This window comes from Vibrio antiquarius, from assembly GCF_000024825.1.
Classification (GTDB): Bacteria; Pseudomonadota; Gammaproteobacteria; order Enterobacterales; family Vibrionaceae; genus Vibrio; species Vibrio diabolicus.
Genome location: NC_013456.1, coordinates 921,083 through 978,753, shown reverse-complemented (window position 1 = coordinate 978,753; position 57,671 = coordinate 921,083). Strand labels below are relative to the sequence as shown.

Below are 57,671 nucleotides of genomic sequence, written 5' to 3'. Positions count from 1 at the left end.
GCGCTTCACCTTTAATATTAGTCACTGTGTACACAGGCAGCGGTTTTCTTCTGCCTTGTAGGAACTCTTGTAGGCGAGTTTTCGGATCTTTTTGTGAGACGCCAGGTTTAATGGCTTCAAGGCGTGAGTTGTACCAACTCAATACAATGCCTCGCACGACTTCAAGATCGCTGTCTAGGTAAATTGCGCCAATAATGGCTTCAACCGCATCGGCTAAAATAGAGTCTCGGCGGAAACCGCCACTCTTCAATTCACCTGGACCTAATTTTAAATAATCTCCTAGATCGAATTCACGACCCAGTTCCGCCAATGTATGTCCGCGAACCAAAGTAGCACGCATACGGCTCATGTCACCCTCGTTCACTTTCGGGAAACGATGGTACAGATCATCAGCGATGACAAAACTTAAAATTGAATCGCCCAGAAACTCAAGACGTTCATTATGCTTACTGTTGGCGCTGCGGTGAGTCAGCGCCAAGTTGATAAGCCCGGCATCTTGAAACTGGTAGCCGAGCTTTCTCTCTAGTTTATCAATTGGAGAATTCATACTCTCTCGATATAAAATGGTTAGTGAATACCACCGATGCGGTTAAAACGCACACCAGTTGGAATCCATGAAGGTAGAACGCTATCTGCGCCACGATCAAACTCGAAGCTGATCCAAATGGCGACAGCTTTGCCGACTAAGTTTGCTTCAGGAACGAAGCCCCAGTAACGGCTGTCAGCACTGTTGTCACGGTTATCACCCATCACAAAGTACTGACCTTGTGGTACAACCCACTCTGTCGTGCCGCTACGTGGGAAGTATTGCTCCACACGGTTACGAACAAGAGGGTTAACCAAAATATTGTGCTCCACGTTACCCAATTTTTCATCCAGTTGGATCATTGGAATACCGTTCGAGCTAAACTGACTTTCTTCAACATTGCTCAGTTTAACTGGTTTACACGCCGATTCGCCTTGGCTTTGCACGCAAAGCTGCTTATCACTTGAATAACGCACGATATCACCAGGCAAACCAACAACACGCTTAATGTAATCCACACTTGGTTGTGGCGGGTATTTGAATACCACGATATCACCACGCTCAGGTTTACCTGTTTCAACTAACTGCGTGCGCCATACCGGATCTTTCAAGCCATAGGCGTATTTTTCTACCAAGATAAAGTCACCCACCAACAAAGTCGGCATCATTGAGCCTGATGGGATTTGAAATGGTTCGTAGATAAAAGAACGTAATACTAAAACGAACGCAATCACAGGAAAAATTGAGACGCTATTTTCAACCCACCAAGGCTGACGCTCAACTTTTTGCAAAGTCACTGCATCCAAACCATTAGACGTCTGAGCTTGAATCTCAGCCAGTTTTTCCTGACGCTTTTTCGCGAAAACCAGCTTTTCCAGTAGCCAAACTACGCCAGTTACCAAAGTCGCAATAACCAACATCAGTGAGAATGTATTCGCCATTAAATTCCCTTATCTAAAAATACGAAAGTGAAAGAGCCGAAACCCTTTCACTTATTTTAATATCTAACGTCTTAAGACCGACAAGTGTGAGACAAAGTTCAACTTTAGTCTTTACCTACGTGAAGGATGGCTAGGAACGCTTCTTGAGGCAGCTCAACGTTACCGATCTGCTTCATGCGCTTCTTACCTTCTTTCTGTTTCTTCAGAAGTTTCTTCTTACGACTTACGTCACCGCCGTAACATTTCGCGATTACGTTCTTACGCAGCTGTTTTACAGTTGAACGTGCGATAATGTGGTTACCAATCGCTGCTTGGATTGCGATATCAAACATTTGGCGAGGGATAAATTCTTTCATCTTCTCTACCAGCTGACGACCGCGAGTCTGAGACTGGTCTTTGTGTGTGATCATCGCCAATGCATCAACGGTGTCACCGTTCAGAAGAACGTCTACACGTACCATATTCGAAGCTTCAAAACGCTGGAAGTTGTAATCCAAAGACGCATAACCACGAGATGTCGATTTCAGACGGTCGAAGAAATCCAGTACCACTTCTGCCATTGGAATATCGTAAGTCACGGCAACCTGGTTACCGTGGTAAACCATATCGACCTGAGTACCACGCTTTTCAACACACAGCGTGATCACGTTACCTAGGTACTCTGAAGGTACCAGGATATTACAACGAGCGATCGGTTCACGAATTTCTTCAATATCATTGATCGCTGGTAGTTTGGCAGGGCTATCAACGTACAGCAGTTCACCATCGGTCTTTTCAACTTCGTAAACTACCGTTGGTGCCGTGGTGATAAGATCTAAGTCGTATTCACGCTCTAGACGCTCTTGGATAATTTCCATGTGCAGCATGCCAAGGAAACCACAACGGAAACCAAAGCCAAGTGCCGCTGAGTTTTCTGGCTCGTAGAATAGCGATGCGTCGTTTAGGCTTAATTTGCCCAGCGCATCACGGAAGTTCTCGTAATCGTCAGAAGATACCGGGAACAGACCTGCGTAAACCTGAGGTTTTACTTTCTTAAAGCCTGGTAGCGGTTTTTCACAGCCATTCTTAGCCATAGTCAGCGTATCACCAACTGGTGCACCAAGGATGTCTTTAATACCACAAACCACCCAACCTACTTCACCAGTACGAAGGATATCGGTATCTACTTGTTTTGGCGTAAAAATACCAAGACGGTCTACACCCCAAACTTGACCCGTGCTCATCACTTTGATCTTGTCGTTCTTCTTCAGTTCGCCGTTTTTAATACGAACTAGAGAAACAACGCCAAGATAGTTATCAAACCATGAGTCAATGATCAGCGCTTGTAATGGCGCATCTGGGTCACCTTCCGGTGCTGGAATCGCTGATACGATGTTCTCTAGAACGTCATCAACACCGATGCCTGTCTTCGCAGAACAGCGGGTTGCTTCCATTGCATCGATACCAACGATTTCTTCAATTTCTTCTGCCACGCGCTCAGGATCGGCTGCTGGTAGGTCAATCTTGTTCAAGATTGGCACAACCTCTAGATCCATCTCAATCGCGGTGTAACAGTTAGCCAGTGTTTGAGCTTCAACACCTTGACCCGCATCTACAACCAATAGCGCACCTTCACAAGCCGCTAGAGAACGTGATACTTCATATGCAAAGTCAACGTGCCCCGGAGTATCGATGAAGTTCAGCTGATACGTTTCACCGTTTTTAGCGGTGTAGTTTAGCGTCACACTCTGAGATTTAATGGTGATACCACGCTCACGTTCAAGATCCATAGAATCCAGAACCTGTGCGGCCATTTCACGATCGGTTAACCCGCCACAAACTTGGATTAGACGGTCTGATAGGGTCGACTACCATGGTCGATGTGGGCGATAATCGAAAAGTTACGAATGTGCTTCATAGATTTAGGGTGACTAACTCTTTACAAATAGGGACAGTAAGAAACGCCATCTACTGACGGCATTTCAATCAAGTTGGCAGATTCTACCGAATTTCGTTAACGGGCGCACGTAATTTAAAGTACATACCCCAATAACCTTTAGTGGAGGGGGACAACACTTACTGGATTGGCTCTCCAAGTACCCGAACGAGGGTAACTTGGCGCTTGGATTCATCCTCTAACGGACGAGAAACACGTTTTGCGATCCACATTCCACCAGCTGCAAATAGTACTGATGCCAATATGATGATACCTTCCCCGCCCGCGGTCAGCGGCGCTAATAGGAAGTGACCAAACATCGCACCGATAATCAAACCAAACAACGGCAGTAAATAAACCGCCATTGCTGATTTTATCAGGCTCGACTCAGGAAAGCCTATCTCGACGACTTGACCTATCTTCACTGATTTATCCGTGCGCAGGTGCCAAGATAAACTCTTGTTACCAATGGCTTTAGTCACAACGCCCGTTCCACAGCTTTTCTGTGAAGAGCAACTACTGCAACTGGTCTGCTGTTCGCAGCTTAAATCAATTTCGTATTGTTTACCGCGACGATGTACGTCTGTCACAGTAGCCAACGCGGTCATCATTGTTGTTTACTCTTTGTTACATTAAATGTGACAGATTGGGCGATACGTTGTGCTGTGGTCGGCGGAATGTCTCCTACAACGGAGATTTCATGTTGACCGCTCACAAAACTGTGTAGCGTTCTTCTGCCTTGGCGAACCAACTGCCCTTTTAACGAATGCTCATCTTTGTTTGCTACGTAAACAGAGAAGCTAAACAGACCGTCAGAGTACAGCTGACTCTCCACCATTTGATTAGTAACAGCCATACGATAACGGTTGAGCTCGTTCGGTTCGAAACCTTCAGGGATCCAACCTACCTGCCAATTGCTGGTTCCAATATCGCCTTTTGGCATGGTGAGAACAGCTGGTAATTGAACATCTTGTAGGCCACTCATTAACTCTGCGATTTTTGGATTCACCGTGTAAGAAATAGTGCGATATTGTTCAAGCATCTCACCATCACGGTCCACAAGGTCGGCACGTAACGGCAATTTACTCTTTTCATCGATCCATAGTACGTATGAATAGCGCAGACCGTCTTTAGGGACGACACGCAGCACTTGTGTTGCTACACCTGCTTCACGAGCTCTACCCACTTTTACATAGTCGTAATACAAGTTTAGCTCATCGATATTGGTGTTGAGCATAGGCATGGTCGGAGCGACCATTTTACCTGACTCGATGGTGAATGGTTCTAAACCCGTTTCGATATAGCTTACTTCTGTGCCGCGACGAATCACTTCGCGCACAGGGCCACTTAAATAAACAAGATGAGCATATTGATCGTCACCATGCGTGGCATGACGATACAGCAACGGCTCAATGCTGTTCTTTTTGATAAGGATATAAGAGAGTTCGTAACTTAAATTCTTACTCGCCTCGCTCATTTGATGCAATAAAGCCTCCGCTGGCTTATCACCAGCAAAGGCTTGAGAAGACATCATACTGAACAGAGCGCAAGCGCTGATCAGAAATTTTTTCATTCAATATCCGGATTCAGATTTGCATCTTGTTGAGATGCATCACTGTTAATTCGTAACTGCAATTCGTAGTCTCGCAGCATAGCATGAACACGCTTACGTTGCTCTTGCATATTTGCTTCACCTACAGAACGCTCAACAGACTCACGAGTTAAACTCACAGGCTCTGCGCTGCCAGCAAACGGAACTGTCTGCAACACAGGTAATTGATCTGTTTGCGGCGACATTGAATCGCTACCACCGTACTGCTGTACACCTAAAATAACGACAAGCGATACACATGCAGCAACAGCAACTTGACCAAACTGTGTCAACCAACCTGGCAACTGACGTTTTGCTTTTTGCGGTTCTGGTTGCGACTCTTTTGGCGTATCAGCGATTGAGATAACATTTGCACTGTGCGCATCAAACGCACGGTGTGCAGGTTCATCTTCTAACGCTAACGCCACGCTTTCAGCAATATTCCACTCAGGTTTTGCTGGCGCTTCGCCTCGCATCACATCACCTATCAGGTGATAGTTCTGCCAAGCATCACGGCTCTCTTGGTCTTGCTCTAACTCTTGAATTAAAGCCTTATCGACCAATTCTCCATCCATGAGAGCTGAAAGTTTTTCTTTGTCAGCCATTATTTTCACCATAGTTATTACTTGTACTAGCGTTGCAAAAGAGGTCTGATTTTCTTTTCCACCGCCTCACGAGCACGGAAGATACGCGATCGTACCGTTCCTACCGGGCAATCCATCACTTCTGCAATTTCTTCATAACTCAAGCCATCGAGCTCTCGTAATGTCATTGCGGTTTTTAAATCTTCAGGTAAAGCTTCGATTGCACTGAACACCACCCGTTGCAATTCTTTGGACAACGTTAAGTTCTCAGGGTTCGATATTTCTTTAAGTGCACTACCTGTTTCGTAAAATTCAGCATCTTCAGCATCGACATCTGTCGCTGGAGGTCTACGCCCTTGAGCAACAATGTGATTTTTCGCAGTATTCACTGCAATGCGATACAGCCACGTATAAAACGCACTCTCCCCACGAAAGCTGGGAATAGCTCGGTAAGCTTTAATAAACGCTTCTTGTGCTACATCTGGTACATCGCCAGGATTACTAACGTATCTGGAAATAAGATTACATACCTTGTTCTGGTACTTCGTTACCAGCAGGTTGAATGCTTGCTTATCGCCATTCTGAACTCGCTCAATCAATACTTGATCGGTCAGCTGCTCGTTCATTCGAGCGGATACTCCTATTTGTTATGCCCCTACTCTTCTCAGATATGGGTACTAATTATGCAAAACGTAGTATTGACACCACTGCTTACTTGAGCACTATTGTGACCCTAACGTGAATGAGAAAGTTCCATGGTTTCTCAAGTTTTTTGTCATTGTTTTTTCACAGTGTGATGTCTATACCCAAATGACCACCGTTGCCTGACTTTAGTCTAAGTTTGACAAGCGAGCATCTTGAGGGGAATTGGGTATAATGAATGATCTCTGTCCCAGATTGTGCTGGGTCGAGCATGGAAAAGCAATGGCATTGACAAACTATTACTTTTCATTTGCATGGCTAATGGCTATCTGAACACCGCGTTACAAATATAACTTAGGAAGCATGCTCATGCTCTGCATGAAAAAGAAGAGTGGCTCAGTCACCGCAGTAACACGGATGTCGATAGGTCTCCCAACTTAGCCCTTAGCGACAGGTGTCGCGATAATGGAATGCACATGGTGTGCAAATAATACACAAGGTGACTTTGTTACCTTAGCTTGGGATTATAAAAGTTATATGAACACAAATCGTGAACATGAGTGTGATGTGTTAGTGGTAGGGAGTGGCGCGGCTGGTTTGTCGTTGGCTTTGCGCGTTGCTAACCACTGTAAAGTGATGGTGCTGAGTAAAGGGCCACGCAGCGAAGGGGCGACCTATTATGCCCAGGGTGGTATTGCTGCTGTATTTGATGAGTCAGACACCATTGAGTCACACGTTGAAGATACACAAATCGCCGGCGATGGTATTTGTGACGAAGATACTGTGAGGTTCATTGCTGAACATTCAAAAGAGTGCGTACAGTGGTTGATCGACGGTGGTGTCCCATTTGATCGTGAAGAGGATGACTCTGACGATGAGCCTCGTTACCACTTAACTCGTGAAGGTGGCCATAGCCGTCGTCGTATTCTTCACGCGGCAGATGCAACAGGTATGGCGATGCAAACCTCTCTGCAAGATAACGCTCACAACCATCCAAATATTCATGTTCTCGAACGTCACAATGCGCTGGACTTAATCACCGAAGACAAAATTGGCGGTGATAAAAACAAAGTTATCGGTGCTTATATTTGGAACCGCAACGAAGAGCATGTCGAAACCGTGCGGGCCAAATTTGTGGTTCTCGCTACAGGTGGCGCTTCAAAAGTTTATCAATACACCTCTAACCCAGATGTTTCGTCTGGTGATGGTATTGCCATTGCTTGGCGTGCAGGGTGCCGTGTGGCAAATATGGAGTTTAACCAGTTCCACCCGACGTGTTTATATCACCCAGAAGCACGTAACTTCTTGTTGACTGAAGCGTTACGTGGCGAAGGTGCTTACCTGCGTCGTCCCGATGGTTCTCGCTTTATGCCAGATTTCGATGAGCGTAAAGAGCTTGCTCCGCGTGACGTCGTGGCTCGTGCTATCGACTTCGAAATGAAGCGTTTGGGTGCCGACTGTATGTACCTCGACATCAGTCACAAACCTGCGGACTTTATTACGAAACACTTCCCAACCATTTACTCACGCTTGATGGACTTGGGCATTGATATGACCAAAGAGCCAATCCCAATCGTACCTGCTGCGCACTACACTTGTGGCGGTGTCATGGTGGATAGAAATGGCTGCACCGATCTTAAAAACTTGTATGCGATTGGCGAAGTCAGCTATACAGGGCTGCATGGGGCTAACCGCATGGCATCAAATTCACTTCTCGAATGCGTGGTTTATGCTTGGTCTGCGGCGAAAGATATTCTAAAACATCACACTAACGTGGAGCTTCCTTCACAGGTGCCATGTTGGGATGAAAGTAAAGTGACCAACAGTGATGAAGAAGTGATCATTCAGCACAACTGGCACGAGCTTCGTCTGTTTATGTGGGACTACATGGGCATTGTACGAACTGACAAGCGTTTAGAACGCGCCTTGCGCCGTATCCAACTGTTGCAACAAGAAACGCATGAGTACTACAGCAATTTCCGTGTCTCGAACAACTTATTAGAACTGCGTAACCTTTTACAGGTAGCAGAGCTGATGGTTCGTTGTGCGATGCAGCGTAAAGAGAGTCGAGGTTTGCACTACACGCTTGATTATCCGAACCAACTGGAAAACAGCGGACCAACGATTTTGGTTCCAGCTAAACAGCTTTAATTCGACAAAATAAACTATTACATCAACAGGGAGCATTGGCTCCCTGTTTCATTTCCCACTGGCGTAATACCAAAGATAATTGACGGTAATGCTGATCGTCACAGCTATCACGCCAAATCATGACGCTACGGCCAGACTGCAATCGAAATGTTATCTTGAATGGCAATGTCGATGTATCGACTCGTTGTAACTGATCCTTTTCAGACTCAAGAGCCGCCGAACATTCACTATACTCAAGGGCCTCAAACCTAACCGAGCCATCGCAATGCACATACCAATAACCCTGACTTGTCGGTTTAACAAAGCCTTGGCTCAGTAGTGCCTTAACAATCATTAATAACAAATAAATCGATAATACGAGAGGGATGCTAGAGAGGGTAACGGCCCAAGTCATCAGTAAGAAAAGTATTACATTGAGAACTCGGGCAGTCAGAGAGGGAGAAGCGGTAAAATTAACGAACTTTGCTGAGGTTATGGGCGACAATTTTATCAACCATTGCAGCATGACCTAAGTTTTCGCTGCGGCCATGCCCCATTATCCAAGTAAACAGATCAGGATCATCGCATTCAAGTAAAGAAACAAAGTCACGCTGCTCTTGTTCACTCAGAGTATCAAAGCACTCTTCAAAAAACGGCATAATTACTACGTCAAGCTCAAGCATGCCTCGACGACAAGCCCATTTAATACGCGCTTTTTCTTCCGGAGTGTACATTCACTATTCCTTCATAGATGTCTTGTTGTTAGTGCGGAGTGTAACAAGGGATGTGCTACGTCACTAGTGTGCGGGTCACAATACGATAGTGAAAGCAGACAAATGTTGATTCGTAAATCGCTCCCCTAGTATCTCAAGGTTATTTGGGTATAACATAGCGGAAAAATATCTTCAAAAGGCATTGTAATTATGGAATGGCAAACTCGTTTTTCAGCACTACCTCTCTCAACTCAAGACGCACTTCCAGAGTTATCTATCTCGCTGCTGGACAATTTCGGCATGATCACCATGGTCGGTGACGATAAAAAATCATACTTACAAGGTCAGGTTACCTGCGATGTCGTTTCTTTAGAACAAGACCAATCAACGTTAGGCGCACATTGTGATGCGAAAGGTAAAGTGTGGAGTGTGTTCCGCCTTTTCCATCACCACGATGGCTACGGCATGGTCCAACCAAAATCGGCGATTGACGTAGAACTTAGCGAAATAAAAAAATACGCCATTTTCTCTAAAGTAACGATTGAAGCTTCTGATGAAGTTATCTTAGGTGTTGCCGGCGTCAAAGCCGACGAGCTTATTTCTTCAATGAGCAAAACGACTGGCAGCGTTCGCCCTGTTGAAGGCGGCACCGCGGTACAAGTTTCACAAAGCCGCTGGCTACTGATATTAAGTGCGTCAGCTGCGCAACAATTCATTGAAAATACAGATGCTGCCCTTACGACAAATGAGCTTTGGAATCGTTTCGACATTGAAGCTGGTTTACCATTTGTCTCTGCATCCGCGCAGAATGCTCACATTCCACAAGCACTCAACGTGCAAGCTTTAGGAGGCATTAGCTTCACAAAGGGCTGCTACACAGGACAAGAAACGGTAGCACGAGCTAAGTATCGCGGTACAAATAAACGTGCGATGTACATCGTAAAAGGGGCAACTTCTGCTCCATTCAGTGACGAGCCAATTGAGCTCGAACGCAGCGTGGGTGAAAACTGGCGTTCAGTGGGTGCTTTATTAAACCACTACCAGTTCAGCGACAATCAAGCGATTGGCCTGATCGTACTGCCCAATAATCTCGATGAAGACACTCGTCTTCGTTTGGTTGCTCAACCAGAATGTGAGTGGACAATCGAATCACTGCCTTACAGTCTTGATGATGAGTAATACAATCAATACTCCTTTGATGCAATTTCTCACAGACCAACACATTCCGTTTCGTCTGTTACCGCATCAAAGACCAGCAACCACTATTGAGGATGCCGCTCAACAACGCGGCATTCGCCCTTCTCAAATGGTGAAAGCAATCTTGCTACGAGACATGGGTAATCAATATGCTCTCGCCTGTGCGCCTGGTGATCGTAGTGTCGATCCCAAAAAAGTGCGCTCATTACTGCAATGCCGCCGGATGACTTGCGTTGATCAAGCCGACGTTGAGGCCATCACGGGTTACAAAATTGGTACTGTCACTCCACTATTACTCAAACGACACATTCCGATCGTGTTCGATCCTAGCTTACTAGAAGAACAGGAAGTCACGATCAGCAGTGGCGATCGCATGGCTGGACTGGCGCTTTCTATCCAAGATCTTATCCAATTGTGTCAGCCGACCGTAGCTGAGATCTGTCGTTAATCGTCTAAAAATAATGTAATAACACGTAGTGTTTCTATCATCACGTGATCTCGCTCATATCTATAAAAATAGACGAGAGAATTTTTAATCACATATAAAACATAAATAGTCACAAAGATAAAACTCGTATATGCTGAATTTGTTGGTTAAGTTTCAAACAAGCACTTAACCAGCATAAAGTGAATCAGCTGACTGAATGACAGTATTCATGCCGTCAGCTGTCCACTTTTGTGTAATGCATCTGTGACTATTCGCCCGCTGAAGCGGGCTTTTTTTTGTATGGAACTTTTTTCTCTTCCTCTTTCTCTAACCGTTAGGACGTAAAGTTTGTTCTGTTGGATACCACCTTAATAGAAACAATTAGCAAACAATCATTTTCGTTCTATTCTTAATTCTGTAACAAAACTATTGCTTAATGCGTCACGTAAAAAGAGTGTATTGTCCGTAAGGGTTCCTTGAACGGTGATTTTTTGGGGTAATCCTCACGCTATTTAAGAGATGACACTGTCAAATTGTCTAAGACAACACAAATCTCTGACGTAACACCCTACATCTGTATTTAATACTATGGCTGTCACAATAATTTTCGCGTCCAAAACGTAGAATACCTAGGCTAGGTTAGATAAAAGGAAAGTAAATATGAGACTGTTTAAGCGCTATACACCAAGTATGATTGCTAAACATATAAGTCGTCTTTTTAAAGGAAGAATTTATATTTACGGGGTCGGTAGATTCGAGTTTGATAACGGCAAGTTAATACTGCCGGAGAAAGCAGAACAACGCCATTTCCGAGCGGTCAAAGAGATCAACCAAGAAATAATGAAACTCCGATGCGCATATGCTTAGCAAAACGTTGATAAAACAAAGGCTGGATTAACCAGCCTTTTGTGTATTTGAAGTTCGCTTTACACCTACTGACGTGCCAGATCAGGCAGATGACCTTTTAGACCAAGCGCACGCTTCATGATCTCATCTTTCGCTCCCGGCAATTGACCCGCTAAACTCAAACCAATGCCACGAACCAGCTTCTTAGCAGGATTCTCTCCAGAGAACAGGTCTCGGAACCCTTGCATTGCAGCGATCATCTTTGCTGCTTCCGCTTTGCGCCAACGCTCATAACCTCTTAGGTTGCGTTTGCTGCCAATATCTTGGCCTTGCTTCCATAGCGCTAACACCTCTTGAGCGAGGCTGGCTGCATCTAATAGACCTAAATTTACCCCCTGACCCGCTAGAGGATGAATGGTATGGGCCGCATCACCAACCAATGCGACTCGTTCCACAACAAAATCTCGCGCATAGCGCATTTTCAAAGGAAACGCGGCACGCTCTCCCACGACTTCACATAGACCAAGTCGTGTATCAAATTCGCTCGTCAACGCTTTGTTGAAATCATGCTCACTCATTGCCAATAGCTGCTCTGCACGATTTGGCTCAGTGGACCAAACAATAGAGCACATATCTGGTTGGGACATTGGCAAAAACGCCAATGGCCCTTGAGGAGTAAAAATCTGTCGTGCAATGCTATTGTGCGGAGCAGCGGTTTTAACATTCGCGACCAGAGCATGATGTCCATAATCCCAATGCGTTAACGGAATATCCATTTGATGACGAAGCCACGAGTTTGCCCCATCGGCTCCGACCACTAACTTAGCCGTCATGGCTTGACCATTGTCGAGCGTCAACCAACTTTCTTGTTCGCCCACCGCTAAGGTCGCGCAACGTGCAGGCATAAACATAGTGACGTTATCGAGCTTTTGGACTTGTTCGAGCAGTGCGAGTTGAATCACTCGATTCTCAACAATATGCCCTAAATCAGGTTGTGCCATGCTTTGTGCATTGAACTCAATACTAGCGAAGCTATCTTGCTCCCACACTTCCATACCGTAGTATGGTGAAGCGCGGCGTTGCTCTATCCCCTGCCAAGCGCCAAGCTTACGCAAGATAGTCTCACTAGAACGGCTCAACGCAGACACACGCACATCAGGTAACTCTTTCAACGACTCATCTGGCACCTTGCCTTCTATTACGGCGACACGCAGATCGCTGTCCTTGAACGCGGCAGCAAGTGCCAACCCAACCATCCCTCCGCCGATGATGGCGATATCTACACTTTGCATCATTGCTTTTTATTACCTAATTCAGTGCGGCCGTTCATCGTTTTACCAAACCAAGCGTATGGCGCAGTAGCGGCTGCTTAAAAATAGAAAGGTTATCCATCGCTGCTAAGGCCGTATTTCGCCCAATTCGCATCGCGGGTAAATCATTTGAAAAAATATGCACTAAGGCACTGGTTAGCCAGATCGTTTCGCTTCGATCTGCCTCTCTACGCTGACTAAAGCGCATCAAGCCTTGATATAGACCAACATCATCGCTTTGCTGCACGATTTCTTCTGCTAGCGAGACAACGTCGCGAATACCAAGATTAAAACCTTGTCCAGCTATCGGATGCAGCGTTTGCGCCGCATTCCCAACAATCGCAAAACGATGAGAGATATTTTGCTTTCGATGGCGAAGAAGCAATGGGTAACTCGCACGTCGTCCCACTTTTTTCATCGCGCCCAAACGCCAGCCAAAATCTTGTTGTAAACGTTGGAGAAATGCTTGGTCAGATAACTCAAGAACTGCTTGGGCTTCCTCAGGGTGCAGACACCAAACTAAAGACATTCTATTGTCACTCATTGGCAATAAAGCAACAGGGCCATTTTCAGTAAAACGTTCAAAGGCTCTACCTTGATGAGGTTCTTGAGTAACAATATTGGCAATGACAGCCACTTGTTCAAAATCTTGCTCAGAAAGCTCTAAACCAATTTTCTGACAACAAGTCGAAACAGCACCATCGGCTGCCACCAGCAGTTTTGCTTCAAGCTTCCCACCGCTTTTCAACGTAATATGGGTACAGTCTTGCTCGCGCTCGATATCGGTAACAGAGTCAGGGCAAAACAGCGTAATAGATGCGCTGCTATCTAATAATTCTTGATATACGCGACCAACATCGGCTAATTCGACAACATACCCTAGTGCTTCAACGCCAATCTCTTGCTTGGTAATTTCCGTCATCCCAACATGAGAGCGATCAGAAACGTGAATATGTTCAATGGGTGTGACAAACGGTTCTACTGAAGTCCAGAGCTGTAGTTGACGCAACAGATTGACAGTACCGTAAGACAATGCGATTGAGCGAGAGTCAAAACCAGGGTGCATATCTGACTGAGCTTTAAAAGGCTCAACGACGGCAATGCGGAGCTTTCCCTGGGACAAATGGTCAATCGCTAATGCCAACGTTGCACCAGCCATGGCACCACCAGCAATGACTACATCATATTGCTTCATGCTAACCTCTGGACCATCTACGATTAATGAATAGTAGGCTTTTTATCGCTACTTTCAGGGCGAACACCAAACTCAGCATGAATCGTTAGTACGCAAGCTTTGATGTGTTCAATCACTTGTTCTAGCAATTGCGCTTGTTCACCGAGGTCGTCATCTTCATCAATGCCTAATTTGGCAATCTCTTCTAGGTCAGCCAATGCTTCTTTAGCGTCATCTGACGCTTTATTTAGCGCAATACCTGCTAGACCTAACCCAGAAATAAAGTGGTTTACGAAATCGGACACGCTGTCAGCCAACGCGAATAAGCCTTCTTCTCCCGGCTCATCTGGCAATAATAAAGACAGCTCCATCGACGTGCCCGTGAGTTCATTGACAGTAACGGTGAATACGCTTTGAGCAAAAGCTAGCGCGGTAGAAGGCCAACCCATACCATCATTGGTGTAGTCAAACAGAATAGGCTGCCAAGTTTGATCATTAATCGCCAATCCACCACTTAACATGCCGACAAATAAGCCATGTAATTCCGCAGGTGTTACTGCTAGGCTTGCAGATTGCAGTTCAGCAGCAATAGATTGGTATTCAGGAAGGGTGATTTCACTCATAACTTGGCTCATTCTTGCATAATAATGTATTGGTATATCCTACCATCAAGGTTAGTGGTCTGAAACGGCTATCAAATTCAATTTTGAACAGCATTTGCTCAATTTGCCCAATTCCTGTGTGATCTCGTCATCATTTCTCTTTCTGTGATGGGAAATGCTTGAATCTTAATAGCGGTTTTCCTATAGTTTGCTCCTCGGTAGTTGTATGAAGCAACACCTTAGATAGCGCGAATATAGAGTTTATTCATCATGAGCAATCAAGCGATCGACGTTGAAATATTAGGCAAAGTTACACGAGTGAATTGTCCGACAGGACAAGAAGAGTCTCTTGTTGCAGCGGCAAAAGATCTGGATCGCCGATTGAAAGAAATGAGCGAACGTACTAAGGTAACCAATGAAATCCAACTGCTGACCTTCGCTGCATTGAATATTTGTTATGAGTTGCACACCAAGTCATACGAATCAAACGGTCAACAGCAAGAAATTACTGAGCGAATGGAAAAGCTCACTGCGTCTCTTGAGAACGCACTAAGTAAAGTTACGCAAGGACAGCAGTAAATACAAAATTTACCCTGGGGTGTGCGTCAGCAGGATTTAAGTCCCTGAGCCGATAAGCAATACCTAAGGGTTAGTATTTGGTAACTATTGAGCAAGCTCGGCATGTACCGAGAAGCCTACGGTTGTCATTGCTGATCCGCCTTGAACCAGCTGGTTCAAGGGCCACAATCCTCAACGGCACCCTGGGGTATTCTCTCTATGTCAGACCTCTCTCGACAAGACTTCCGCAAACTGATTCGTGAAAAGCGCAACGCATTGTGTAGCGATACGCAATTCCAAGCGGGGATCGACCTTGTCACTCAGTTCTCTCAACTTCCTGAAATCCAGCAAGCGCAGCATATTGCTATTTATCTTTCTGCTGACGGTGAACTTGATACCAAGCCGCTCATTGAATGGTTGTGGCAACAGGGAAAATCGGTTTATCTACCTGTCATCCATCCGTTTTCCAAAGGTCAGTTACTGTTTCTTCTGTACGTAAGTGATGATCAATTGGTCTACAACAAATACGGCATCTTAGAGCCCAAACTGGACATCCGCCATCTCAAGCCCGTTCGTCAAATTGATATCATTTGTACACCTTTGGTTGGATTCGACAGCATCGGCCACCGCTTAGGCATGGGCGGAGGGTATTATGACCGTACCCTGTCTCATTGGTTTATAACCGGAGAAGGTGCCAAGCCTGTTGGTATCGCTCACGACTGCCAACATGTAGAACGCTTACCAATTGAAAGCTGGGACATTCCATTACCTAAGATCGTGACCCCAAGCCGAATATGGCAATGGGAAAGTGGCAAGTAAGCCGCTATAATCACGCCCGCAAACGTTAACGAACATCTATTCAGGAGATTGGCATGACTCAAGATGAAATGAAAAAAGCGGCTGGTTGGGCAGCACTAAAATATGTTGAGAAAGGCAGCATTGTCGGTGTTGGTACTGGCTCTACCGTGAATCACTTCATCGATGCACTAGGCACTATCAAAGACGATATTAAAGGTGCAGTGTCTAGCTCTGTCGCTTCAACTGAGCGCCTTAAAGAGCTTGGTATTGAAGTATACGAGTGTAACGACGTAATGAAGCTGGATGTGTATGTTGATGGCGCAGACGAAATTAACCCAGCACGTGAAATGATCAAAGGCGGCGGCGCGGCTCTGACTCGTGAGAAAATTGTCGCAGCAATCTCTGATAAGTTTGTATGTATTGTTGACGGCACCAAAGCAGTTGACGTACTAGGTCAGTTCCCACTACCTGTAGAAGTGATCCCAATGGCACGCTCTTACGTTGCGCGCGAATTAGTAAAACTGGGCGGTGACCCGGCTTACCGTGAAGGCGTTGTGACTGACAACGGCAACGTAATTTTGGATGTACACAACATGCAGATTACTAACCCGAAAGAAATGGAAGACAAGATCAACGGTATCGCGGGTGTGGTGACTGTGGGTCTTTTTGCTCACCGTGGTGCTGACGTCGTAATCACAGGTACACCAGAAGGCGCAAAAATTGAAGAATAAATAACAGCTCAAATCGACCTATCTGGTTCACTTTTCTGTTATTTCATTACATACGGTGCTGCAAGGCACCGTTTTTTATTCCTTTCTCTAAGAAAATTATCTCTTATTCCGTAATTTTCTTACCCAAAGCAATTTTTTTTTGTTACTTTATTGAACAGAAGACGCACAAGGAAACGTTTGTCCTCCTACAAAACTATCAATTATCCCCTTTTTAATAGTTTTGCCCAATGTGCGCCACATTAGCCCACCTTTCCATTTTAAGGACGAGAAAAATGGCCAAAGTTTCACTGGAAAAAGAAAAGATTAAGATCCTCTTGTTAGAGGGACTCCACCCTTCTTCAGTTGAAGTTCTTCAAGCAGCTGGTTATACCAACATTGAGTACCATAAAGGTTCCCTTCCGGAAGAAGAATTGATTGAAGCGGTTAAAGACGTGCACTTCATCGGTATTCGCTCCCGTACGAACCTATCCGAAGAGGTAATCAATGCGGCGAATAAACTGGTTGCAATTGGCTGTTTTTGTATCGGTACTAACCAAGTAAACCTAGACGCAGCAGCAAAACGCGGCATTCCTGTGTTTAATGCACCGTTCTCTAACACACGCAGTGTGGCTGAGCTAGTGCTTGGTCAAATCCTACTACTTCTGCGTGGCATTCCTGAAAAGAATGCGCTTGCACATCGCGGTATTTGGAAGAAAAGTGCTGACAACTCTTACGAAGCACGTGGCAAACGTCTTGGCATTATCGGATACGGCCACATTGGTACGCAGCTAGGTATTATTGCCGAAAACTTAGGTATGCGCGTTTACTACTACGACATCGAGAACAAATTGTCCCTTGGTAATGCGACGCAAGTACATACCATGAGTGAACTACTAAACAAGTGTGACGTAATTTCTCTGCACGTTCCTGAAACGCCAGAAACAAAAAATATGATGGGTGAAGCTGAGTTTGCTCGCATGAAGCCAGGCTCAATCTTTATTAATGCAGCACGCGGCACTGTCGTGCATATTCCAGCACTTTGCCATAGTTTAGAAGCGGGTCACATTGCGGGCGCTGCGATTGATGTATTCCCAACAGAACCAAAAACGAATGCCGACCCGTTCGAATCTCCTTTGCAGAAGTTCGATAATGTCATCCTCACTCCACACGTTGGTGGTTCAACGCAAGAAGCACAAGAGAACATCGGTGTTGAGGTCGCAGGAAAACTGGCGAAGTACTCTGACAACGGCTCTACGCTTTCAAGCGTAAACTTCCCAGAGGTGTCACTGCCAGAGCACGGTGGTGAATGCTCTCGCTTGCTTCACATCCATAAAAACCGTCCTGGTATTCTTACTCAGATCAACACCATCTTCGCGGAAGACGGCATTAACATTGCCGCACAGTACCTACAAACAGCCGCTGAAATCGGCTACGTAGTGATCGATGTTGAAACCGAGCGCTCAGAAGAAGCACTAGCGAAACTGAAAAGTATTGAAGGCACTATCCGTGCTCGTATCCTTCACTAATCACTAATCACTAATCACTAATTTGTGAAGCAGAAATAACAAAGGCAGGGAATACCCTGCCTTTTCTTTTTGCACCCAGTATTACTTCAGCTTGTAAATCACGTCAACTTGATCGCGAATAATCATGGTAGAATCCTGGTAGCTGTTTGCCCCTTCTTTACTGTCCATCGCCATCGAGCGCATTAGAACAGGCTGAACGTGCATCTGTCTGTAATTGATCTGCCAGACATCACCCAATTTTTTCTCAAAGCCAGTAGCCAGTGACGCTGCTTTTTCTCGCGCATCTTGGATAGCCACCATGCGTGCCTTTTGCTGATACTCAGCCTGGTTGCTTACCTTAAGTTGAATATTATCAACCTGATTAATCCCTGCTTCTAACGCCATATCTAGGTACTGGTTTAGGTTTTTTAGATCCGTAACCGTCACATCAATGCTACGAGAAGCGCGATAACCAACGAGCTCTGCTTTACCAGATTTAGGGTAGTGGTATTGAGGCGCAAGGTATAAATTCGAGCTGGTAACATTGTCTTTTGATAAGCCAGCATCGGACAGATTTTTCAGAAATTGCTCAACGGTTTTGTCAACTGACTGCTTGGCCTGTTCAGCAGTCATTGTCGTGTCTACCACTTTCACAGAAAACGTCGCCATATCTGGTGTAGCAATAACTTCACCATAACCTGTCGTCGTTACGTGAGCAAATTCAGGCGAGTTCGCCAACACTGAAGCACTAGTAAGGCTGAGTGCAGAAGCCAGCAAAAATGAATACAGTCTCATTCAATAAATCCATCCATACAAAAATAAAGTACTTACTCTCAGCAGAAAGGCTCAAGATTCAGACAAAACTATCACTACTGAGAAAGTGTATGGTTTCATAATAGAAACTTCTGTCGATTATCCAAGCACTCAGAATGACTTCTAACACAACTTTGACTATGTAACATTGGCGTAATTTTTCAACGAAACACTCTATCGGCAATGAACCCATCGCTGCGACAATGAACTTATTGAGGTAAGTGTCGCTGAGCATACCCGACTATCGCGTGTGAGATTTCTTGTAGAACCCCCGTTTCCAGTTGCCAATGATGCCAATAAATCCGATGGGACATTAAAAAACCGGGAGTAACATCAACCAACGCGCCACGCTCTAGCTCGTCGGTAATTTGCAAACGAGGGATTAAGCAATAGGCTACACCAGCTAACGCCACTTTTAGAAACGCTTCAGAGCTGCTGATGTTATGGTGAATGACGCTATCAGGGCTGACATTGAAATGCTCGGTAAGAAAGGTTTTATGTAGGTCATCATATTGATCATACGAAACGGCCGGCGCCTTGGCCAAAGTCTGGTTATTGACGCCTTGAGCAAAGTAACGCTGATAAAACTCCGGACTCGCGACACAAACGTAATCAACACGTCCCAAGTAATCCGCTCTACAGCCAGGTATCGGCTGGGATTCTAAGCTGATCGCCCCCGTCACTTCGCCACTTTTTAGCTTTTCGATGGAACGAGATTCACCATAGATAGTGAGTTTGAGTTCAACCTGACGCTGCTTCATGACATCTTGCAGTGCAGGCAGTAGCCAAGTAGCAAGGCTATCAGCATTGGTCGCCAAAGAGAGTTGTACATGTCGAGTACTGGTATCATTCTTGATTTCGGGCAGAATTTCATGCTCGAGTAAGCGCACTCGACGATAAAGGCCTAATAACTTTTTACCAATCGGCGTTGGCTTGGGTGGTTGACTACGAACCAAAACGGGTTGTGCGAGAAACTTCTCTAATTGTTTAATACGTTGAGAAATCGCTGATTGCGAGACAAATAAATGTTCGGCTGCACGCTCAAAGCTCCCCTGATAAACCACTGCATCTAATGCCTCAATCCATTTATAGTCCAACCCTCTCATCCTGCTCTTCCTCTCCTGATAAAACATCAACCCTTAAATTAGCTTAGCTAATATAATATTAAAATCATTAATTATACTTATTTAGATAAACTCTTTATCTTTCACCCTTCTGAGCATTTATTGGTTATCTTGAAGTGAGGTGAAGTGTGAGCTTGTGGGTTCTATTGCAAGGGTTTGGTTTAGGGGCATCAATGATCATTCCGATCGGCGCACAAAATGCGTATGTCTTAAATCAAGGCATAAAGCGCAATCATCACCTGACGACTGCCACTATTTGTAGCATCCTAGATATGATCTTCATTTCTCTAGGTATCTTTGGTGGTGGTGCGATTTTGTCTCAAAATGAAATCTTACTAACATCGGTGACGCTTGGTGGTATTGCCTTCCTGAGCTTTTATGGATTACTGTCACTTAAGAGTGCGTTTAAGTCAGACAGTGAGTCAGAATCAAAAGGTGAAGTCGTCGCTCGTGGTCGTCGAACGGTCATATTAGGTGCGTTAGCCGTCACAGTACTTAACCCACACTTGTACTTAGATACAGTCGTCATTCTGGGCTCTATTGGTGGGCAGTTTGAAGGCCATGACCGAATTGCTTTTGCACTAGGTACGATGATGGCTTCCTTTGTTTGGTTCTATACCTTGTCGATAGGAGCCGCAAAACTAGGCCCTACCCTATCAAAGCCAAGAGTGAAAAAAGGCATCGACATCGCGGTCGCAGTAATGATGTTCACGATAGCGTATATTTTAGCTAGCGAACTTATTGAAAAGTACTGGTAATCAACAGGACAACATAGACATGGAGTCACTAAAGCGTATCTATGATATCAATAGAGAGCGACTCAACGCGCTCTCTATTCCTTTTCGGGAATGGCAGCATGAAGCCATCTTAGACTTTGACACGGATATAAGAGTTGCGTCCGAGCTTGGATGGACAGGCACGCACACCAAAAGCCTCTTCTTAAAACTCAAAGGACAAGGCTACGCAATTTATCTAACAGAAAAAGACTCTCGCCTCGATGCCAAACAAATAAAAGCCGTCACAGGCAAACGCCCCTCAATTTGTGACGACGATGAAATGGTCGAAGTGTTAGGTTGTTTGCCTGGAGCGGTATGTCCGATTGGCTTACCTGAATATGTCACGCTCATTGTTGATACAGCCCTGTATCAACACGAAGAGTTGCTCTATACGCCAGGGTTGCCTGAATTCACCTTTGGCTTTGCCGGTAAACATCTAAAACGTCTATTGCTTGCCGGTAATCACATTCTTTATGAGATATAAAAAAGCGAGGCCAATTGGCCTCGCTTTCGAATATCTACCGCTTGTATTAAGCGTCGATTTTGTTCAGATGAACATCCATTTGTGGGAATGGAATTTCGATACCATTTTCATCCAATGCTTCTTTAATACCTTGCATTGCATCAAAGTATACGCCCCAGTAATCTGCAGTTTTCACCCATGGGCGAACCACAAAGTTTACTGAAGAGTCTGCCAGCGTAAGTACGCCGATTGTGATATCAGGATCTTTCAAGATACGCGGATCTTTTTCTAGCGTCTCGCGAATTACTTTCTTCGTTAGTTTAAGATCCGCTTTGTATGACACACCAATCACTAAGTCGACACGTCGCGTTGCATGACGAGAGTAGTTAGTAATTGCACCACCGATTACTGACGAGTTAGGCACAACAACCATCTTGTTGTCTGGTGTTTTTAGAACAGTTTGGAAGATTTGAATTGCTTCAACACTACCCGCTACACCGCCAATTTCTACGTAGTCGCCAGATTTGAATGGACGGAACGCAACAATGAGTACACCAGCTGCAAAGTTTGATAGTGAACCTTGTAGCGCAAGACCAACAGCAAGACCTGCCGCACCGATTACAGCCACGACTGAAGCGGTTTGAACGCCTAATCGACCAAGAGCTGCGATAAGTACGATTACAAATAGCAAGTAACGAACAAGACCGTGAATAAATTCAACGACAGCCTTATCCATGTTTTTCTTTTCTAGTACTTTAGAAACACTACCAGCGACTGCTTTAACGATAATATTACCGATAAACAGAATAAGCAGCGCAGAGATAATGTTCACACCGTACTGAACCAGTAGATCTGAGTTGTTTGTCAGCCAAGTTTCAGCCTGAGTTAGACCATCCGTTAAAGTGGTATCGATACCCACCGATTCACCTGCCATAATTCTTATCCTCAAAAATAAAGATATATAAATCCAATTGCCGTTAATTTATGAACCTTGTTTTTTAAAGGCTCTTTTCTAAAACAACATCCCTATTGCCCCACTGAACAGTGTCAGATTTTTGGCACAATATCCCAACTTTGACTTTTTTCAAAGTCAGAGTTTCGCAAAGATATGCAAAACAAGACTTTATCAGAGTTTTCTGATATTGGCTTGTTACAGGTTACGCAATGCACTCTTATTTCGCCACTCCTATGACTGATATTCCTATGTTTTTATTTAAAAACGTTAAAGGGGGAACATCCCACCAGAAAATACAACCTGACGCATAAAGATATCAATAGGAAAACAGGGAAAGAAACATAGGGGCAAAATGATAGACATAAAAAAACCCGCTCAAAAAGCGGGTTTTTAAGTAACTTAATCAGTAACGATTATAGTACGTCAACTGCGTTTAGGTCAGCAAATGCTTGCTCTAGACGAGCTACCATTGAAGCTTGACCAGCACGTAGCCATACGCGTGGATCGTAGTACTTCTTGTTTGGTGCATCTTCACCAGTTGGGTTACCGATTTGACCTTGTAGGTAATCGTGGTTTTCAGCTTCGAACTTACGGATACCATCCCAAGTTGCCCACTGTGTATCAGTATCGATGTTCATTTTGATAACACCGTAACCGATAGACTCACGGATTTCTTCTAGAGAAGAACCTGAACCACCGTGGAATACGAAGTTTAGAGAGTTCGCTGGAAGACCGAATTTCTCAGAAACGTGCGCTTGAGAATCACGTAGGATAGTTGGAGTTAGAACAACGTTACCTGGCTTGTACACGCCGTGTACGTTACCGAAAGATGCTGCGATAGTGAAACGGTGGCTGATTGCGCTTAGTTTCTCGTATGCGTATGCAACGTCTTCTGGAGAAGTGTATAGCTCAGACGCATCCATATCAGAGTTGTCTACGCCGTCTTCTTCACCACCAGTACAACCTAGTTCGATTTCTAGAGTCATGTTCATTTTAGCCATGCGCTCTAGGTACTTAGCAGAAATCTCGATGTTCTCTTCTAGAGACTCTTCAGAAAGGTCGATCATGTGAGAAGAGAATAGTGGCTTACCAGTTTGCGCGAAGTACTCTTCACCAGCGTCTAGTAGACCGTCGATCCAAGGAAGTAGTTTCTTAGCAGCGTGGTCAGTGTGTAGGATTACTGGTACACCGTAAGCTTCAGCGACAGCGTGAACGTATTTCGCACCAGCAACAGCACCTAGGATTTGAGCTTCTTGACCTTCAAGTTTTAGACCTTTACCAGCAAAGAAAGCAGCGCCACCGTTAGAGAATTGAACGATAACTGGAGCTTTAACTTTTGCAGCTGCTTCAAGTACTGCGTTTACAGAGTCAGTACCCACACAGTTTACTGCTGGAAGTGCAAAGCTGTTTTCTTTTGCAACTTCAAATACTTTCTGAACGTCATCGCCAGAGATAACACCTGGTTTTACGAAGTCGAAGATCTTAGACATGGATGTAATCCTATTTATCTGTCGTTTTTAAACAAAACTTGTTAAGTTGAAAATCTTGCAAACGTTTGCTCACAACTGAGGCTATTCTAGCAGAGTTCCTCACACGTTGCAGCAAACAAGAAAGCGGGAGAATCACTCCCCCGCTTTGCTTTAATTACTTAGCGCGTGCTTCTAGCATTTCTACTGCTGGAAGAACTTTACCTTCTACGAACTCAAGGAAAGCGCCACCACCTGTAGAGATGTAAGAAACGTCAGCTTTGATACCGAACTTGTCGATAGCTGCTAGCGTGTCACCACCACCTGCAACAGAGAAGCCTTCAGATGCTGCGATAGCTTCTGAGATACCTTTAGTACCTGCTTCGAAGTTCTTGAATTCGAATACGCCTACTGGACCGTTCCATAGGATAGTCTTCGCGTTCTTAAGGATTTCTGCTAGTTCAGCTGTTGAATCTGGGCCAAGGTCGAAGATCATGTCGTCGTCTTGTACTTCAGAAACGTGCTTAATTTCTGCTTCTGCGTTTTCGTCGAATGCTTTCGCACATGCAACGTCAGTTGCTACTGGAATTGCACACTCATCCATTAGCTTCTTAGCAGTGTCTACTAGATCCGCTTCGTATAGAGACTTACCAACGTTGTGGCCAGCAGCTGCGATGAATGTGTTAGCAATACCACCACCAACAACTAGTTGGTCAGCGATTTTAGATAGAGACTCAAGTACAGTTAGCTTAGTAGAAACTTTTGAACCACCTACGATAGCAACCATTGGGCGAGCTGGGTTGTCCATTGCTTTACCTAGCGCTTCAAGCTCGTTTGCTAGAAGAGGGCCAGCACAAGCGATAGGTGCGTGCATACCAACACCATGAGTTGACGCTTGAGCGCGGTGAGCCGTACCGAATGCATCCATTACGAATACGTCACATAGTGCTGCGTATTTCTTAGATAGCTCTTCGTCGTTTTTCTTTTCGCCTTTGTTAAAGCGAACGTTTTCTAGAACAACAAGTTCACCAGCGTTTAGCTCTAGGCCATCTAGGTAGTCTTTTGCTAGCTTAACTTCACAATCTAGTGCGTCGTTTAGGTAGTTAACAACTGGTTGTAGAGAGAACTCTTCAGCGTATTCACCTTCAGTTGGGCGACCTAGGTGAGACGTAACCATTACTTTAGCGCCTGCTTCTAGGCAGTGCTTAATAGTTGGAAGAGATGCGATGATACGTGCATCTGAAGTTACTTTACCGTCTTTTACTGGCACGTTTAGGTCAGCACGGATAAATACACGTTTACCTGCAAGATCCAGGTCAGTCATCTTGATTACAGACATGATGTGTCCTCTCAAATATTGATAATTAAAGTTTTTGAAAACTCGGCAACCCTGCCAAGCCTGTTAATTCTTCAAACTGGTTATAGATGATATGGAGATATCATGGATTTATTTCAAGGCTTGAAATAAAAATTCTCCATCACTTCTTCGTCATTACTGCTCCACTTGAGAAGAAGCTTGCATTGCTAAGGCAGTATCCAGCATCCGGTTAGCAAAGCCCCATTCGTTGTCGCACCAAACGAGCATTTTTACGAGTTGCCCGTTACTCACTCTAGTCTGGCTTCCATCTACAATCGCACTATGGGGGTCGTGGTTAAAGTCGATGGAAACGAGTGGCGATTCAGTATAGTCAACAATGTTACGTAATGTACACTGAGATGCGTTAACAATGGTTTGATTTACGTCATTAACTTTCACATTTGTATTAATTGTGACACTTAAATCCATTGCGGTGACGTTAACGGTTGGGACACGAACAGAAATTGCTTCGAATTTGTTGGAAAATTTCGGGAAGATTCTTTCAATCCCCTTATGCAACTTGGTGTCAACCGGAATAATAGATTGGCTAGCAGCGCGGGTACGGCGTAGATCGTTATGGTACGCATCGATTACTTGCTGATCGTTCATGGAAGAGTGAATCGTGGTAATGGTACCGGACTCAATACCGAAGGCTTCGTCTAACACTTTAATGATGGGAACGATACAGTTGGTAGTACAAGAGCCATTGGAGACAACACGGTGCTCGTCTTTCAGAGTTTCGTGGTTCACACCATAGATAATCGTATTATCTATGTCGTTTGCGCCCGGGTGTGAAAACAGCACTTTCTTCGCGCCAGCTTCTATATGCGCTTGCCCATCGGCTTGCGAACCAAACACGCCAGTGCAATCCAAGACAATATCGACTTCTAAATCGCGCCAAGGAAGTAGTTCGAGTTCAGAGAGGTGAAGAATGCGAATAGAGTCATATTCGCCGCTGTCATGATGAACATGCAAGTGTTCTTGGTCGTGGGAGATTTTTTTACCGAAGCGACCATGACTAGTGTCATATTGCAGTAGGTGCGCCATCGCTTCTGGCTGCGCTAATTCGTTAACCGCCACAACCTTGATCTGCTGATGTTTTCCGCTTTCATATACGGCTCGCAGAACATTACGACCTATACGTCCAAATCCATTGATCGCAACCTTTAGCATTTATCCTTCGCCCTACCAAAAATTTCGTGTCACAGATACTACCTGATCAGGCTGAAAAACGCACCTGTTGAATCATAGTAAAGCAGGATTAAAAAAGGCCGAGACAATGCTCGGCCTTATTACAACAATAATTAAAATGCGACGTCTAAACCTAACCAGTAGCGACGACCATCTTCGACATATCCGTATTCTTCGTAACTGATTTCCTCATCCAGCAAGTTATAGATCGCGCCTTTAATACGAGTATTGTCGGTTAACTGGTATGTCACACCAGCGTCCACAAAGGTATAAGCAGGCTCTACAATACTGTTTCTTGATGGGCCAGTAACCGGATCCATTTCTTTACCTCGGTAAGTGACTTTAGCCCAGCTTTCTAGATCTGTTGTTGTTTGCCAAGTTACATCCACATTAAACAAATGCTTTGGTAACTGCTGCAGCGGCATGCCTTTGTATTCACCTGTTTTTTGCTCTGAGTCGGTAAATGTGTAGCTAGAGCTGAGGTAAATGGTTTCCGTTAATGGCGATGCTAAGGTCGCTTCAATACCTTGTGTAACCGCTTCGTCCACGTTAATGCGGTACGTTGGATCTGCCCCCCATTGGTTTGGTCCATCTGTACAGATGGTATCTGGACAAACAACACGTGTGATCTTGTCTTTGAACTCATTATGGAACGCAGTCAAAGAGACATCTAAACCAGAGTCACCTTGATACAAGACACTGATTTCTTTGTTTAGCGACGTTTCAGGGTCAAGGTCTGGGTTACCGTAGATATTACCGCCGCCACTGACTTGCGCCCAACCAGGAGTAATTTCACGTAATTGCGGAGAACGGAAACCTGTTGCCACGCCACCTTTCACAGTCCAAGACGGGTCAACTCGCCATACACCATAGACACGCGGACTAAAGTGCGCGCCATAGTTTTCGTCATGATCTAGACGACCACCAAGCGTAACGCTAAACGGATCGGCGATTCTCCATTCATCTTCAATGAAAACAGCCCACTGCGTATTCGATGTTTCGCTCTTCGATGACGCTTTGTTGGAGGTGAAATCCTCAAGCTCTGCATGAGTGGCGTCCACACCAGTCGTCAACGTATGGTTTCCAATACCAGTCACCAAGCTCGATTTGAACGTGGTGTTGGTGATCGTCATCTCGCGAGATTTGTTCTCGCTCTCTTCACGTTGTAAGTAAGTATCTGAGATGCCAACCGAGTCCCAGTCGCCATTGTGACTTAGCGTTACATAATTACGACGATATTCGTTGAGTGAATCCTCACAACCTCTTCGGCAACCCGTCGTTGGTACGGAAAGGCCAACGTTACCGCGACGACTTTGTGCCGATGTGCCACCCTCTAGTTGCACAGAATGGCGGTCACTAATCTGGTAGGTCAGTTTTGAAGAGATACTTTGCATATCTTTATCTTCATAACCGTACTCAATATCGTCTTCTTCTCTTGCGGTATACTGACCGTATACTTGGAGAGATAGATTTTCGGCTAGCGGCCCATTGACGAAGAAATTCGCGCTCTGCTCTCCGCCCGAGCGACTGTTTTCTTGCAGAACCGTGCCTAACTGAACATTACCTGTCCACTCCATCGCGTCTTTTCGCGTGATCACGTTAATTACACCACCAATCGCATCAGAGCCATAAAGCGTCGACATTGGACCACGGATAACTTCAATTCGCTCAATCGCTTGAAGAGGGGGTAACCAGCCTTGTTCGATACCAGGGCCGTCACTATTTGGGCGAGTTTCACGTGTGCTTTGACGTTTACCATCGACCAGTATCAAAGTGTATTTAGAACCCATACCACGGATACTGATATCGGTAGTGTCACCACCACCTGTTACGACGACACCAGGCACACTTTTTAGTGCATCAGTCACATCGCGGTAATAACGAGAGTCCAACTCCTCACGCGAAATCACACTAATACTTGCAGGCGCGTCCGCTTGAGATTGCTCATAACTTGATGCAGTTACAACCACTGTTTCCATTTTAGAAACCGCATCATTGGCAAACACATGAGGGACACTGACGAAGGCTAAAATACCAGTTGCAGTAATAACTGGCAGTCTAAGAGTAGACATCTACATCTCCATAATTGATAATGATTATTATTTTCGAAAGTGAATTATTCACAAATAGAATGAGATGCATAGTGAGAGTTATGGAACGGTTCTTCCCATTTATGGAACCCGTGCATAACGCAGTAAGGAGTTAATGAAATATGCACGACTTAGCATCAATTCGAGCCTTTGATGCGCTCAATCAGCATAAGAGTTTGACCGCCGCTGCCAAGGCCCTTAACCAGCCTAAATCAACGCTGAGTCGTCGCTTAGCACAATTAGAAGAAGATTTCGGTCAGGCTCTCACCGCAAGACAAGGTAACCGATTAGTTCTGACAAGGGCGGGAGAAATTTTTGCCCACTACAGTCGCCAGATTCTTGAGCTAAGTGAAGAGAGTTATGACGCACTTCAAGGTTTAACAAACCAAGTTTCAGGGCCGCTGCATATTGTTTGTCACACAGCATTAGTTAGAAGTTGGCTAGGAGGTGTGCTCAACGGCTTTCTTGCCGATAATCCTGACGTTAGGGTTCAACTTACCAGTGACTTTTCTGAAGCGCACCATGACCCAGATTTGTTCATCTGGCTCGGTGAGCGTAAAGATCTCGATTGGCGCAAAGAGGTATTAGGCTCATTTCGTTACACGCCCTTTGCCTCTCCAGCTTATCTTGAACAACACGGTTCGATCCTGCACCCCAAAGAGCTTGAAGCGCATCCGTGGATCGATTTTGGCTCGGTACAAGAAAATGGATTGATGCTCACACACCCTCAACACGGTGAGTTCTTTTTAGAGCCATTTGTGAGTCGCTTATACAGCGACAACATCGCAATGCAGATCGACAGCATCGCGAATGGTCATGGTATTGGACTGTTGCCAACTTGGACAGCAAGCGGCTACGAGAAACATCATCCGGGTCGAATCACACCTTGCTTAGAAGGTTGGCTTTCAGAGCCCATCTCCATTAACTGCTATACGCCTGCAGGAAGACCACCACTGCGCTTATCCGTACTTTTAGACTGTATTCACCAAAGCATTCCACAAGGTTGGAAAACCTGACAAAAAACAAAAAAGGCCATCGCAATGATGGCCTTTTCAACTTTAGTATCTAACAGTCGTCCTTTACGTTCGGACTATTGAGACAATCTAGCAGTTACGCTAGCAATTCTTTTGCTGTGTTCACTACGTTTTCAGTCGTGAAGCCAAACATCTCGAATAGTTGACCAGCAGGTGCAGATTCACCAAATGTCGTCATGCCGATGATGCGACCGTCGAAACCAACGTACTTGTACCAGAAGTCTGCGATGCCCGCTTCGATAGCGATGCGTGCCGTTACGTCTGATGGCAATACTGCTTCACGGTAAGCGGCGTCTTGTTTGTCGAATGCATCTGTTGATGGCATTGAAACCACGCGCACTTTCTTACCTTCTGCTGTTAGTTGAGTCGCAGCTTCTACTGCTAGCTCAACTTCAGAGCCTGTTGCGATAAGGATAAGCTCTGGCTTGCCTTCACAATCTTTCAGGATGTAAGCACCTTTCGCGATGTTCGCTACTTGCTCAGCTGTACGATCTTGTTGCGCTAAGTTTTGACGAGAGAAGATAAGTGCTGTTGGTGCATCTTTACGTTCAATCGCTAGTTTCCATGCTACGGCAGACTCAACCTGGTCACATGGACGCCATGTGCTCATGTTTGGCGTTACGCGTAGAGATGCCATTTGCTCAACAGGTTGGTGAGTTGGGCCATCTTCGCCAAGACCGATCGAATCGTGCGTGTACACTTGGATATTCTGAATTTTCATCAGCGCAGCCATACGCATTGCGTTACGAGCGTATTCCATGAACATTAGGAATGTCGCACCGTAGGGAACGAAACCACCGTGCAATGCGATACCGTTGATGATAGCGGTCATACCGAATTCACGTACACCGTAGTGGATGTAGTTGCCAGAGAAGTCATCCGTTTCTAGAGACTTAGAACCAGACCACATGGTCAGGTTAGAAGGCGCTAGGTCAGCAGAACCACCCATAAACTCAGGAAGCATTTGACCAAACGCTTCTAGTGCATTTTGCGATGCTTTACGTGATGCAATGTTCGCTGGGTTTGCTTGAAGATCAGCAATGATTTGGTTCGCTTTTTCTTCCCATTCCGCTGGAAGTTCGCCGTTTAGACGACGTTTAAGCTCTGCTGCTTCTGCAGGGTAAGCTGCTGCGTATGCTTCGAACTTTTCATTCCAAGCCGCTTCTTTCGCTGCACCTGCTTCTTTTGCGTCCCACTCAGCGTAAACATCTGCAGGGATTTCAAATGGACCGTACTCCCAACCTAGGTATTCGCGAGCCGCTTGAATCTCATCGTGACCTAATGGCGCACCGTGACAGTCGTGCGAGCCAGACTTGTTAGGAGAACCGAAACCGATAATTGTTTTAGTACAGATTAGAGTCGGGCGAGGATCCGCTTTAGCCGCTTCAATCGCTGCGTTGATTGCTTCAGGATCGTGACCGTCTACCGCTGGGATTACGTGCCAGCCGTAAGCTTCGAAACGCTTAGGTGTATCGTCAGAGAACCAACCTTCAACGTGACCGTCGATAGAGATACCGTTGTCATCCCAAAACGCGATCAGTTTGCCTAGACCTAGCGTACCTGCTAGAGAGCATGCTTCGTGCGAGATGCCTTCCATTAGACAGCCGTCACCCATGAACACATACGTAAAGTGGTCAACGATGTCGTGGCCTTCTTTGTTGAACTGTGCCGCTAGTGCTTTCTCTGCGATAGCCATACCAACAGCATTAGTGATGCCTTGGCCAAGAGGACCCGTTGTTGTCTCGATACCAGGCGCGTAACCGTACTCTGGGTGACCTGGGGTTTTTGAGTGCAATTGACGGAAGTTTTTCAGATCGTCAATAGATAGCTCATAACCGCTTAAGTGCAGTAGAGAGTAAATAAGCATTGAGCCGTGACCGTTTGATAGCACGAAGCGGTCGCGGTCGGCCCACTCTGGGTTTGATGGGTTGTGGTTTAGGTGAGAGCGCCAAAGAACTTCAGCGATATCAGCCATACCCATTGGTGCGCCTGGGTGGCCTGAGTTAGCTTGTTGAACACCATCCATGCTTAGAGCACGAATTGCATTGGCAAGATGTTTACGAGACGACATGTCTGCTCCTGAGTACATTAAGCGAAACGAAAAGTAGGTCATAATTCTCTCAAAGCCCTGTTGGGTGTGCAAACGTTTTCCAGTCCAAAACCTCACAAATATTGCACCTTTCGCGCCAAATCGTTCGAAGTTCTTAAAATTGTCAATAAATCAGGCAAACGTTTGGTTATAACAAAAACCAAAAAAGAGCTTGTAATTCGAGCAATCAAATTTAGAATAGACGTCTAGATGTAGATACACCTACAAAAATTAGTATTAATTTGCGCTGGAGAGTTTATCATTCCCCAGTTTTAAACCAGATATAGTGGAGCTAACATGGCTAAGCACCTGTTTACTTCTGAGTCAGTATCAGAAGGTCATCCAGATAAAATTGCAGACCAGATTTCTGATGCGGTTCTTGACGCGATTCTAGAGCAAGATCCAAAGGCTCGTGTTGCATGTGAGACTTACGTTAAAACCGGTATGGTAATGGTGGGTGGTGAAATCACGACTTCAGCATGGGTAGACATCGAAGAGTTAACTCGTGAAACCGTTCGTGAAATCGGCTACGTACATTCAGATATGGGCTTTGACGCAGATTCTTGTGCGGTACTAAACACAATCGGTAAACAGTCGCCAGATATCAACCAAGGTGTTGATAAAGCTGACCCTAAAGAACAAGGTGCAGGCGACCAAGGCATTATGTTTGGTTACGCTTGTAACGAAACTGAAGTACTAATGCCAGCGCCAATTACTTACTCTCACCGTCTTGTTCAAAAGCAAGCAGAAGTTCGTAAAAACGGCACACTACCTTGGTTGCGTCCTGATGCAAAATCTCAGGTAACGTTCCAATACGATCAAGGTAACATCGTTGGTATCGACGCGGTTGTTCTTTCAACTCAACACTGTGATTCAATCTCAACTTCAGACCTGCGTGAAGCGGTAATGGAAGAGATCATTAAACCAGTGCTACCTTCTGAGTGGATCAACAAAGAAACAAACTTCTTCATCAACCCAACTGGTCGCTTCGTAATCGGTGGTCCTATGGGTGACTGTGGTCTAACAGGCCGTAAGATCATCGTAGATACTTACGGCGGCGCAGCTCGTCACGGTGGCGGTGCGTTCTCTGGTAAAGATCCATCAAAAGTTGACCGTAGTGCAGCATACGCAGCACGTTACGTAGCGAAAAACATCGTAGCGGCTGGCATGGCTGACCGTTGTGAGATCCAACTTTCTTACGCAATCGGTGTTGCTGATCCAACGTCTATCATGGTGGAAACGTTCGGTACTGAGAAAGTATCTCACGACATCATCATTGAAGCGGTTCGTCAATTCTTCGACCTACGTCCATACGGTCTACAAGAAATGCTTAACCTTCTTCAACCTATCTACAAGAAGACAGCGGCTTACGGTCACTTCGGTCGTGAAGAATTCCCGTGGGAAGCGACAGACAAAGCTGCACTTCTACGTGATTTCGCTGGCATCAAATAATCAAGCCAAGCAAGAATTAATCAAGCCCTCGCCTCTGGCGGGGGCTTTTTATTTTCAGCAACTTTTATCCAGCCATTTCGACTAATACCGCCCCGCCTCACGAAGTAGTCGTGTTTTTCCCTCACTTTTATACCGAATAAATTTTCAGCAATTATTTGTAAATTATCCCATCTCCGCCAATAGTTAAAATATTGTTAATTCCAATTTAAATAGAGACGTCGGATGCTGGCGATGTGGCAGCAACACTTAATAAAGACACGAGTCAGGCATCTTTATGGCCGATACCAAACTAAGCCAATGCTCAGATGTAAACTTGAAAAAGTCGCTTCAAGTTTGACTGAACAAAAACCGCTGTCAGTTGGTATAAGCGGATAATGTGGGAATAAATCAAGGAGGAGTTATGCCTCGAACTGTTAATCCATCGGACTTCCACAACAAGAGAAAGGAAGTGCCAGATAACGAATACGCCAGAACCATACCGTGCAATACGGTCAATCTTTCTGCACCTTTTCATTGGCTCGCATTAGGTCTGCATGATTTCGTGCGAATGCCCCTCATCAGTGCTTTCTATGGCATCTGTTTTATGGCGGCTGCCATAGGCATTGTTTTGCTCGTTCAGTGGCAAGGCACACACTTGGTCGTCATGCCCAGTTTGATTGTTTACATGTTAATCGGTCCGTTTCTCGCGCTCGGCTTGTATGATGCCAGTTGGGAGAGAGAGCGCGGACACAAAGCAAGCTTGTTCCATTCAATGAAAGCGATCGGTCGTAATTCAACATCTCAATGGGCATTCGCCGTGTTACTCGCAGTGTGTATGATATTTTGGATGCGTATTGCCGCTCTACTTCATGCGCTTTACCCTTCTGTTCAAGGGGCATCTTTAAGTGAGTTCCTCCCCTTCCTTGTCATCGGCTCTCTAGTTGGCTTTGTTTTGGCTTGTGTGGTGTTTAGCATTTCAGCCTTTTCTATTCCGCTCATGATGGAGCGTCGCGTAGACATGATGACCGCTGTATTTACTAGCTTTAATGCGGTGAAATCCAACATTCCAGCGATGATTGTTTGGGCGGCGATCATCTGCGGCGGTATTCTTATCGGCTTTGCAACGTACGGGATCGGAATGTTGTTTACCATGCCAATTCTAGGCTACGGTACATGGCACGCTTACCATGCCACCATCAAGAAAAAACACACTCCGTAATTAACTGATGCTATGATCTGGCCCTCGCGAATGCGGGGGCTTTTTTATTTGATTTATCGAGGTGAGTTGTGGATATAGAACTAAGCTATAAAGCCAAGCAAGTGATGGCGGACTGCATCGCGATGGCAGAGCAAGCTTTCAAACGTTCTTTTCCTATTCCAACGGTCACCTTCAACGTCCGCGGAAAAGCGGCAGGAAAAGCCTACCTTCAATTAAATCAAGTTCGCCTAAACCCCGTTTTATTTCGCGAAAACACCCAAGCATTCTTAGATGAAGTCATTCCTCACGAGGTGGCTCACCTGATTACTTATCAGGTTTACGGACGAGTTAGACCTCACGGCAAAGAATGGCAAGGTGTCATGGAAGCCGTATTTAAAGTGCCCGCCAAAACCACTCACAGCTTTGAAGTAAAATCCGTTCAAGGTAAAACCTTTGAGTATCGTTGTGGCTGTATGACCTACCCTCTATCGATTCGCCGTCATAATAAAGTGCTGCGCAAAGAGGCGACGTACTCTTGTCAAAAATGCCGCCAACCACTTAACTTCACAGGCGTTCAATTATCGTAATCTATATCTCATAGTGTTACTTGCGTTCCCAAAATAAAGATCGAGTTTATCAAAACCTTCCCTTCGCCATTTATTGTTAACTTACTCATCACTAAAGCTATTTTATGCGTGTTATCATGAATAAAGTCATACTTTATAAAGACTTTAATCATGAAATACCTATTCTCTTTGTTACTTATCGCGCTTTCTAGCACTGCGGTTGCCGCGCCACCAAGCTCATTCTCTGCCGCCAAACGTGAGGCGGTAAAAATTTATCAAGACCATCCAACAAGCTTTTACTGTGGCTGCAACATTCAATGGCAAGACAAAAAAGGCTCCCCAGATTTAGCCTCTTGCGGTTACCAAGTCCGTAAACAGGAAAAGCGGGCCGCACGAATCGAATGGGAGCATGTGGTACCTGCGTGGCAATTTGGCCACCAGCGTCAATGCTGGCAAGATGGCGGACGTAAAAACTGCAAGAAAAAAGACAAAACCTTTCGCTTGATGGAAGCAGACCTGCACAACCTAACCCCTGCCATTGGTGAAGTAAACGGTGACCGTTCGAACTACAACTTTAGCCAATGGAACGGTATCGATGGCGTGAGTTATGGTCGCTGTGAGATGCAAGTGAACTTTAAGCAGCGTAAAGTCATGCCACCAGACCGTGCTCGAGGTTCGATTGCTCGTACCTACCTATACATGAGCAAAGAGTACGGCTTTAAATTATCAAAACAGCAAACGCAGTTGATGAGTGCTTGGAACAAAACCTACCCAGTCGATAAATGGGAATGTGAGCGTGACGAGCGCATTGCCAAAGTACAAGGCAATCATAACCCATTTGTTCAAAAAGCCTGTCGCGCACTCTAGTACTCCTCTACCTTGAAGCGTTTCAATAACTGATATTGAAACGCTTCTTGCCCCTTGTTTTTTCGGTGGAAAGCATCCATGTTAGGGTTTAAGTTTATTCTCTTGCTGGAAATCTCATGCGTATCCCTCGAATTTATCATCCAGAAACCATTCATCAACTTGGCTCACTTGCTTTAAGTGACGACGCAGCAGGCCATATCGGCCGTGTTCTGCGCATGAAAGAAGGCCAAGACGTTCTCCTATTTGACGGCAGCGGCGCAGAATTCCCAGCGGTTATCAGTGAAGTCAGCAAAAAGACGGTTTTGGTTAACATTACCGAGCGTGTAGAAAACAGTATTGAATCCCCTTTAGACCTGCACCTTGGTCAAGTTATTTCACGTGGCGATAAGATGGAGTTCACTATCCAAAAGTCAGTGGAACTTGGCGTCAATACCATCACACCTTTGATTTCCGAACGTTGTGGCGTCAAGCTTGACCAAAAGCGCTTTGAGAAAAAACTCGCGCAATGGCAAAAAATCGCCATCAGTGCCTGTGAGCAGTGTGGACGCAATGTCGTTCCAGAAATTCGTCCAATTATGAGCTTGGAAGAGTGGTGTAAAGAAGAGTACGATGGCTTAAAGCTCAATCTTCATCCTCGTGCTAACTACTCAATCAACACACTGCCAACACCTGTTGAGAAAGTGCGCCTACTGATCGGCCCTGAAGGCGGTTTATCGTCTGAAGAGATCGAGATGACTCGAGAATATCAATTTGAAGAAACGCTACTCGGCCCTCGCGTTCTGCGCACCGAAACAGCGGCTCTGACAGCAATTACAGCCTTACAAGTTCGTTTCGGCGATCTTGGTTAAACGGAGAAAAATAATGATCAAACTCGGCATTGTGATGGACCCAATTTCGTCCATTAACATCAAAAAAGACTCTAGCTTTGCCATGATGCTTGAAGCGCAACGACGCGGCTATGAAATCCACTACATGGAAATGAATGATCTGCATCTCGATCAAGGCGTTGCCATTGCAGATACTAAAGTGGTGGAGCTAAAAGAAGATCCAAACGGTTGGTACGAGTTCAAATCAGAGCAAACGATCGAACTGTCTGAGCTAGACGCTGTACTAATGCGTAAAGATCCTCCGTTTGACACAGAATACATCTACGCGACTTACATCCTTGAGCGTGCAGAAGAACAAGGTGCACTGATCGTTAACAAACCTCAAAGTCTACGTGATTGTAATGAAAAACTGTTTACAGCGTGGTTCCCTGAGCTGACACCAACGACAATCGTGACGCGAAAAGCAGAGAAAATTAAAGAGTTTCGTGAAAAACATGGTGATGTCATCCTAAAACCGCTTGATGGTATGGGCGGCGCATCTATCTTCCGCGTAAAAGAAAACGACCCTAATGTCTCTGTAATCATCGAGACACTGACCAACCACGGTCAAAACTACGCAATGGCGCAAACCTTCGTGCCAGATATCAGCAACGGTGACAAACGTATCTTAGTCGTAGATGGTGAACCAATGCCTTACTGTCTAGCTCGTATTCCTGCAAAAGGTGAAACGCGCGGCAACCTTGCGGCTGGTGGCACAGGTGAGGCTCGACCACTAAGCGAGACCGATATTAAGATTGCTCAAACTGTGGCTCCTACACTGAAAGAAAAAGGCCTTATCTTTGTTGGCCTTGACGTAATTGGCGACAAGCTAACAGAAATCAACGTCACCAGCCCAACCTGTATTCGCGAAATTGAAGCGGCTTTTGATATCTCAATCACAGGCAAACTGATGGATGCGATTGAGCGTCGAGTAAAAGGCGAATAACTCAAACTGTATTACAGTTAATAGAGAGCGTAGTACATTAACTTAAGCAAACTCATGCACATACCTAGATGGTAAACTGTATGATGTTTGCTTAAGGGCATTTACGAGAGTTAAGGGTCAATATGAGTATGAATCTCACAAATCACTTTTTAGTTGCCATGCCTGGGATGAAAGATCCGTACTTTCAAAACAGCGTGATCTACGTTTGTGAGCACAACGAAGACGGCGCTATGGGATTGATGATCAATGCTCCTGTTGATATCACCGTCGGCAACATGCTCAAGCAGGTGGAAGTTCAGCCAGTACACCCGCGCCTATTTGAAGCCAGCCTAGATAGACCAGTCTACAATGGCGGCCCAATCTCGGAAGATCGTGGTTTTATTCTGCATAAACCTAAAGATTACTACGAGTCCAGCGTCCAAATGACTGATGATCTCGCGGTAACCACTTCACGTGATATTCTTTCGGTGTTAGGAACAGAAGCAGAACCAAGTGATTACTTAGTGGCACTTGGCTATTCAGGTTGGAGTGCAGGCCAATTAGAAAATGAGCTGGTCGAAAACTCTTGGCTCACCATTGAAGCGACGCCTGAAATTATCTTTAATACACCAATCAACGAGCGTTGGAAGAAAGCGGTCGAAAAGCTGGGCATCGACCCAAGTCATCTTTCAGCAGACTCTGGACATGCTTAGTCCGAAATACAGTTACATTAGATAGAGACACCTTATGTCACGCACAATTATGGCTTTTGACTTTGGAACCAAAAGCATTGGTAGCGCTATTGGCCAAGAAATTACTGGTACGGCTTCCCCATTAAAAGCCTTTAAAGCCAATGACGGTATTCCAAATTGGGACGATATCGAAAAGCAAATCAAAGAGTGGCAGCCAGATTTGCTAGTGGTCGGTTTACCAACTGATCTTCATGGCAAAGACCTTGAGACCATAACCCCTCGTGCACGAAAATTTGCTAAGCGTCTGCAAGGCCGATACGGCTTACCTGTTGAACTGCATGATGAGCGATTATCTACAGCAGAAGCTCGTGCGGAGTTGTTCAGCATGGGCGGCTACAAAGCCCTATCGAAAGGGAATGTGGACTGCCAGTCAGCGGTGGTGATTCTAGAAAGCTGGTTTGAAGCCCTCTGGGGTGAATAAAACACAATACTCAAAACAAGAAAAGGTTGGCAAGTGCCAACCTTTTTTCGTCTAAACACGCTTAATCCATATCGATCTTAACGTTAGCAAGACTGCCCGTAGAGAATGCTTCGCCACGCTGTGTTTTCAACATCAAGCGCAAATCATTCGCCGAATCGGCACTGTGCAGCGCGTCCTCTTCGCTGATCTTACCTTGCATCACCAACTTATAAAGAGATTGATCGAACGTCAGCATACCAAACTCATTTGAGCGAGCCATGGTTGACTTCAACTCATGCAAATCTCCGCGACGGATCAAATCCGACACACGTGGGCTATTTAGCAAGATCTCAAACACACCATGACGCCCCTGCCCATTTTTATCTCGGATCAGCTGCTGACCAACCACGCCTTTTAGGTTCATCGACAAGTCGAACAAGAATTGTTCTTTTTGATCTTTCGGTACCAAGTGAAGAATGCGCTCTAAAGCTTGGTTGGCATTGTTGGCGTGCAACGTTGCCATACACAAATGGCCCGTTTCGGCGAAGGTCATCGCGTATTCCATTGTTTCACGGCTACGGATCTCGCCAATCAAAATCATATCTGGCGCTTGACGCAGCGAGTTTTTAAGCGCAACTTCATAGCTTTCCGTATCTAACCCAACTTCGCGTTGAGTCACGATACAGCGCTTGTGCTCATGCACGAATTCGATCGGATCTTCGACCGTCAAAATGTGTCCCGTCTTGTTGCTGTTTCGATAGCCCGTCATTGCCGCCATTGTGGTGGATTTACCTGACCCAGTAGCACCGACCACCAGCACCAAACCACGCTTAGCTATTGCCAAATCTTGCAACACTAACGGTAACTTTAACTGCTCAAAAGTGGGAATATTGGTTTCAATACGACGAATCACTGCGCCTGGTAATTCCCGTTGAAAAAAAGCACTAACACGGAAGCGGCCACAATCTCTCACAATGGCAAAATTCGATTCACGACTTTTACGAAATTCCTGACGCCGATCTGGCTCCATAGCACTGTCGAGTAATGCCGCCACATCACTCTCGGTGAGTTTTTCACCTTGAGGTCGCAATTCGCCATCCACGCGAAACAAAATTGGCGCACCAACCGTGATGTACAGATCCGACGCTTTCAGCGCCAGCATACCTTCGAGAAATTTATTTAGATCCATCTTCCGTGTTCACCTACGTATTACGAGAATTGCTGCACTTCTAACCCGATCTTACTATCGACCTCTTCACGAGCGACCATACCTTGTGCCATTAACTGACGAGCATTTTGCTCCATGGTTTGCATGCCGTGAGCCGCACCAGTTTGAATGATCGAATACATCTGCGCGACTTTGTCTTCGCGGATCAAGTTACGAATCGCAGGCGTTGCCATCATGATTTCATGGCATGCAATACGGCCACCACCATTACGTTTCAATAACTTTTGCGCGATAACCGAACGAAGGGATTCAGAAAGCATCGAGCGCACCATGTCTTTATCGCTGCCAGGGAACACATCGATAATACGGTCAATGGTTTTTGCCGCCGAGCTGGTGTGTAACGTTCCGAACACTAAGTGCCCCGTTTCCGCCGCCGTTAACGCAAGGCTGATGGTTTCTTTGTCACGCATCTCACCAACCAGAATGACATCTGGGTCTTCACGTAATGCGCTGCGCAGTGCGTTTTGGAAACTATGCGTATCACGGTGTACTTCACGCTGGTTGATCAAACATTTATTGTTGTTGTGAACAAATTCAATCGGATCTTCAATTGTGAGTACGTGCTTGTTGTGATTACGATTAATGTAGTCAACAATGGCTGCTAAGGTCGTCGATTTACCAGAACCTGTTGGGCCAGTAACCAGAACTAAGCCTTTTTCAGCGTTCGCAATTTTTTTGAAGATCTCGGGAGCTTCCAGCTCTTCCAAAGTTGGAATGCTACTTGGAATGGTACGGAATACTGCCGCACAGCCACGAGATTGGTTGAAAGCGTTGACACGGAAACGACCAACGTTATGCAACTCAAAAGAGAAGTCGACTTCGAGTTTTTCTTCGAACTCACTGCGTTGGGCATCGTTCATGATTTCGAAAACCAAACGATGCACTTCTTGGTGTGTAAACGCTGGAATGCCTAGTTTTCTCACATCCCCATCAATACGAACCATTGGTGGGACACCTGCAGAAAGATGTAGATCCGAGGCATTATGTTTTACACTAAAATCCAGTAACTCAGTGATATCCATTTAAAATCCTTAAGTCTAAAGTACAGCTATGAGTAGTATTCAACAAAATATTGAACATATCACCTCTCAAATTCGATATGACGAACAAAAATTTGGTCGAACTCCAGAGTCAGTGCAACTTCTAGCGGTAAGCAAAACTAAACCTGTCGAGGCAATTCTCGAAGCCCACCAAGCGGGACAAACCGCCTTTGGTGAAAACTACGTCCAAGAGGGCGTCAGTAAAGTTCAGCACTTTGCCGAGCATTATCCAGATAATCGAATCGAATGGCACTTCATTGGCCCGATTCAGTCGAATAAATCGCGACTTGTTGCCGAACATTTCGATTGGGTTCACACCATCGATCGAACCAAGATTGCTCAACGCCTGAATGATCAGCGTCCAAGCGAACTTAAACCGCTACAAGTTCTGATTCAGGTTAACACCAGTGGTGAAGCATCTAAGTCTGGTGTCACCGAAGCGGAAGTATTCGAGCTGGCGGAGTTGATTTCTCGCCTACCCAACCTCACTTTAAGAGGGTTGATGTCGATTCCTGCCAACGTGTCTGACTACGAATCACAACTTCATGAGTTTCAGAAGTTGGCCACATTGAAGCAAACACTCGAAGCTCAGTTCCCAGAAATCGATACATTATCAATGGGAATGAGTGGTGATATGACCGCTGCAATCGAAGCTGGTAGTACAATGGTTCGTATTGGAACCGCTATTTTCGGCGCGCGAGACTACAGCTAAATCAACAAAACGCTCACTAGCGACATAAATTCGTCGTTAAATTAAAGAGTAAATCGCGCAATCATCTTACTCGCCAATAGGAGCAGTAAGTAACAGCGGCGCCATTATACACCTGAGCGCACAACAAACTCTAAATATCATGATGGAAATCAGACAAATGGAACATAAAAAAATCGCCTTCATTGGTGCTGGCAACATGGTGAGAGCCATTGTTTCTGGCTTGGTTGCTAACGGATACCCAGCGCAAAACATTACCGCGACAGCGCCTTCAGAGGCACGCCGTCTTCCGCTAGAACAAGATTTTGGCATCCGTACCACCAGCGATAACATCCAAGCTGCGACCGAGGCGGATGTGGTGGTATTGTCTGTGAAACCGCAAATGATGGCTGATGTTTGTAAACCACTGCAAGCGATCGATTTCACTAATAAACTGGTGATTTCTATTGCCGCTGGCATCAACTGTTCACGATTGGATGATATGCTAGACACCAAATTGAACTTGGTTCGTGTTATGCCAAATACGCCATCACAACTTGGGTTGGGCATGAGTGGTTTATTCGCACCAGCCCATGTAACTGAGCAAGACAAAGCTTTTGCTGCAGAGTTAATGGAAGCGGTCGGTAAAGTATGTTGGGTTGAGCAAGAGTCTGGCATCAATAATGTGATTGCCGCAGCTGGCAGTGCTCCGGCATACTTCTTCCTGTTTATGGAGGCGATGCAAGCAGAAGCGATTGCTCAAGGCTTTGATAAAGACACCGCTCGACTATTGGTTCAGCAAGCTGCATTGGGCGCGGCCAGTATGGTGGTTAGCAACCCAGAAACTGAGCTATCGACCCTGCGTGAGAACGTGACATCGAAAGGTGGGACAACGGCTGAAGCACTGCGTACATTCAACGAACATCAACTTTCAGATATTGTTGCTAAAGCCATGCAAGCTGCTGTGGCTCGCGCGGAAGAAATGGAAAAACTGTTTTAATTATTTGGATGAACTCCGTTTAGTATCATCCATCACTTGTTAAGGGTACCTTATGAATTCAATGAGTTTTCTCATCTCAACCCTATTTGACCTGTACATCATGGTCGTAATTTTGCGAATTTGGTTGCAAGCTGCACGCGCAGACTTCTACAACCCATTCTCGCAATTCATAGTAAAAGCGACTCAGCCGGTCATTGGTCCACTGCGCCGCATTATCCCTTCCGTGGGGAATATTGACCTAGCAACAGTGTTGTTTGCCTACGTGTTGTGTGTGCTTAAATTTGTCGTTCTGATCCTGATAGCTTCGAACGGTTCCGTCTCTTTCAGCGCTGATTTCTTGTTCTTGGGCTTGTTATCATTAATCAAAGCCGCTGGAGGTCTGCTGTTCTGGGTACTATTGATCCGTGCAATTTTGAGCTGGGTAAGCCAAGGTCGCAGCCCTATCGAGTACGTATTCCATCAATTAACCGAGCCAATGTGCGCACCAATCCGTCGTATTATTCCGGCTATTGGTGGTCTTGATTTGAGCGTACTGGTACTGTTTATCGGCTTGCAGTTCGCGAACTTCTTGATGGGTGATATCATTGGTCCAATTTGGTTCCAGTTATAATGTCAGCCGCAGTTTGGCAAGATGGCGAGGACATCATCCTAAAGCTCTATATTCAACCTAAAGCAAGCCGCGATAAAATTGTTGGCTTGCATGGTGAAGAGCTCAAAATCGCCATTACTGCTCCACCTGTCGATGGCAAAGCTAATGCGCACCTAACTAAGTTCTTAGCCAAGCAGTTTAAAATCGCTAAGGGTTTGGTTCACATAGAAAAAGGTGAATTAGGACGGCACAAACAAATTCGGATAGAATCACCTACCCAGATACCGACAGAAATTAAAGCCATCTTATGATGGCTTTTTATTTACAATTTTGTACCACACTTACTAATACCAACGACTGAGTACGCATTTTTTACCCCCTGACCAAGGTAAAATTGCGGCTATGGTTGTTTTATAACAAGTGCTTTGAGGAAGTAACAATGAGCAAATGGATTACCGCATTACTGATCAGCCTATTGTCGTTACCAAGCTTCGCCGATCAGTTTAAAAATATGAAAGATATCGAAGTACACTATGTCGCGTTTAACTCGACATTCTTAACACCGAAAGTCGCACGTAGCTACGATATCAAGCGTAATGGATACCTCGCTGTGGTTAATATTAGCGTGCTAGATAGAGCTTCATTGGGTAAACCTGCATTAGAAGCAAAAATTGCTGGACGCGCGAAAAACCTCATCGGCCAAACTCAGACCTTGTCCTTTCGTGAAGTCAAAGAAGGCAATGCGATATACTATTTAGCCGAACTGCCAATTACCCACGAAGAAACTTTTACTTTCGATATTGACGTAAAAGCTGGAAACAAAGGCTCAGGTAAGCTTAAATTCACCCAGAAGTTTTATGTTGAAGAGTAATTGGGTTGTGATGATCCAAAAGCTTTTGGATCTAAGCAGGCTAAAAACCACTTATTAGTTAAAGAATATCTAGAGGAGAACGATTTGTTCTCCTCTATCACTATTAAAAGAGATTCCCATGAAAAAAATTGTGCTAGCAACCGGTAACCAAGGCAAAGTTCGTGAAATGGCAGATTTATTGTCTGACTTCGGTTTTGAAGTATTAGCGCAAAGTGAATTCAATGTATCGGAAGTAGCAGAAACGGGTACAACCTTCATTGAAAACGCGATCATCAAAGCTCGCCATGCCGCACAAGAAACAGGGCTTCCTGCGATTGCAGATGACTCTGGCTTAGAAGTCGATTTCTTAAAAGGCGCTCCGGGCATTTACTCTGCACGTTACGCAGGCGAGAGCGCATCTGATCAAGAGAATCTAGAAAAATTGCTAGCGGCAATGGAAGGCGTACCAGAAGCAGAGCGTACAGCACGTTTCCACTGTGTATTAGTCCTCATGCGTCACGAGAACGACCCAACGCCTATCGTCTGCCACGGAAAATGGGAAGGCCGCATTCTAACTGAAGCGCACGGTGAAAATGGCTTTGGCTACGACCCAATCTTCTTTGTTCCTGAAGACAACTGTGCGTCAGCCGAACTTGAACCTGCACGTAAGAAACAACTGTCTCACCGCGGTAAAGCGCTCCAGTCGTTGTTTGCTCAACTATCTGAGCAAGTGTCTCAGTAATCACGAGCGAATTAGACCATGTTAACGCCCCCAGCACTCAGCTTGTATGTACACATCCCTTGGTGTGTACAAAAGTGCCCGTATTGCGACTTTAACTCTCACGCGCTCAAAACCGAGATTCCAGAAGAAGAGTACATCAGTGCCCTTCTAGAAGATTTGGATACTGACATTGAGAAATACCGCCTTAACGAAGCGCCACGTCCACTGCATTCAATCTTCATTGGTGGTGGTACGCCGAGTTTGATTTCGGCAGAAGGCATCGAGCGTCTACTTAAGGGCATTGAAGCGCGTATTCCGTTCAAGCCTGAAATCGAAATCACCATGGAAGCGAACCCAGGCACTATCGAAGCAGGGCGTTTTGTTGGCTACCGCAAAGCTGGTGTAACGCGTATCTCTATCGGTGTGCAAAGCTTTGAGCAGCAGAAGCTTGAGCGTTTGGGGCGCATTCACGGCCAAGACGAAGCCGTCAATGCTGCTAAGCTGGCGCACCAAATCGGTTTGAACAGCTTTAACCTCGATCTCATGCACGGCTTACCTGATCAAAGCATCGAACAAGCCTTGGCAGATTTGGACAAAGCGATTGAGTTGGCACCGCCGCACTTGTCTTGGTATCAGCTGACCATCGAGCCAAACACCATGTTTTACTACAAGCCACCAACGCTACCTGATGATGATGATTTGTGGGATATTTTCGAGCTCGGACACCAAAAACTTGCAGCCGCGGGTTATGTGCAATATGAAATCTCGGGTTACAGCAAGCCGGGCTATCAGTGTCAGCACAACCTCAACTACTGGCGCTTTGGCGATTACCTTGGTATTGGTTGTGGCTCTCATGGCAAACTCAGTTTTACCGACGGGCGTATTATTCGAACGACAAAGGTAAAACACCCGCGTGGCTATTTAGCGGCTTATCAAAATATGGTCAAACCTTATCTGCATACAGAACATGTCGTCGCGGATGAAGATCGTCCATTCGAGTTCTTTATGAACCGATTCCGCTTAATGGAAGCATGCCCGAAGCAAGATTACGTGGACACAACAGGCTTACCGCTCAGTACGATTCAAGAAACTATTGATTGGGCGTTAGAAATGGGCTACTTGAGTGAAACCGCCACTCATTGGCAAATTACTGAAAAAGGGAAGCTCTTCCTTAATGACTTGCTCGAAGCCTTTATGGCCGAAGAAAGCGAAGAGTAACGCAACCCAAAAACAAAAAAAGCCTCTCAATTGAGAGGCTTTTTATTTAGAAACAGTACCATCCTAAATAAGGTTGACACACTTCCAACATTAGAAAATTGAACGGCCAATTCGCTCAGAGAGCAGCTCAAGCGCCTTAGTACCAGCAAGCGAGTTACCTGAAGGATCAAGCTCTGGAGACCATACTGCAATGGTCATTTCGCCAGGTACTACCGCGATAATGCCACCACCGACACCAGACTTACCAGGCATGCCAACACGATAAGCAAACTCGCCCGCGCCATCATACAGGCCACACGTTGCTAACAGCGCATTAAGTTGTTTGGTTTGCACGGGAGAAACAACGGGCTTACCCGTTTGTACCGATGTGCCCTTATTTGCCAAATAGCTAAACGTTTTAGCCAAGTCGACACAGCTCATCTTCAGTGCACAAGCGTGGAAGTAGTTTTGCAGCACTGGGATTACTTCATTTTCGAAGTTACCAAACGAGCGCATGAGATAAGCAATCGCCGCATTCCTATCACCATGCATCATTTCGGATGCCGCGACGACTTTGTCATACACAATATGAGTATCACCAGAAAGCTGACGTACAAATTCCAATAGGCGCTGACGAGGTGCAGATAAGCGAGTTTGCAACAGATCCGCCACAACTATCGCTCCAGCATTAATAAAAGGATTGCGAGGAATACCTTGCTCCATTTCTAGCTGGATTAGCGAGTTAAATGCCTGCCCCGAAGGCTCTTTTCCCACTCGAGACCAAATTTCTTCTTGCTTGTACAAGCACATCGCTAACGTCAAGCTCAATGCTTTTGAAATAGATTGTATAGAGAAAGGTTCATCGGCATCGCCCGCCTTAATAACCTCACCTTCGTTGGTGTATACCGCAATACCTAACTTGTTGCTGGGTACTTTTGCCAGAGCAGGAATGTAATCAGCCACTTTGCCTTGGCCGATTAAAGGGCGCACTTCCGCCAAAATATCTGTCAAAATTTCCACTGTCGGTTTCATTCTCTACCTTCTATTTACAAGAGAACTCGTTGAGCTCAGAGGTAAAAAAAGCCAACGTGTCGTTGGCTTTTCCATAGGGTTCGTTCGACTCAAGTCGATTATGGTTTTACTGCCACAATAATATTGCGGTTGATAGATTGATCAACACGGTGAAGATAACCGATGTAAGGCTCTTCTGAAAGTACCTTCCAACCTTGCTCTTCAAATAATGCCGCGACGTCTTTCCATTTCAACGTAAATTCATTAAAAGACAACACCACTGAACCTTGTTTTTTCAATACCACTTTCCATGCAGGCAGAGCCTCGTTTAAAAGCTCTAGTGGGCTCCGGTTCAGTTTGCTGTCCTTGGCATTTTTGCTGCCGTGCTGCACGCCGTAAGGCAAGTCAGACACCATCACATCAACTGAGTTCTTTTTCACGACTTGATCAGCGATACGTGTATCAGCCGAATACAGCTTCATAAACTGAAGGTTGCCTTGGTTGTAATCTTCTTTATTTGCTGCAGCTTCAACCACGAAACCATCCGCCACTTTCTTGCCACCCGCAGTGCGCTTTTCTTTGCTCACTTTGTGCTTAAAGCGGCCATTCTTCATGAACTTAACGATAAAGGTCTGGATCTCTTGCACCCACTTGGCATTGATCTCTACCCCTACCACGTTCAAACCGTGGATCAAGCCTTCAAATAAGGTTGTACCTTTACCACACATTGGATCCATTAAGGTCAGCTGCTCACTTCCCGTATTGGATGCACTAATGCCGATATTCACCATCAAGCGAGTAAACTGCTCGTTTGTTTTACCGGTATAACGCAGAATCTGACTCATGCTTTCCGGGAAAGTATTGAACGCTGGCGCTTGAATTGGTCGAAGTAAACCATCTTCGCACACTTCAAATAGTGCATAGTAAATCGAAGAGGCTGCGATTCTTCGCGTCTGCTCATCGCTTAGAGCTTCCTGACAAGAAAACACCAACGCAGCAGGTAAGCCAACCTCTTTACTACCAATTTCTGTCACATCCACGCCTTGTGAAGCTAAAATTGCTTTTAGCTCTGAACAGGCAATGGTCATTGCGCTATCAAAGTAAATTCGGTTATGACCCGGATTCGCTAATATCGCGTAATGGTACATCCCATGAACTCCTCTAGTTACGCGATACGCTTATATTTGATATCCCACACACCGTGACCAAGACGGTGACCACGAGCTTCAAACTTCGTTAAAGGACGGTCGTCTGGACGAGGAACGAAATCACCATCTTTAGCAATGTTTTCGAAACCTGGTGCTTGGTTCATAACTTCAATCATGTGCTCTGCGTAGTTTTCCCAGTCTGTCGCCATGTGGAAAATACCTTCATTAGGGATCAGCTTCTCACGAACCATTTCAGCAAAACCTAATTGAACGATGCGACGCTTGTGGTGACGTTTCTTGTGCCAAGGGTCTGGGAAGAACAACTGCAGTGTCGATAGGCTGCCGTTTGGAATCATATGCTCAAACACTTCCACTGCGTCATGGCACATCACACGCAGGTTAGTAACTCCCGCCTCACGCGCATCCGCAAGACAAGCACCAACACCCGGGCTGTGTACTTCGATACCAATAAAGTTCTTCTCTGGTGCATTCTTTGCCATTTCAACCAGTGAAGCACCCATACCAAAACCGATCTCAAGCACTACTGGGTTATCGTTGCCAAACACTTCTTTCCAATCGAGAAGTTCAGCTTTGAAGTCAATACCCATCGTTGGCCAGCATTCATTCATCGCGCTCTCTTGACCTTTAGTCAAACGCCCTTCACGGCGCACAAAGCTGCGGATTTTGCGGATCAGCTTTCCGTCTTCGTTGTATTCGTTAGTGGTTACTTCACTCATTGATTTTGCCTGCACATTGATTAATCAAAGCGGGGATTATCCAAAGAATTTACTGAGGTGCAAGTATTTGTTGAGCTCTTGGCCTATGGCAGCCCAAAAGCAATAGCACACCTCTTTATATCCCTACTGTTTATCCGTTGTACTTCTTGCCCATTATGTGGTGCAATTTTGCACCTAACCAATAATAGAATACAGAGCAAGTCGTGACACCTTTCGCCAGTGCCATCCTAGAATGGTATGACGCATATGGAAGAAAAGATCTTCCGTGGCAACAAAATAAGACCGCATACAGTGTCTGGTTGTCTGAAATCATGCTTCAGCAAACTCAGGTCACTACGGTTATTCCGTATTACCAACGTTTCTTGGAGCGTTTTCCAACCGTTATCGATCTTGCCAATGCTGAGCAAGATGAAGTCCTGCACCTTTGGACTGGCTTAGGGTATTACGCCCGAGCCCGTAACCTTCACAAAGCAGCACAAGAGGTCGCCTCTACATACAATGGTGAGTTTCCTCTTGATATAGAGAAAATGAACGCCTTACCGGGGATTGGCCGCTCTACCGCAGCCGCCGTTTTATCGTCTGTGTATAAACAACCACATGCGATTCTTGATGGCAACGTGAAGCGCACCCTATCCCGCTGTTTCGCAGTCGAAGGATGGCCAGGACAAAAAAAGGTTGAAAACCAGCTGTGGGAAATTGCCGAAACGCATACCCCACAAACGGACGTAGATAAGTATAACCAGGCAATGATGGACATGGGCGCAATGGTCTGCACTCGCAGCAAACCCAAATGTAGCCTCTGCCCTGTGGCGGATCTGTGTGTGGCAAAACAACAAGGCAATGTGCTCGACTACCCGGGTAAAAAACCGAAAAAAGACAAGCCAATCAAGCAAACTCGTTTTGTAATGCTTCACCACAACACCGAAAGTGGTCATGAAGTGTGGTTAGAACAAAGACCACAAACAGGCATTTGGGGTGGCTTATTTTGCTTCCCACAAACCGAACATGTGGATGTAGAAAGCGACATTGAATTGCTACTGGATCAACGTGGCATTCAAGCCAGCAATATCAAGCAGCAGCAAACACTGATTACCTTTCGCCATACCTTTAGCCATTACCACCTCGATATCACGCCAATTTTGATTGATTTATCAAAGCAACCGGACGTGATAATGGAAGGCAACAAAGGTCTTTGGTATAACTTATCTAAACCTGAAGAAGTCGGTTTAGCCGCGCCAGTAAAACTATTGCTGGAAGCGCTACCCCACGAACTTCGTTAATTGAATACAAGGAGTCATTATGAGCCGCACTGTATTTTGTGCTCGACTAAAAAAAGAAGGCGAAGGTCTAGACTTTCAACTTTACCCTGGTGAACTAGGTAAACGCATTTTCGACAACATCTCGAAAGAAGCGTGGGCTCAGTGGCAACACAAACAAACCATGTTGATCAACGAAAAGAAACTCAACATGATGGATCCAGAGCACCGAAAACTGATCGAAACAGAAATGGTAAACTTCCTCTTTGAAGGAAAAGACGTTCATATCGAAGGTTACACACCGCCGAGCGAATAAAGTCGCTTGAGTTAAAACAATGACATCACAACCACTTGTGGTGTCATTTTTCTATTACCTTCAATAGCCCTGATACTTATGAAAAAAATTGTCTTTATTGCTGCCGCACTTTTAATGGCTGGCTGTAGCCGTGAATTCGTCGAAAAGATTTATGACGTCAACTACGAGCCCACAAACCGTTTTGCCAATAACTTAGCTGAGCTACCTGGACAATTTGAAAAAGATACCGCCGCGTTGGATGCCCTGATCAATAGTTTCTCTGGTAATATTCAAAAGCGCTGGGGTAAAAAAGAAATTAAGTACGCAGGCAAAAGTAATTACGTCAAATATATCGATAACTACCTTAGCCGTGCCGAAGTCGACTTTCGCAAAGGCGTGATCACGATTGAAACCGTATCACCGACCGAGCCCCAAAAGCACCTCAAAGAGGCGATTGTCACTACCTTACTCACGCCAGACGACCCAGCTCACGTCGACTTGTTCTCCTCAAAAGGAATCACGTTAGAAGGGCAACCATTTCTGTATAAACAAGTTGTCGATCAAGACAATAAGCCAATTCAGTGGTCTTGGCGGGCAAACCGATTTGCGGAGTATCTCATCGCAAACAAAATCAAAACCAAAGACGTTGATTTCAAGAAAGCGTATTACGTCGAAATCCCCATGGTTGAAGACCATTTTTCAACACGCAGCTACCAATACGCCGACATCGTGCGCCGAGCTTCCAAGAAATACGATATTCCAGAAGATTTGATATACGCCATAATTAAAACCGAGAGCAGCTTCAACCCGTACGCGGTAAGTTGGGCAAATGCGTATGGCTTAATGCAAGTTGTACCTAAAACCGCCGGTCGAGACGTATTCAAGCTCGTGAAAAAGCGCTCAGGCCAACCAAGCCCGGAATATTTGTTTAATCCAGAAAACAACATCGATACCGGTACTGCGTATTTCTACATCTTAAAAAATCGTTATTTAAGAGAAGTCCATCACCCAACCTCTCTCGAGTACAGTATGATTTCAGCTTACAATGGTGGTACTGGAGGTGTTTTAAACACATTCCATCGCAGCGATCGCAAACGCGCAATGCAAGATCTTAATTCGTTGCAACCCAACCAAGTTTATTGGGCACTAACTAAGAAACATCCGAACGCAGAAGCACGTCGTTACCTAGAAAAAGTTACAAATTCAAAAAGGAATTAACTCAAAGCAAACTTTGTAGTGACAGTTGAATAAAAAGCGTTCGAACAAGCACTTTTTTGAAATTATTTAAAAAAAGTGGTTGACGCAAAGCGGGAAAATCCGTTTAATAGCGCTCCGTCGCCCGGATAGCTCAGTCGGTAGAGCAGAGGATTGAAAATCCTCGTGTCGGTGGTTCGATTCCGCCTCCGGGCACCACAATTTGATTTGTTGGTGTCTTAACGAAATGTTATAACACGGACAAAAGCACAAAGAATAAAGCGTGCCGACTTAGCTCAGTAGGTAGAGCAACTGACTTGTAATCAGTAGGTCACCAGTTCGATTCCGGTAGTCGGCACCATTCTTTTGCCTCGATAGCTCAGTCGGTAGAGCAGAGGATTGAAAATCCTCGTGTCGGTGGTTCGATTCCGCCTCGAGGCACCATATTTGGTGCGCTTGCTTAATTTAAATCATTGGCAAGACACAAAACAGGATAGTTCCTCCTTAGCTCAGTTGGTAGAGCGACGGACTGTTAATCCGCAGGTCACTGGTTCGAGTCCAGTAGGAGGAGCCAAATTCAAGAATTTCATGAAAATGAGATTCTTAAAACGAAGAGTTCATCTCTTCTAAAAAGAATAAAGTGTGCCGACTTAGCTCAGTAGGTAGAGCAACTGACTTGTAATCAGTAGGTCACCAGTTCGATTCCGGTAGTCGGCACCATTCTTTTGCCTCGATAGCTCAGTCGGTAGAGCAGAGGATTGAAAATCCTCGTGTCGGTGGTTCGATTCCGCCTCGAGGCACCATTATTTGGTGTCATTGCTAAACACGATACACGAATAATTCCTCCTTAGCTCAGTTGGTAGAGCGACGGACTGTTAATCCGCAGGTCACTGGTTCGAGTCCAGTAGGAGGAGCCATTTTTAAAAGCCGCATCTTTTGATGCGGCTTTTTGGCATCTGCCCTACGTTCATTTCATTCCCCCTGTTTCTCTGTTTCTCTGTTTCTCTGTTTCTCTGTTTCTCTGTTTCTCTGTTTCTAGCATCGCAAAATATTAAGCCCAATCTCTAAAAAATACTTATTTTACGCTAAAAATTTAATCCTCATCATAATTTCAATACGCATTAGTATGCGCGAATATTCATCTTCACTAAGATGCCCGAGTTATTACATTTCTTCTTTTAGCTATGCCTTGCATAGTGATGACACTTTATTTGTGAGCCAAATATGAAACTAAAAACTCAAGCCTATTTATTATCTGCGATCATATTGCTAGCACTCCTAGCACTGACCGCAACGGGCTTATGGACACTTCGCGTCGCAAGTAACCTTGATAACAAAGCTCGGGTTACTGAGCTATTCAAAAGTGCGTACAGCATTCTTACCGAAGTAGAAAAAATGGCTATCGAAGGCAAAATGCCAGAGGACGAAGCGAAATCATTAGCCACTCGCCTACTTCGTAATAATATCTACAAAGACAACGAATACGTTTATGTCGCAGATGAGAACATGATTTTTGTTGCAGCTCCGCTTGACCCTCAATTACATGGCACAAGCTTTCACGACTTTCGTGATGGAGATGGCAACAGCGTCGGCCAACTTATCTTAGATGTTTTGGGGCGCAAAACAGGTCAAATCGTCGAATATACCTGGAGTCAAAAGCAGGCCGACGGAAGCATTGAAGAAAAACACTCTATTGTCGAGAAAACACCACATTGGGGCTGGGTTGTAGGTACAGGGATCGGCTTTAATGAGGTAAATGCTCGCTTCTGGGCTACCGCTCAATGGCAGCTTGTACTGTGTTTAGTTATCGCGGGGAGTATTCTCGGTGGCCTGATAATCTCGATTCGCAAGATGCTCAATCTACTTGGTGGAGAGCCAAACGATGTGCGCAAAGCCGTTCAAGCTGTCGCACAAGGCGACATTCAGACCAGTTTTGATGCAGTGGCGCCGAGAGGAAGTATCTATCGTGCGGTGCAAGATATGAGTCAATCACTAGCCACTATGGTGACAAACCTTGAGAAATCCATGCACGCACTGCGCGCTGAGTTATCTGCCGTAGAATCTCGCTCAAATACGATTGCCGATCTCACCGTATCCCAGCAGCAGTCAACAGCAATGATTGCCACTGCGATGACTGAAATGGCATCTTCAGCCAACCATGTTGCCAACTCGGCAAGTGATACAGCAAACAACACAGACGAAGCCGATAAACAAAGTCAGCATACTCAGAAGCTGATTCACAGTACTGTTGAAAACATTCAAGGTTTGGCTTCTCAATTAAATACTGCAAGTAAAGCGGTCGCCGATCTAGATCAGGATGTAAATAGTATAGTGAAAGTGCTCGATGTAATTGGCGATATTGCAGAGCAAACAAACTTACTCGCACTCAATGCTGCCATTGAAGCAGCACGTGCCGGAGAGCAAGGTCGAGGCTTTGCCGTTGTTGCCGACGAAGTGCGTAACCTGGCAGGCCGAACACAAGATAGCACTAAAGAGATTCAGCATATGATCTCCAACCTGCAAGAAGGTTCCCGTAACGCTATTCACACAATGGAAGTGTGTGCAGAAACCAGTGAGGGCACAGTAACAGAGTCTAAGAATGCCTCTGAAGCTCTGCAGCAAATTGTAACGGCGTTAGAATCTATCACCGCAATGAGCCAGCAGATCGCGACCGCAGCAGCCGAACAAACTCAGGTTAGTGATGATATTGCGCTGCGCGTCAATCTTATCGAGGAAAGCGGAAGCCAGCTCAACTCTGTGGTAACGGAGAGTCAATCAAGCACTCAAAGTTTAGCTTCGCTGGCGGATGAGCTAGAAGGCTGGGTAAACAAGTTCTCTGTAAAGCACTAGGTTAAAGTCAATTGTTTAGTATAAAGCACGTTTTCAAGCGTGCTTTTTTTGTTTTTATCCATTTACTCTACTTTCAAACTCCTATCTCTCCATTAAAGAAAGCTTAGTTAATGGTGTATTTGTATCAAAAATGCATAAAAACAGCCCACTCCGAGCACATTTTCATCAAACGATATTTTATTTTAATTTTATGGTTGACCTAAGAGCCGAAAAACCGTTTAATACACCTCGTCGCCCGGATAGCTCAGTCGGTAGAGCAGAGGATTGAAAATCCTCGTGTCGGTGGTTCGATTCCGCCTCCGGGCACCACAATTTATTAATTGTTGGTGCTTAGCACGAACAATAGTTAAAGAATATAGTGTGCCGACTTAGCTCAGTAGGTAGAGCAACTGACTTGTAATCAGTAGGTCACCAGTTCGATTCCGGTAGTCGGCACCACTTATTAAAATTTGTTCCTCCTTAGCTCAGTTGGTAGAGCGACGGACTGTTAATCCGCAGGTCACTGGTTCGAGTCCAGTAGGAGGAGCCATTTTTCAGTTAGTAAGTCGATTACTTATTAACGAAAATGTGCCGACTTAGCTCAGTAGGTAGAGCAACTGACTTGTAATCAGTAGGTCACCAGTTCGATTCCGGTAGTCGGCACCACTTATTAAAATTTGTTCCTCCTTAGCTCAGTTGGTAGAGCGACGGACTGTTAATCCGCAGGTCACTGGTTCGAGTCCAGTAGGAGGAGCCATATTAGAAAAAGCCGTATCTCTTGATACGGCTTTTTTGCATTGGTTTAAAGTCAAACTCTTTTCTACTCATGTCACTCAGGAAAGAAAGTCAGAGTTTAGATCATTACCTTGAAGGCATCGCTTAACTTAAAGTGGAATATCTGCTCACCAACAACTCTGCTTTCTATCGATAGTCCCACCATAAGCAATGTTCACCAATAAATAATAATCATAGTGGGTGGCACACATCTCCCAGATCAAAAAAGCCAGGTAAAACCCAGCTTTTTGCTTAAATCAACCAACTCAGCTTAAACCACCGAGACAAATATACTTTGTCTCCAAATATTCATCGAGCCCTTGTTTCGCACCTTCTCGGCCAACTCCTGACTCTTTCACTCCACCAAACGGGGCCACCTCAGTAGAAATAATCCCCTCATTGACACCAACCATGCCGTATTCCAGACCTTCGCTGAAAGCAACAATACGCTTGAAGTTATTCGTGTAGAAGTAACAAGCCAAACCATACTCTGTGTCATTCGCCATTCCGAGAACTTGTTCATCATTCTCAAAGGTAATAATAGGTAACACAGGCCCGAATAGCTCTTGCTGAACAATCGACATATACTGCTTGACGCTATCCAAAAGAACGGGCTCCATAAAGCGCCCAGAGCGTCTCTGCGGGGAGTTGGCAATAGAAGCTCCTTCTTGTACGGCTTGATCGATCACTGCCTCTAGGCGATGTTTAGAAGCCATCGTAATAACAGGACCTAATGTGACACCTTTCTCTAAACCATTACCAAGCTGTAATTTGTTTAACTTCGACAATACTTTTTCAATAAAAGCTTGTTTTACATCTTCATGGACATACAGCCGATTGGTACAAACACATGTTTGCCCTGCATTACGGAACTTCGAAGCGACAAGCCCTTCCGCAGCCGCATCTAAATCTGCATCGTCAAAAACAATAAAAGGTGCATTACCACCTAACTCCATCGAAACCGCTTTGACAGAGTCACTGGCTTGTTTCATCAAAATCTTCCCGACTCGCGTAGAGCCCGTAAAAGAAACTTTCTTAATCCTAGGATCAGTACTTAGTACTTGGCCAAACTCAGCTGCCTGCTCTGATACCACCACAGGAAGCAGTTCTTTTGGGATTCCTGCCTGATAAGCTAATTCAACAACAGCAATTGCAGTAAGAGGAGTAAGCTCAGAGGGCTTGATCAACATGCCACAGCCTGCCGCCAGGGCTGGTGCTGCTTTTCTTGTAATCATCGCAATAGGGAAGTTCCACGGCGTAATTGCAGCGCATACCCCTACAGGCTGGCGAATAGCAGACAGACGTCGATCTGTCGTGGGGGCAGGTATAACTTCGCCATAAGCACGTTTGGCTTCTTCTGAGAACCACTCGACAAAAGAGGCGCCATACATCACCTCCCCTTTACTCTCGGTTAATGGTTTCCCCTGCTCTAAGGTAATAATTGTGGCAATGTCTTCTGCATTATCAAGGAGTAATTGATACCACTTTTTCAAGCGACGAGAGCGCTCTTTGGCACTTAACTTTGCCCAACGAACTTGCTCAGTTTTGCACTGACCAATGAGAGTATCTAACTCCTCTAGACTACTAGGCTTTAACCGAACTAACTCTTGCTCAGTTGCAGGGTTGATGACCACAATTCCCTCTTCGGAAGACCATTGCTTAAATACGGATTTCAAGGTTTCATTTTTTATTTGTTGCATCATCAAACTTACTCCTACGAGAACTCCTCTTAGGTTAATCGTTACTAGCAAGATCAGCAAAGAAAACACAGTTTTCTAAAAGACATGAATGTTCGAATGACTTTACTCTCTTAACAGTCTAGACGCTCATTCTCTTCCAATGACTAAATCAGACTAGCGGTAACAAACTCCAGCAATCCATTCTCCTAGGGACTATCCAGAACACTAGAACGATGAATATTTGCGAAGTAGCAGTAGAAAACTCTTATTAGAGAGGAGCGTTAACGAAATACGCAGTGACAAGGATACAAACTACGAGCTAGCTCATGCGGATTCATCGGTCTCCAGCATTTACTATAGGCTCGAATCTGTAGAGAAATGGGCAAGATTACATTCAACTAGAATTGTGTAACTCGGTTACAGAGAAAGCTGGCACTACAGATACCAAAAGTCTTAGTCTTTCAAAAGTGGCAGCGGATCCGGGCTACGAGTAGGCCTTCTGCGGGAGTCATTCGAACGAAGGGAGAAATATACTTGCATTAACGAAAAAGCCCCAGTCTTTCGACTGGGGCTTAATATAAATGGCGGAGTGGACGGGACTCGAACCCGCGACCCCCGGCGTGACAGGCCGGTATTCTAACCAACTGAACTACCACTCCGCAGTGGTATCACTCGCTTGTAATCAGCAAGTGTCCAAAATTTAAAGCCTGGCGATGTCCTACTCTCACATGGGGAAACCCCACACTACCATCGGCGCTATTTCGTTTCACTTCTGAGTTCGGCATGGAAATCAGGTGGGTCCAAAACGCTATGGTCGCCAAGCAAATTCTTTACGTTTTGTTTTAGGCTTTAATTTAAAGTCTAAAACAAACAATAAATGGTGCTGATACCCAGAATCGAACT

General features: G+C 45.3%; 55 protein-coding genes, 14 tRNA genes, 1 rRNA gene, 1 other RNA gene and 1 pseudogene (2 of these 72 running past the window's edge). 43 read left to right on the top strand and 29 right to left on the bottom strand.

Translation table 11 applies throughout. The features are described from left to right. The 7 genes and pseudogenes from rnc to rpoE form a co-directional block, all read right to left on the bottom strand. Positions 1-547, bottom strand: the 5' portion of a protein-coding gene (gene rnc / locus VEA_RS04725; protein WP_005393907.1) for a ribonuclease III. It extends 131 nt beyond the left edge of the window; only the first 547 of its 678 coding nucleotides appear in the window; its start codon is at positions 545-547; its stop codon lies off the left edge, out of view. Between the two features lie 20 nt (positions 548-567). After that, on the bottom strand, positions 568-1,467 hold the full coding sequence (gene lepB, locus VEA_RS04720; protein ID WP_005380933.1) for a signal peptidase I: 900 nt from the start codon (positions 1,465-1,467) through the stop codon (positions 568-570). A 104-nt stretch (positions 1,468-1,571) separates the two neighbouring features. After that, positions 1,572-3,364: pseudogene (lepA, locus tag VEA_RS04715) on the bottom strand (translation elongation factor 4). A gap of 158 nt (positions 3,365-3,522) precedes the next feature. Beyond that, on the bottom strand, positions 3,523-3,993 hold the full coding sequence (locus tag VEA_RS04710) for a SoxR reducing system RseC family protein (RefSeq protein ID WP_005384575.1): 471 nt from the start codon (positions 3,991-3,993) through the stop codon (positions 3,523-3,525). Further along, entirely contained in the window at positions 3,990-4,955 is a 966-nt protein-coding gene (gene rseB / locus VEA_RS04705; protein ID WP_005393918.1) for a sigma-E factor regulatory protein RseB, read from the bottom strand. Before rseB ends, VEA_RS04710 begins: the two co-directional genes overlap by 4 nt. Further along, entirely contained in the window at positions 4,952-5,578 is a 627-nt protein-coding gene (locus VEA_RS04700; RefSeq protein ID WP_012841405.1) for a sigma-E factor negative regulatory protein, read from the bottom strand. The genes rseB and VEA_RS04700 overlap by 4 nt, the downstream gene beginning before the upstream one ends. Before the next feature lie 26 nt (positions 5,579-5,604). Next, positions 5,605-6,183: an RNA polymerase sigma factor RpoE gene (rpoE, locus tag VEA_RS04695; protein WP_005380946.1), complete on the bottom strand. Its 579-nt coding sequence runs from the start codon at positions 6,181-6,183 to the stop codon at positions 5,605-5,607. 553 nt (positions 6,184-6,736) lie between these two features. Between rpoE and nadB the strand changes: the two genes are divergently transcribed. Continuing rightward, entirely contained in the window at positions 6,737-8,350 is a 1,614-nt protein-coding gene (gene nadB / locus VEA_RS04690) for an L-aspartate oxidase (RefSeq protein ID WP_041853018.1), read from the top strand. A gap of 22 nt (positions 8,351-8,372) precedes the next feature. Here the strand turns inward: nadB and VEA_RS24615 are convergent, their stop codons facing one another. Continuing rightward, positions 8,373-8,855 carry a protein YgfX gene (locus tag VEA_RS24615; RefSeq protein ID WP_326572934.1) on the bottom strand — a complete coding sequence of 161 codons (483 nt, stop codon included), beginning with the start codon at positions 8,853-8,855 and terminating at the stop codon, positions 8,373-8,375. Beyond that, the gene (locus VEA_RS04685; protein ID WP_005393925.1) at positions 8,803-9,063 is read right to left on the bottom strand and encodes an FAD assembly factor SdhE; all 261 of its coding nucleotides are present in this window, start codon (positions 9,061-9,063) and stop codon (positions 8,803-8,805) included. Before VEA_RS04685 ends, VEA_RS24615 begins: the two co-directional genes overlap by 53 nt. A 189-nt stretch (positions 9,064-9,252) precedes the next feature. Here VEA_RS04685 and ygfZ point away from each other — a divergent pair, with 189 nt between their 5' ends. The 3 genes from ygfZ (at position 9,253) to VEA_RS04670 (ending at position 11,533) form a co-directional block, all read left to right on the top strand. Then, positions 9,253-10,221: a tRNA-modifying protein YgfZ gene (gene ygfZ, locus VEA_RS04680; RefSeq protein ID WP_006743336.1), complete on the top strand. Its 969-nt coding sequence runs from the start codon at positions 9,253-9,255 to the stop codon at positions 10,219-10,221. Further along, the gene (locus tag VEA_RS04675) at positions 10,214-10,687 is read left to right on the top strand and encodes an aminoacyl-tRNA deacylase (protein WP_041853017.1); all 474 of its coding nucleotides are present in this window, start codon (positions 10,214-10,216) and stop codon (positions 10,685-10,687) included. Before ygfZ ends, VEA_RS04675 begins: the two co-directional genes overlap by 8 nt. A gap of 639 nt (positions 10,688-11,326) precedes the next feature. After that, the gene (locus tag VEA_RS04670; RefSeq protein WP_005380970.1) at positions 11,327-11,533 is read left to right on the top strand and encodes a DUF1107 domain-containing protein; all 207 of its coding nucleotides are present in this window, start codon (positions 11,327-11,329) and stop codon (positions 11,531-11,533) included. A 65-nt stretch (positions 11,534-11,598) separates the two neighbouring features. Here the strand turns inward: VEA_RS04670 and VEA_RS04665 are convergent, their stop codons facing one another. The 3 genes from VEA_RS04665 to VEA_RS04655 are packed head-to-tail and all read right to left on the bottom strand — an operon-like array spanning position 11,599 to position 14,619. Further along, on the bottom strand, positions 11,599-12,807 hold the full coding sequence (locus VEA_RS04665) for an FAD-dependent 2-octaprenylphenol hydroxylase (protein WP_005393929.1): 1,209 nt from the start codon (positions 12,805-12,807) through the stop codon (positions 11,599-11,601). Positions 12,808-12,838: 31 nt separating this feature from the next. Then, the gene (gene ubiH, locus VEA_RS04660; RefSeq protein WP_012841403.1) at positions 12,839-14,017 is read right to left on the bottom strand and encodes a 2-octaprenyl-6-methoxyphenyl hydroxylase; all 1,179 of its coding nucleotides are present in this window, start codon (positions 14,015-14,017) and stop codon (positions 12,839-12,841) included. Positions 14,018-14,040: 23 nt separating this feature from the next. Continuing rightward, positions 14,041-14,619: a YecA/YgfB family protein gene (locus tag VEA_RS04655; RefSeq protein ID WP_012841402.1), complete on the bottom strand. Its 579-nt coding sequence runs from the start codon at positions 14,617-14,619 to the stop codon at positions 14,041-14,043. A 249-nt stretch (positions 14,620-14,868) separates the two neighbouring features. Between VEA_RS04655 and VEA_RS04650 the strand changes: the two genes are divergently transcribed. From VEA_RS04650 to serA, 5 genes are all read left to right on the top strand, one after another. Beyond that, entirely contained in the window at positions 14,869-15,177 is a 309-nt protein-coding gene (locus tag VEA_RS04650; protein ID WP_005393932.1) for a cell division protein ZapA, read from the top strand. 8 nt (positions 15,178-15,185) lie between these two features. Further along, positions 15,186-15,370: non-coding RNA, 6S RNA (ssrS, locus tag VEA_RS23120), on the top strand. 5 nt (positions 15,371-15,375) lie between these two features. Continuing rightward, the gene (locus VEA_RS04645) at positions 15,376-15,975 is read left to right on the top strand and encodes a 5-formyltetrahydrofolate cyclo-ligase (protein WP_006743081.1); all 600 of its coding nucleotides are present in this window, start codon (positions 15,376-15,378) and stop codon (positions 15,973-15,975) included. Between the two features lie 53 nt (positions 15,976-16,028). Continuing rightward, the gene (gene rpiA, locus VEA_RS04640; RefSeq protein WP_005380982.1) at positions 16,029-16,685 is read left to right on the top strand and encodes a ribose-5-phosphate isomerase RpiA; all 657 of its coding nucleotides are present in this window, start codon (positions 16,029-16,031) and stop codon (positions 16,683-16,685) included. A 272-nt stretch (positions 16,686-16,957) separates the two neighbouring features. Further along, a complete protein-coding gene (gene serA, locus VEA_RS04635) occupies positions 16,958-18,190 on the top strand; it encodes a phosphoglycerate dehydrogenase (RefSeq protein ID WP_012841401.1) in 1,233 nt (410 codons plus the stop codon). An 81-nt stretch (positions 18,191-18,271) separates the two neighbouring features. Here serA and VEA_RS04630 read toward each other — a convergent pair whose 3' ends face one another. Then, on the bottom strand, positions 18,272-18,964 hold the full coding sequence (locus tag VEA_RS04630; RefSeq protein ID WP_012841400.1) for an oxidative stress defense protein: 693 nt from the start codon (positions 18,962-18,964) through the stop codon (positions 18,272-18,274). Positions 18,965-19,191: 227 nt separating this feature from the next. Beyond that, on the bottom strand, positions 19,192-20,088 hold the full coding sequence (locus VEA_RS04625) for a LysR family transcriptional regulator ArgP (protein WP_012841399.1): 897 nt from the start codon (positions 20,086-20,088) through the stop codon (positions 19,192-19,194). Positions 20,089-20,234: 146 nt separating this feature from the next. On the opposite strand from VEA_RS04625, the gene VEA_RS04620 reads away from it, so the two are divergent. Together VEA_RS04620 and VEA_RS04615 are read left to right on the top strand one after the other, a co-directional pair. Then, the gene (locus VEA_RS04620; protein ID WP_012841398.1) at positions 20,235-20,864 is read left to right on the top strand and encodes a LysE/ArgO family amino acid transporter; all 630 of its coding nucleotides are present in this window, start codon (positions 20,235-20,237) and stop codon (positions 20,862-20,864) included. 19 nt (positions 20,865-20,883) lie between these two features. After that, positions 20,884-21,366: a YbaK/EbsC family protein gene (locus VEA_RS04615; protein ID WP_012841397.1), complete on the top strand. Its 483-nt coding sequence runs from the start codon at positions 20,884-20,886 to the stop codon at positions 21,364-21,366. Positions 21,367-21,412: 46 nt separating this feature from the next. Here the strand turns inward: VEA_RS04615 and mscS are convergent, their stop codons facing one another. From mscS to VEA_RS04590, 5 genes are all read right to left on the bottom strand, one after another. Beyond that, positions 21,413-22,279, bottom strand: a complete 867-nt coding sequence (gene mscS, locus VEA_RS04610; RefSeq protein WP_005393946.1) for a small-conductance mechanosensitive channel MscS — start codon at positions 22,277-22,279, stop codon at positions 21,413-21,415. 434 nt (positions 22,280-22,713) lie between these two features. Then, positions 22,714-23,790, bottom strand: a complete 1,077-nt coding sequence (gene fbaA / locus VEA_RS04605) for a class II fructose-bisphosphate aldolase (RefSeq protein WP_005393947.1) — start codon at positions 23,788-23,790, stop codon at positions 22,714-22,716. Positions 23,791-23,944: 154 nt separating this feature from the next. Beyond that, complete coding sequence (locus VEA_RS04600) at positions 23,945-25,105, bottom strand: phosphoglycerate kinase (protein ID WP_005393948.1); 1,161 nt, start codon at positions 25,103-25,105, stop codon at positions 23,945-23,947. A gap of 153 nt (positions 25,106-25,258) precedes the next feature. Beyond that, the gene (epd, locus tag VEA_RS04595) at positions 25,259-26,296 is read right to left on the bottom strand and encodes an erythrose-4-phosphate dehydrogenase (RefSeq protein WP_006743084.1); all 1,038 of its coding nucleotides are present in this window, start codon (positions 26,294-26,296) and stop codon (positions 25,259-25,261) included. A 131-nt stretch (positions 26,297-26,427) separates the two neighbouring features. Continuing rightward, positions 26,428-28,386 (bottom strand): ligand-gated channel protein, encoded by a 1,959-nt coding sequence (locus VEA_RS04590; protein ID WP_006743085.1) that lies wholly within the window; start codon positions 28,384-28,386, stop codon positions 26,428-26,430. A gap of 140 nt (positions 28,387-28,526) precedes the next feature. On the opposite strand from VEA_RS04590, the gene VEA_RS04585 reads away from it, so the two are divergent. After that, positions 28,527-29,420 (top strand): LysR family transcriptional regulator, encoded by an 894-nt coding sequence (locus VEA_RS04585; RefSeq protein ID WP_006743086.1) that lies wholly within the window; start codon positions 28,527-28,529, stop codon positions 29,418-29,420. Between the two features lie 94 nt (positions 29,421-29,514). On the opposite strand, the gene tkt is transcribed toward VEA_RS04585, so the two are convergent. After that, entirely contained in the window at positions 29,515-31,509 is a 1,995-nt protein-coding gene (gene tkt / locus VEA_RS04580; RefSeq protein WP_005393956.1) for a transketolase, read from the bottom strand. Between the two features lie 315 nt (positions 31,510-31,824). Between tkt and metK the strand changes: the two genes are divergently transcribed. The 8 genes from metK (at position 31,825) to ruvX (ending at position 38,553) form a co-directional block, all read left to right on the top strand. Then, positions 31,825-32,979, top strand: coding sequence for a methionine adenosyltransferase (gene metK / locus VEA_RS04575; protein WP_005381027.1), 1,155 nt, complete (start codon positions 31,825-31,827; stop codon positions 32,977-32,979). Between the two features lie 400 nt (positions 32,980-33,379). Then, the gene (locus VEA_RS04570) at positions 33,380-34,177 is read left to right on the top strand and encodes a DUF2189 domain-containing protein (RefSeq protein WP_005393959.1); all 798 of its coding nucleotides are present in this window, start codon (positions 33,380-33,382) and stop codon (positions 34,175-34,177) included. A gap of 68 nt (positions 34,178-34,245) precedes the next feature. Next, a complete protein-coding gene (locus VEA_RS04565) occupies positions 34,246-34,743 on the top strand; it encodes a SprT family zinc-dependent metalloprotease (RefSeq protein ID WP_012841396.1) in 498 nt (165 codons plus the stop codon). 150 nt (positions 34,744-34,893) lie between these two features. Further along, positions 34,894-35,589: a deoxyribonuclease I gene (gene endA / locus VEA_RS04560; protein ID WP_006743089.1), complete on the top strand. Its 696-nt coding sequence runs from the start codon at positions 34,894-34,896 to the stop codon at positions 35,587-35,589. 116 nt (positions 35,590-35,705) lie between these two features. Continuing rightward, complete coding sequence (gene rsmE / locus VEA_RS04555) at positions 35,706-36,437, top strand: 16S rRNA (uracil(1498)-N(3))-methyltransferase (RefSeq protein ID WP_005393970.1); 732 nt, start codon at positions 35,706-35,708, stop codon at positions 36,435-36,437. 13 nt (positions 36,438-36,450) lie between these two features. Next, complete coding sequence (gshB, locus tag VEA_RS04550; protein ID WP_006743090.1) at positions 36,451-37,401, top strand: glutathione synthase; 951 nt, start codon at positions 36,451-36,453, stop codon at positions 37,399-37,401. A 128-nt stretch (positions 37,402-37,529) separates the two neighbouring features. Then, positions 37,530-38,093: a YqgE/AlgH family protein gene (locus tag VEA_RS04545; RefSeq protein WP_005393973.1), complete on the top strand. Its 564-nt coding sequence runs from the start codon at positions 37,530-37,532 to the stop codon at positions 38,091-38,093. Positions 38,094-38,127: 34 nt separating this feature from the next. Beyond that, positions 38,128-38,553, top strand: coding sequence for a Holliday junction resolvase RuvX (gene ruvX / locus VEA_RS04540; protein ID WP_005381017.1), 426 nt, complete (start codon positions 38,128-38,130; stop codon positions 38,551-38,553). Between the two features lie 61 nt (positions 38,554-38,614). Here the strand turns inward: ruvX and VEA_RS04535 are convergent, their stop codons facing one another. After that, positions 38,615-39,721 (bottom strand): PilT/PilU family type 4a pilus ATPase, encoded by a 1,107-nt coding sequence (locus tag VEA_RS04535; protein WP_006743091.1) that lies wholly within the window; start codon positions 39,719-39,721, stop codon positions 38,615-38,617. 20 nt (positions 39,722-39,741) lie between these two features. Beyond that, positions 39,742-40,782: a type IV pilus twitching motility protein PilT gene (locus VEA_RS04530; RefSeq protein WP_005381015.1), complete on the bottom strand. Its 1,041-nt coding sequence runs from the start codon at positions 40,780-40,782 to the stop codon at positions 39,742-39,744. 28 nt (positions 40,783-40,810) lie between these two features. Between VEA_RS04530 and VEA_RS04525 the strand changes: the two genes are divergently transcribed. From VEA_RS04525 to hemW, 7 genes are all read left to right on the top strand, one after another. Beyond that, positions 40,811-41,512 (top strand): YggS family pyridoxal phosphate-dependent enzyme, encoded by a 702-nt coding sequence (locus VEA_RS04525; protein ID WP_006743092.1) that lies wholly within the window; start codon positions 40,811-40,813, stop codon positions 41,510-41,512. Positions 41,513-41,669: 157 nt separating this feature from the next. After that, complete coding sequence (proC, locus tag VEA_RS04520) at positions 41,670-42,488, top strand: pyrroline-5-carboxylate reductase (protein WP_012841394.1); 819 nt, start codon at positions 41,670-41,672, stop codon at positions 42,486-42,488. A 52-nt stretch (positions 42,489-42,540) separates the two neighbouring features. Continuing rightward, a complete protein-coding gene (locus VEA_RS04515) occupies positions 42,541-43,098 on the top strand; it encodes a YggT family protein (protein WP_012841393.1) in 558 nt (185 codons plus the stop codon). Further along, positions 43,098-43,388, top strand: coding sequence for a DUF167 family protein YggU (gene yggU, locus VEA_RS04510; protein WP_005393980.1), 291 nt, complete (start codon positions 43,098-43,100; stop codon positions 43,386-43,388). The genes VEA_RS04515 and yggU overlap by 1 nt, the downstream gene beginning before the upstream one ends. Before the next feature lie 128 nt (positions 43,389-43,516). Continuing rightward, entirely contained in the window at positions 43,517-43,948 is a 432-nt protein-coding gene (locus tag VEA_RS04505; protein WP_005393982.1) for a DUF4426 domain-containing protein, read from the top strand. Positions 43,949-44,066: 118 nt separating this feature from the next. After that, positions 44,067-44,669: an XTP/dITP diphosphatase gene (locus VEA_RS04500; RefSeq protein WP_006743095.1), complete on the top strand. Its 603-nt coding sequence runs from the start codon at positions 44,067-44,069 to the stop codon at positions 44,667-44,669. A gap of 18 nt (positions 44,670-44,687) precedes the next feature. Continuing rightward, complete coding sequence (hemW, locus tag VEA_RS04495) at positions 44,688-45,866, top strand: radical SAM family heme chaperone HemW (protein ID WP_006743096.1); 1,179 nt, start codon at positions 44,688-44,690, stop codon at positions 45,864-45,866. Between the two features lie 90 nt (positions 45,867-45,956). Here the strand turns inward: hemW and glsB are convergent, their stop codons facing one another. The 3 genes from glsB to trmB all read right to left on the bottom strand — a co-directional run bounded on the left by glsB (position 45,957) and on the right by trmB (position 48,741). After that, a complete protein-coding gene (gene glsB, locus VEA_RS04490; protein WP_005393987.1) occupies positions 45,957-46,877 on the bottom strand; it encodes a glutaminase B in 921 nt (306 codons plus the stop codon). A 98-nt stretch (positions 46,878-46,975) separates the two neighbouring features. After that, positions 46,976-48,004 (bottom strand): TRM11 family SAM-dependent methyltransferase, encoded by a 1,029-nt coding sequence (locus VEA_RS04485; RefSeq protein ID WP_006743098.1) that lies wholly within the window; start codon positions 48,002-48,004, stop codon positions 46,976-46,978. A 17-nt stretch (positions 48,005-48,021) separates the two neighbouring features. Further along, a complete protein-coding gene (gene trmB / locus VEA_RS04480) occupies positions 48,022-48,741 on the bottom strand; it encodes a tRNA (guanosine(46)-N7)-methyltransferase TrmB (RefSeq protein ID WP_006743099.1) in 720 nt (239 codons plus the stop codon). Positions 48,742-48,944: 203 nt separating this feature from the next. Here trmB and mutY point away from each other — a divergent pair, with 203 nt between their 5' ends. From mutY to VEA_RS04400, 16 genes are all read left to right on the top strand, one after another. Next, a complete protein-coding gene (gene mutY / locus VEA_RS04475; RefSeq protein WP_006743100.1) occupies positions 48,945-50,021 on the top strand; it encodes an A/G-specific adenine glycosylase in 1,077 nt (358 codons plus the stop codon). 19 nt (positions 50,022-50,040) lie between these two features. Then, entirely contained in the window at positions 50,041-50,313 is a 273-nt protein-coding gene (locus VEA_RS04470; protein WP_005381002.1) for an oxidative damage protection protein, read from the top strand. Positions 50,314-50,391: 78 nt separating this feature from the next. Next, the gene (gene mltC / locus VEA_RS04465) at positions 50,392-51,510 is read left to right on the top strand and encodes a membrane-bound lytic murein transglycosylase MltC (RefSeq protein ID WP_012841392.1); all 1,119 of its coding nucleotides are present in this window, start codon (positions 50,392-50,394) and stop codon (positions 51,508-51,510) included. 119 nt (positions 51,511-51,629) lie between these two features. After that, positions 51,630-51,705: transfer RNA gene (locus tag VEA_RS04460), tRNA-Phe, on the top strand. A gap of 66 nt (positions 51,706-51,771) precedes the next feature. Next, positions 51,772-51,847 (top strand) — tRNA-Thr (locus VEA_RS04455). 7 nt (positions 51,848-51,854) lie between these two features. Next, positions 51,855-51,930: transfer RNA gene (locus tag VEA_RS04450), tRNA-Phe, on the top strand. 54 nt (positions 51,931-51,984) lie between these two features. Continuing rightward, positions 51,985-52,060 (top strand) — tRNA-Asn (locus VEA_RS04445). Between the two features lie 70 nt (positions 52,061-52,130). Beyond that, positions 52,131-52,206, top strand: a tRNA-Thr gene (locus VEA_RS04440). 7 nt (positions 52,207-52,213) lie between these two features. After that, positions 52,214-52,289: transfer RNA gene (locus VEA_RS04435), tRNA-Phe, on the top strand. A 38-nt stretch (positions 52,290-52,327) separates the two neighbouring features. Next, positions 52,328-52,403 (top strand) — tRNA-Asn (locus VEA_RS04430). Between the two features lie 307 nt (positions 52,404-52,710). Further along, positions 52,711-54,336, top strand: a complete 1,626-nt coding sequence (locus tag VEA_RS04425) for a methyl-accepting chemotaxis protein (RefSeq protein ID WP_012841391.1) — start codon at positions 52,711-52,713, stop codon at positions 54,334-54,336. 233 nt (positions 54,337-54,569) lie between these two features. Next, a tRNA-Phe gene (locus VEA_RS04420) sits at positions 54,570-54,645 on the top strand. Between the two features lie 53 nt (positions 54,646-54,698). Continuing rightward, positions 54,699-54,774, top strand: a tRNA-Thr gene (locus VEA_RS04415). 15 nt (positions 54,775-54,789) lie between these two features. Then, positions 54,790-54,865 (top strand) — tRNA-Asn (locus VEA_RS04410). Positions 54,866-54,905: 40 nt separating this feature from the next. After that, a tRNA-Thr gene (locus VEA_RS04405) sits at positions 54,906-54,981 on the top strand. Positions 54,982-54,996: 15 nt separating this feature from the next. Beyond that, positions 54,997-55,072: transfer RNA gene (locus VEA_RS04400), tRNA-Asn, on the top strand. A 283-nt stretch (positions 55,073-55,355) separates the two neighbouring features. Here VEA_RS04400 and VEA_RS04395 read toward each other — a convergent pair. The 4 genes from VEA_RS04395 to VEA_RS04380 all read right to left on the bottom strand — a co-directional run. After that, positions 55,356-56,792 (bottom strand): NAD-dependent succinate-semialdehyde dehydrogenase, encoded by a 1,437-nt coding sequence (locus VEA_RS04395; RefSeq protein ID WP_012841390.1) that lies wholly within the window; start codon positions 56,790-56,792, stop codon positions 55,356-55,358. 558 nt (positions 56,793-57,350) lie between these two features. Next, positions 57,351-57,427 (bottom strand) — tRNA-Asp (locus VEA_RS04390). Positions 57,428-57,473: 46 nt separating this feature from the next. Further along, positions 57,474-57,590: ribosomal RNA gene (rrf, locus tag VEA_RS04385) — 5S ribosomal RNA — on the bottom strand. Positions 57,591-57,646: 56 nt separating this feature from the next. Next, positions 57,647-57,671, bottom strand: a tRNA-Thr gene (locus tag VEA_RS04380) (it continues 51 nt past the right edge of the window).

Bases quoted from the DNA above. Each gene is read 5' to 3' on its own strand.
- lepB (WP_005380933.1), bottom strand. From the start codon at position 1,467: ATGGCGAATACATTCTCACTGATGTTGGTTATTGCGACTTTGGTAACT.
- VEA_RS04710 (WP_005384575.1), bottom strand. From the start codon at position 3,993: ATGATGACCGCGTTGGCTACTGTGACAGACGTACATCGTCGCGGTAAA.
- rseB (WP_005393918.1), bottom strand. From the start codon at position 4,955: ATGAAAAAATTTCTGATCAGCGCTTGCGCTCTGTTCAGTATGATGTCT.
- VEA_RS04700 (WP_012841405.1), bottom strand. From the start codon at position 5,578: ATGGCTGACAAAGAAAAACTTTCAGCTCTCATGGATGGAGAATTGGTC.
- rpoE (WP_005380946.1), bottom strand. From the start codon at position 6,183: ATGAACGAGCAGCTGACCGATCAAGTATTGATTGAGCGAGTTCAGAAT.
- nadB (WP_041853018.1), top strand. From the start codon at position 6,737: ATGAACACAAATCGTGAACATGAGTGTGATGTGTTAGTGGTAGGGAGT.
- VEA_RS24615 (WP_326572934.1), bottom strand. From the start codon at position 8,855: ATGCTGCAATGGTTGATAAAATTGTCGCCCATAACCTCAGCAAAGTTC.
- VEA_RS04685 (WP_005393925.1), bottom strand. From the start codon at position 9,063: ATGTACACTCCGGAAGAAAAAGCGCGTATTAAATGGGCTTGTCGTCGA.
- ygfZ (WP_006743336.1), top strand. From the start codon at position 9,253: ATGGAATGGCAAACTCGTTTTTCAGCACTACCTCTCTCAACTCAAGAC.
- VEA_RS04675 (WP_041853017.1), top strand. From the start codon at position 10,214: ATGAGTAATACAATCAATACTCCTTTGATGCAATTTCTCACAGACCAA.
- VEA_RS04670 (WP_005380970.1), top strand. From the start codon at position 11,327: ATGAGACTGTTTAAGCGCTATACACCAAGTATGATTGCTAAACATATA.
- VEA_RS04665 (WP_005393929.1), bottom strand. From the start codon at position 12,807: ATGATGCAAAGTGTAGATATCGCCATCATCGGCGGAGGGATGGTTGGG.
- ubiH (WP_012841403.1), bottom strand. From the start codon at position 14,017: ATGAAGCAATATGATGTAGTCATTGCTGGTGGTGCCATGGCTGGTGCA.
- VEA_RS04655 (WP_012841402.1), bottom strand. From the start codon at position 14,619: ATGAGTGAAATCACCCTTCCTGAATACCAATCTATTGCTGCTGAACTG.
- VEA_RS04650 (WP_005393932.1), top strand. From the start codon at position 14,869: ATGAGCAATCAAGCGATCGACGTTGAAATATTAGGCAAAGTTACACGA.
- VEA_RS04645 (WP_006743081.1), top strand. From the start codon at position 15,376: ATGTCAGACCTCTCTCGACAAGACTTCCGCAAACTGATTCGTGAAAAG.
- rpiA (WP_005380982.1), top strand. From the start codon at position 16,029: ATGACTCAAGATGAAATGAAAAAAGCGGCTGGTTGGGCAGCACTAAAA.
- serA (WP_012841401.1), top strand. From the start codon at position 16,958: ATGGCCAAAGTTTCACTGGAAAAAGAAAAGATTAAGATCCTCTTGTTA.
- VEA_RS04630 (WP_012841400.1), bottom strand. From the start codon at position 18,964: ATGAGACTGTATTCATTTTTGCTGGCTTCTGCACTCAGCCTTACTAGT.
- VEA_RS04625 (WP_012841399.1), bottom strand. From the start codon at position 20,088: ATGAGAGGGTTGGACTATAAATGGATTGAGGCATTAGATGCAGTGGTT.
- VEA_RS04615 (WP_012841397.1), top strand. From the start codon at position 20,884: ATGGAGTCACTAAAGCGTATCTATGATATCAATAGAGAGCGACTCAAC.
- mscS (WP_005393946.1), bottom strand. From the start codon at position 22,279: ATGGCAGGTGAATCGGTGGGTATCGATACCACTTTAACGGATGGTCTA.
- fbaA (WP_005393947.1), bottom strand. From the start codon at position 23,790: ATGTCTAAGATCTTCGACTTCGTAAAACCAGGTGTTATCTCTGGCGAT.
- VEA_RS04600 (WP_005393948.1), bottom strand. From the start codon at position 25,105: ATGTCTGTAATCAAGATGACTGACCTGGATCTTGCAGGTAAACGTGTA.
- epd (WP_006743084.1), bottom strand. From the start codon at position 26,296: ATGCTAAAGGTTGCGATCAATGGATTTGGACGTATAGGTCGTAATGTT.
- VEA_RS04590 (WP_006743085.1), bottom strand. From the start codon at position 28,386: ATGTCTACTCTTAGACTGCCAGTTATTACTGCAACTGGTATTTTAGCC.
- VEA_RS04585 (WP_006743086.1), top strand. From the start codon at position 28,527: ATGCACGACTTAGCATCAATTCGAGCCTTTGATGCGCTCAATCAGCAT.
- tkt (WP_005393956.1), bottom strand. From the start codon at position 31,509: ATGTCGTCTCGTAAACATCTTGCCAATGCAATTCGTGCTCTAAGCATG.
- metK (WP_005381027.1), top strand. From the start codon at position 31,825: ATGGCTAAGCACCTGTTTACTTCTGAGTCAGTATCAGAAGGTCATCCA.
- VEA_RS04570 (WP_005393959.1), top strand. From the start codon at position 33,380: ATGCCTCGAACTGTTAATCCATCGGACTTCCACAACAAGAGAAAGGAA.
- endA (WP_006743089.1), top strand. From the start codon at position 34,894: ATGAAATACCTATTCTCTTTGTTACTTATCGCGCTTTCTAGCACTGCG.
- rsmE (WP_005393970.1), top strand. From the start codon at position 35,706: ATGCGTATCCCTCGAATTTATCATCCAGAAACCATTCATCAACTTGGC.
- gshB (WP_006743090.1), top strand. From the start codon at position 36,451: ATGATCAAACTCGGCATTGTGATGGACCCAATTTCGTCCATTAACATC.
- VEA_RS04545 (WP_005393973.1), top strand. From the start codon at position 37,530: ATGAATCTCACAAATCACTTTTTAGTTGCCATGCCTGGGATGAAAGAT.
- ruvX (WP_005381017.1), top strand. From the start codon at position 38,128: ATGTCACGCACAATTATGGCTTTTGACTTTGGAACCAAAAGCATTGGT.
- VEA_RS04535 (WP_006743091.1), bottom strand. From the start codon at position 39,721: ATGGATCTAAATAAATTTCTCGAAGGTATGCTGGCGCTGAAAGCGTCG.
- VEA_RS04530 (WP_005381015.1), bottom strand. From the start codon at position 40,782: ATGGATATCACTGAGTTACTGGATTTTAGTGTAAAACATAATGCCTCG.
- VEA_RS04525 (WP_006743092.1), top strand. From the start codon at position 40,811: ATGAGTAGTATTCAACAAAATATTGAACATATCACCTCTCAAATTCGA.
- proC (WP_012841394.1), top strand. From the start codon at position 41,670: ATGGAACATAAAAAAATCGCCTTCATTGGTGCTGGCAACATGGTGAGA.
- VEA_RS04515 (WP_012841393.1), top strand. From the start codon at position 42,541: ATGAATTCAATGAGTTTTCTCATCTCAACCCTATTTGACCTGTACATC.
- yggU (WP_005393980.1), top strand. From the start codon at position 43,098: ATGTCAGCCGCAGTTTGGCAAGATGGCGAGGACATCATCCTAAAGCTC.
- VEA_RS04505 (WP_005393982.1), top strand. From the start codon at position 43,517: ATGAGCAAATGGATTACCGCATTACTGATCAGCCTATTGTCGTTACCA.
- VEA_RS04500 (WP_006743095.1), top strand. From the start codon at position 44,067: ATGAAAAAAATTGTGCTAGCAACCGGTAACCAAGGCAAAGTTCGTGAA.
- hemW (WP_006743096.1), top strand. From the start codon at position 44,688: ATGTTAACGCCCCCAGCACTCAGCTTGTATGTACACATCCCTTGGTGT.
- glsB (WP_005393987.1), bottom strand. From the start codon at position 46,877: ATGAAACCGACAGTGGAAATTTTGACAGATATTTTGGCGGAAGTGCGC.
- VEA_RS04485 (WP_006743098.1), bottom strand. From the start codon at position 48,004: ATGTACCATTACGCGATATTAGCGAATCCGGGTCATAACCGAATTTAC.
- trmB (WP_006743099.1), bottom strand. From the start codon at position 48,741: ATGAGTGAAGTAACCACTAACGAATACAACGAAGACGGAAAGCTGATC.
- VEA_RS04470 (WP_005381002.1), top strand. From the start codon at position 50,041: ATGAGCCGCACTGTATTTTGTGCTCGACTAAAAAAAGAAGGCGAAGGT.
- mltC (WP_012841392.1), top strand. From the start codon at position 50,392: ATGAAAAAAATTGTCTTTATTGCTGCCGCACTTTTAATGGCTGGCTGT.
- VEA_RS04425 (WP_012841391.1), top strand. From the start codon at position 52,711: ATGAAACTAAAAACTCAAGCCTATTTATTATCTGCGATCATATTGCTA.
- VEA_RS04395 (WP_012841390.1), bottom strand. From the start codon at position 56,792: ATGATGCAACAAATAAAAAATGAAACCTTGAAATCCGTATTTAAGCAA.